General features: G+C 64.6%; 37 protein-coding genes and 5 pseudogenes (1 of these 42 cut by a window edge). 29 read left to right on the top strand and 13 right to left on the bottom strand.

What is annotated here, in order from left to right; translation table 11 throughout:
- Together NWF22_RS04765 and NWF22_RS04760 are read left to right on the top strand one after the other, a co-directional pair.
- Positions 1-153, top strand: partial view of an ArnT family glycosyltransferase gene (locus tag NWF22_RS04765; protein WP_160900398.1) — the end only. Its footprint begins 1,347 nt before the window's first position; the window shows 153 of its 1,500 coding nt (coding positions 1,348-1,500); its start codon lies off the left edge, out of view; its stop codon occupies positions 151-153.
- Positions 154-350: 197 nt separating this feature from the next.
- Positions 351-1,916 (top strand): hypothetical protein, encoded by a 1,566-nt coding sequence (locus NWF22_RS04760; protein ID WP_160900399.1) that lies wholly within the window; start codon positions 351-353, stop codon positions 1,914-1,916.
- Here NWF22_RS04760 and NWF22_RS04755 read toward each other — a convergent pair.
- Positions 1,844-2,668 carry an alpha/beta fold hydrolase gene (locus NWF22_RS04755; protein ID WP_160900400.1) on the bottom strand — a complete coding sequence of 275 codons (825 nt, stop codon included), beginning with the start codon at positions 2,666-2,668 and terminating at the stop codon, positions 1,844-1,846. The two genes, NWF22_RS04760 and NWF22_RS04755, sit on opposite strands and share 73 nt — an antisense overlap.
- Positions 2,669-2,735: 67 nt before the next feature.
- On the bottom strand, positions 2,736-4,247 hold the full coding sequence (locus NWF22_RS04750; RefSeq protein ID WP_160900401.1) for an HD domain-containing phosphohydrolase: 1,512 nt from the start codon (positions 4,245-4,247) through the stop codon (positions 2,736-2,738).
- 113 nt (positions 4,248-4,360) lie between these two features.
- Between NWF22_RS04750 and NWF22_RS04745 the strand changes: the two genes are divergently transcribed.
- Entirely contained in the window at positions 4,361-5,149 is a 789-nt protein-coding gene (locus tag NWF22_RS04745; RefSeq protein WP_160900402.1) for an alpha/beta fold hydrolase, read from the top strand.
- A gap of 132 nt (positions 5,150-5,281) precedes the next feature.
- Here NWF22_RS04745 and NWF22_RS04740 read toward each other — a convergent pair whose 3' ends face one another.
- The 4 genes from NWF22_RS04740 to NWF22_RS04725 all read right to left on the bottom strand — a co-directional run bounded on the left by NWF22_RS04740 (position 5,282) and on the right by NWF22_RS04725 (position 6,750).
- A complete protein-coding gene (locus NWF22_RS04740) occupies positions 5,282-5,584 on the bottom strand; it encodes a toxin (RefSeq protein ID WP_160900403.1) in 303 nt (100 codons plus the stop codon).
- Positions 5,581-5,808: a ribbon-helix-helix protein, CopG family gene (locus NWF22_RS04735; protein ID WP_160900404.1), complete on the bottom strand. Its 228-nt coding sequence runs from the start codon at positions 5,806-5,808 to the stop codon at positions 5,581-5,583. Before NWF22_RS04735 ends, NWF22_RS04740 begins: the two co-directional genes overlap by 4 nt.
- 223 nt (positions 5,809-6,031) lie before the next feature.
- Complete coding sequence (locus tag NWF22_RS04730) at positions 6,032-6,289, bottom strand: PIN domain-containing protein (RefSeq protein ID WP_258321323.1); 258 nt, start codon at positions 6,287-6,289, stop codon at positions 6,032-6,034.
- Positions 6,290-6,294: 5 nt separating this feature from the next.
- Complete coding sequence (locus NWF22_RS04725; protein WP_160900405.1) at positions 6,295-6,750, bottom strand: helix-turn-helix domain-containing protein; 456 nt, start codon at positions 6,748-6,750, stop codon at positions 6,295-6,297.
- 590 nt (positions 6,751-7,340) lie between these two features.
- Between NWF22_RS04725 and NWF22_RS04720 the strand changes: the two genes are divergently transcribed.
- From NWF22_RS04720 to NWF22_RS04705, 4 genes are all read left to right on the top strand, one after another.
- Positions 7,341-9,926 carry a helix-turn-helix transcriptional regulator gene (locus tag NWF22_RS04720; RefSeq protein ID WP_160901363.1) on the top strand — a complete coding sequence of 862 codons (2,586 nt, stop codon included), beginning with the start codon at positions 7,341-7,343 and terminating at the stop codon, positions 9,924-9,926.
- A gap of 85 nt (positions 9,927-10,011) precedes the next feature.
- Positions 10,012-10,404, top strand: a complete 393-nt coding sequence (locus NWF22_RS04715) for a hypothetical protein (protein ID WP_160900406.1) — start codon at positions 10,012-10,014, stop codon at positions 10,402-10,404.
- Positions 10,405-10,564: 160 nt separating this feature from the next.
- On the top strand, positions 10,565-13,744 hold the full coding sequence (locus tag NWF22_RS04710) for an ATP-binding protein (RefSeq protein ID WP_160900407.1): 3,180 nt from the start codon (positions 10,565-10,567) through the stop codon (positions 13,742-13,744).
- 277 nt (positions 13,745-14,021) lie between these two features.
- Positions 14,022-14,486 (top strand): SRPBCC family protein, encoded by a 465-nt coding sequence (locus tag NWF22_RS04705; protein ID WP_160900408.1) that lies wholly within the window; start codon positions 14,022-14,024, stop codon positions 14,484-14,486.
- Positions 14,487-14,547: 61 nt separating this feature from the next.
- Here NWF22_RS04705 and NWF22_RS04700 read toward each other — a convergent pair.
- Positions 14,548-14,679: pseudogene (locus tag NWF22_RS04700) on the bottom strand (NADP oxidoreductase); the annotation flags it as partial.
- On the opposite strand from NWF22_RS04700, the pseudogene NWF22_RS04695 reads away from it, so the two are divergent.
- Positions 14,675-14,952, top strand: a pseudogene (locus NWF22_RS04695) (ATP-binding protein); the annotation flags it as partial. The pseudogenes NWF22_RS04700 and NWF22_RS04695 overlap by 5 nt on opposite strands.
- Before the next feature lie 182 nt (positions 14,953-15,134).
- Here NWF22_RS04695 and NWF22_RS04690 read toward each other — a convergent pair.
- The 4 genes and pseudogenes from NWF22_RS04690 to rfbA form a co-directional block, all read right to left on the bottom strand.
- Entirely contained in the window at positions 15,135-15,485 is a 351-nt protein-coding gene (locus NWF22_RS04690; protein WP_160900409.1) for a hypothetical protein, read from the bottom strand.
- Positions 15,486-15,572: 87 nt separating this feature from the next.
- Entirely contained in the window at positions 15,573-16,571 is a 999-nt protein-coding gene (locus tag NWF22_RS04685; protein ID WP_160900410.1) for a glycoside hydrolase family 26 protein, read from the bottom strand.
- A 120-nt stretch (positions 16,572-16,691) separates the two neighbouring features.
- A pseudogene (locus NWF22_RS04680) lies at positions 16,692-17,308 on the bottom strand (dTDP-4-dehydrorhamnose 3,5-epimerase family protein).
- Positions 17,308-18,183 (bottom strand): glucose-1-phosphate thymidylyltransferase RfbA, encoded by an 876-nt coding sequence (rfbA, locus tag NWF22_RS04675; protein WP_160900411.1) that lies wholly within the window; start codon positions 18,181-18,183, stop codon positions 17,308-17,310. Before rfbA ends, NWF22_RS04680 begins: the two are co-directional and overlap by 1 nt.
- Positions 18,184-18,433: 250 nt before the next feature.
- Here rfbA and NWF22_RS04670 point away from each other — a divergent pair.
- A pseudogene (locus NWF22_RS04670) lies at positions 18,434-19,186 on the top strand (dTDP-glucose 4,6-dehydratase); the annotation flags it as partial.
- Positions 19,187-19,499: 313 nt separating this feature from the next.
- On the opposite strand, the gene NWF22_RS04665 reads toward NWF22_RS04670, so the two are convergent.
- Positions 19,500-19,703 (bottom strand): hypothetical protein, encoded by a 204-nt coding sequence (locus tag NWF22_RS04665; RefSeq protein ID WP_233750858.1) that lies wholly within the window; start codon positions 19,701-19,703, stop codon positions 19,500-19,502.
- Positions 19,704-21,117: 1,414 nt separating this feature from the next.
- On the opposite strand from NWF22_RS04665, the gene NWF22_RS04660 reads away from it, so the two are divergent.
- The 14 genes and pseudogenes from NWF22_RS04660 to NWF22_RS04605 all read left to right on the top strand — a co-directional run bounded on the left by NWF22_RS04660 (position 21,118) and on the right by NWF22_RS04605 (position 51,904).
- On the top strand, positions 21,118-22,494 hold the full coding sequence (locus NWF22_RS04660) for a sugar transferase (protein ID WP_160900414.1): 1,377 nt from the start codon (positions 21,118-21,120) through the stop codon (positions 22,492-22,494).
- The gene (locus NWF22_RS04655) at positions 22,494-23,795 is read left to right on the top strand and encodes a UDP-glucose dehydrogenase family protein (RefSeq protein ID WP_160900415.1); all 1,302 of its coding nucleotides are present in this window, start codon (positions 22,494-22,496) and stop codon (positions 23,793-23,795) included. The genes NWF22_RS04660 and NWF22_RS04655 overlap by 1 nt, the downstream gene beginning before the upstream one ends.
- Before the next feature lie 586 nt (positions 23,796-24,381).
- Entirely contained in the window at positions 24,382-25,959 is a 1,578-nt protein-coding gene (locus tag NWF22_RS04650; RefSeq protein ID WP_160900416.1) for a pectate lyase family protein, read from the top strand.
- Positions 25,960-26,722: 763 nt separating this feature from the next.
- Positions 26,723-27,601, top strand: coding sequence for a hypothetical protein (locus NWF22_RS04645; protein ID WP_160900417.1), 879 nt, complete (start codon positions 26,723-26,725; stop codon positions 27,599-27,601).
- A gap of 524 nt (positions 27,602-28,125) precedes the next feature.
- Positions 28,126-28,845 (top strand): glycosyltransferase family 4 protein, encoded by a 720-nt coding sequence (locus NWF22_RS04640; RefSeq protein WP_160900418.1) that lies wholly within the window; start codon positions 28,126-28,128, stop codon positions 28,843-28,845.
- A complete protein-coding gene (locus NWF22_RS04635) occupies positions 28,842-29,954 on the top strand; it encodes a glycosyltransferase (protein ID WP_160900419.1) in 1,113 nt (370 codons plus the stop codon). The genes NWF22_RS04640 and NWF22_RS04635 overlap by 4 nt, the downstream gene beginning before the upstream one ends.
- Positions 29,947-30,924: a glycosyltransferase family 2 protein gene (locus NWF22_RS24545; protein ID WP_373691980.1), complete on the top strand. Its 978-nt coding sequence runs from the start codon at positions 29,947-29,949 to the stop codon at positions 30,922-30,924. The genes NWF22_RS04635 and NWF22_RS24545 overlap by 8 nt, the downstream gene beginning before the upstream one ends.
- Positions 30,925-31,090: 166 nt before the next feature.
- Entirely contained in the window at positions 31,091-32,422 is a 1,332-nt protein-coding gene (locus tag NWF22_RS04630; protein WP_160900421.1) for a hypothetical protein, read from the top strand.
- Positions 32,422-32,970, top strand: a pseudogene (locus tag NWF22_RS24540) (hypothetical protein); the annotation flags it as partial. The gene NWF22_RS04630 and the pseudogene NWF22_RS24540, both read left to right, overlap by 1 nt.
- A gap of 165 nt (positions 32,971-33,135) precedes the next feature.
- Complete coding sequence (locus NWF22_RS04625) at positions 33,136-33,630, top strand: glycosyltransferase family 4 protein (RefSeq protein WP_160900422.1); 495 nt, start codon at positions 33,136-33,138, stop codon at positions 33,628-33,630.
- Positions 33,631-33,786: 156 nt separating this feature from the next.
- On the top strand, positions 33,787-35,169 hold the full coding sequence (locus NWF22_RS04620) for a tyrosine-protein kinase domain-containing protein (RefSeq protein WP_160900423.1): 1,383 nt from the start codon (positions 33,787-33,789) through the stop codon (positions 35,167-35,169).
- 576 nt (positions 35,170-35,745) lie between these two features.
- Complete coding sequence (locus NWF22_RS04615) at positions 35,746-49,617, top strand: non-ribosomal peptide synthetase (RefSeq protein ID WP_233750860.1); 13,872 nt, start codon at positions 35,746-35,748, stop codon at positions 49,615-49,617.
- Positions 49,618-49,682: 65 nt separating this feature from the next.
- Positions 49,683-50,150 carry an arsenate reductase/protein-tyrosine-phosphatase family protein gene (locus tag NWF22_RS04610; RefSeq protein WP_160901365.1) on the top strand — a complete coding sequence of 156 codons (468 nt, stop codon included), beginning with the start codon at positions 49,683-49,685 and terminating at the stop codon, positions 50,148-50,150.
- Entirely contained in the window at positions 50,147-51,904 is a 1,758-nt protein-coding gene (locus NWF22_RS04605; RefSeq protein ID WP_160900424.1) for a DUF4012 domain-containing protein, read from the top strand. Before NWF22_RS04610 ends, NWF22_RS04605 begins: the two co-directional genes overlap by 4 nt.
- Before the next feature lie 82 nt (positions 51,905-51,986).
- Here the strand turns inward: NWF22_RS04605 and NWF22_RS04600 are convergent, their stop codons facing one another.
- Positions 51,987-52,574 (bottom strand): TetR/AcrR family transcriptional regulator, encoded by a 588-nt coding sequence (locus NWF22_RS04600; protein ID WP_160900425.1) that lies wholly within the window; start codon positions 52,572-52,574, stop codon positions 51,987-51,989.
- Positions 52,575-52,636: 62 nt separating this feature from the next.
- Between NWF22_RS04600 and NWF22_RS04595 the strand changes: the two genes are divergently transcribed.
- The 6 genes from NWF22_RS04595 (at position 52,637) to NWF22_RS04570 (ending at position 57,581) form a co-directional block, all read left to right on the top strand.
- Complete coding sequence (locus tag NWF22_RS04595; protein ID WP_160900426.1) at positions 52,637-53,707, top strand: zinc-binding alcohol dehydrogenase family protein; 1,071 nt, start codon at positions 52,637-52,639, stop codon at positions 53,705-53,707.
- A 215-nt stretch (positions 53,708-53,922) separates the two neighbouring features.
- Positions 53,923-54,246, top strand: a complete 324-nt coding sequence (locus tag NWF22_RS04590; RefSeq protein WP_160900427.1) for a hypothetical protein — start codon at positions 53,923-53,925, stop codon at positions 54,244-54,246.
- Positions 54,246-55,715, top strand: coding sequence for an alpha/beta hydrolase (locus NWF22_RS04585; protein ID WP_160900428.1), 1,470 nt, complete (start codon positions 54,246-54,248; stop codon positions 55,713-55,715). The genes NWF22_RS04590 and NWF22_RS04585 overlap by 1 nt, the downstream gene beginning before the upstream one ends.
- A 109-nt stretch (positions 55,716-55,824) precedes the next feature.
- The gene (locus NWF22_RS04580; protein ID WP_233750861.1) at positions 55,825-56,247 is read left to right on the top strand and encodes a hypothetical protein; all 423 of its coding nucleotides are present in this window, start codon (positions 55,825-55,827) and stop codon (positions 56,245-56,247) included.
- On the top strand, positions 56,240-56,593 hold the full coding sequence (locus tag NWF22_RS04575; RefSeq protein WP_160900429.1) for a helix-turn-helix domain-containing protein: 354 nt from the start codon (positions 56,240-56,242) through the stop codon (positions 56,591-56,593). The genes NWF22_RS04580 and NWF22_RS04575 overlap by 8 nt, the downstream gene beginning before the upstream one ends.
- A 109-nt stretch (positions 56,594-56,702) precedes the next feature.
- Complete coding sequence (locus tag NWF22_RS04570; RefSeq protein ID WP_160900430.1) at positions 56,703-57,581, top strand: type IV toxin-antitoxin system AbiEi family antitoxin domain-containing protein; 879 nt, start codon at positions 56,703-56,705, stop codon at positions 57,579-57,581.
- The last annotated feature ends 90 nt before the right edge of the window (positions 57,582-57,671 follow it).

Below are 57,671 nucleotides of genomic sequence, written 5' to 3'. Positions count from 1 at the left end.
GTCGTGCTGCGCTACGGCCCGACCGCGGACCTCGACCTGCGACTCGCCGAGATGCTCGACGCGTCGGACCGCTACGAACTCGTCGAGGAATGGCCCTACGAGAACAGCTTCGGTGCGTCGCAGTGGCAGATCTGGCAGCGGGTCGACGGCTGACCGACGACCGTACGGTGCAGGGCAGCCCGAACACGCCGAGCGACGTACACCGATCGCCCTACTTCACACCCGCCGGTGTCGGTGCCACCCTGGAACAAGGATCTGATTCGCAACAGCGAACAGCGCAAAGAGGTTTGCACGCAAGAGTTTTGAACGCCTAACGAAGAAGTGACGCACGGCCGATCGAGGAGGATCTCGTGGCTCGCGTAGAAGGGTTCGAACCGGCGAACAGTGGGCAGACGCCCACCGGGCCCTGCGGTGTGTGGGGCGACTCCGACACCGGGGCAGGAGTTTTGGGTACCAGTGGCGTTCTCCCGTCCGGAGTGCAGAACGCGCCGACGGGCACTGCTGCCGTCGAAGGGCACGGCGTCGACACGCTTGGGGTGTTCGGCCGCAGCCAGTTCGGGTCCGGCGTACTCGGCGTCACCTTCCAGCAGGATGTCGGATCGTCGTCGGGGGTCTTCGGTTCCAGCACCGCCGGCGGCAACGGGGTGACCGGCTTCGTCGGCAGCGCCACCGGTGTGCGTGGGTCGAGTGTGCGCGGTGGCGGCGTGCGCGGCAGTGGCGCCACGTTCGGGGTGCAGGGGGAGAGCTTCGGCGGCTCCACCTCGATCGGGGTCGAGGGGCGCGGCAGCAACGGGGTCGGCGTGCGCGGCAAGAGCCAATCGAACAGCGGTGTCGTCGGGGTCACCACCGGGTCGGGCTACGGCACCTTCGGCCTGCACTTCTCGCAGGACCCGGGCTCCGGTGTCTTCGGCGAAAGCGTCCTCGGCGACGGCGTCGAAGGCCACAGCTACACCGGCTTCGGGGTGCGTGGCCAGGGCCGCGGCGGCGGGGTGCGCGGCGTGTCCACCTCGCGTGACCCGGCCGCCGGCGGCATCGTCGGCGAGAACCCATCCGGATTCGCCGGGGTGTTCCTCGGCCACGTCCGCGTCACCGGCTTCCTCGCCAAAGCCGGTGGCGGTTTCGAGATCGACCACCCGACCGACCCGACCAACAAGGTCCTGCGGCACTCGTTCGTCGAGAGTCCCGACATGCTGAATGTGTACAGCGGCACCGTCAGCACCGACGAGAACGGCGAGGCCGGCGTCCGGCTGCCGGACTACTTCGACGCCCTCAACCAGGATGTCCGCTACCAGCTGACCGTCATCGGCGAGTTCGCGCAGGCGATCGTGGCGCGCGAGGTCACCGACAACGAGTTCACCATCAAGACCGAAAGGCCCAAGGTGAAGGTGTGCTGGCAGGTCACCGGAACCCGCAAGGACCCGTGGGCGGCCGCCAACCGGCTCGTCGTCGAAGACGACAAACCCGCCGAGGAGAAGGGACGCTACCTGCACCCCGGGCCGTGGGGACAACCGGAACCGGCACCGGCGGAACGGGAACCCGATCGCACCAACCATCAGCGGCAACTGACTCAGCTGATGCCGGAGAAGCTCAAGGACCGCGTCGAACCGGCACTGCGCGAGGCCGATCACCTCGACCGGACCGCGTTGCGGCGCTTGGTGACCGAGATGTTGGAGCAGGTGCATCCCCAGGGAGCCGACGAGCGGGAACGGGTGGGTCGGCGGCCGGGTCGCCGAGGAACTGCGGCGGTTCCACGAGGACGCCGGGCTGAGTGCGCCACCGGAATCCGGCGCCTGACACCGGTGGTCAGGCGGCCGCGGTGGGTTCTCTCGTCGACGGGGCACGCTCAATCCCGCAGGAACTCCACCACCGCCGTGGCGAACTCTTCGGGCGCCGCCAGATGCGCCATATGTGTCTGACCGTCGAGCACGTGAATCCGGGCGTCGGGCATCGCTGCCGCGACGATCTCGGGGTCGGCCTTGACCTCATCGGTGCTCGCTGAACCCACGAGCAGCATCGTCGGCACGGAAATGGCTGCGGCCGTGCCCGGATCGAAGTCGCAGTGGCCGAATGCGCGGACCTCACGGGGCACGGTCGGCGCGGTGGCCACCCGCGCCGGCCAGGACGGGGCGGCCTCGAGTTGTGCGAGTTCGTCCGCGCTGAGTCCGGCGCAGTCGCGCAGGAACACCCGCAGCATGTCGGCGGGACGTGTGGTCGCGAGTTCTTCCAGCGTCGTGTACAGGTCCGCGGGGAATCGGCGATGCTCGGGATTGGGTGGCGGCCAACCCTCATAGAGCACCAGTCGTCGAATGTTCTTGGTACGCAAAGCGGCCCCGAATGCGACGTTGCCGCCATGCGAGTGGCCCAGCAGGTCGACCGGTCCGCCATAGGCCTGCGCGGCCGCGTCGACCACCGCGACCGCATCGTCGTACTCCGCGTCGATCGTGTACTCGCTGCGATCGCCGCTGAGGCCGCGGCCACGGCGGTCGACGCGCACCACCCGAACATGCGGTTGCAGCCATGCCGCCGCCATACGCCAAGCAGAACTGTCCGACGATGCGCCGTGCAGCAGCACCAGCGGCCGGCCCGAACCGGAGACATGCGCGCCGATCGGAGTGCCATCGGCGGACATCACGGACAGAGTGGTCACTTCGTCGATCTGAGTGGTCATCGGACTCACCTCTCCTCTGGGGGTGATTCCAGAATCCGGCGCCGGGGCGGCGCGCACATCGGTAGACCTACCCATCTGCGCCGCTCGACGTCAGCAGTTGGTTCTCGACGGCGAACAGTGTGGCCGCCGCACGGCTCGACACCCCGATCTTGGTGTAGATGTGCTGGACGTGATGTTCGGCGGTGCGTCGGGAGATCACCAGGCGCGCCCCGATCTCGGCGTTGCTGCAGCCGTGCGCGACGAGACGGAGCACCTCGATCTCGCGGGCGGTCAGACCGGCGGGTACGGGCACCGCGCGCGTCGGGATGGCGACATCGCCGCCGACGACAGCGCGCACGGCGTCGAGATCCAGCGCCCCTGCTGCGGCGCGATCCAGTACGGCCCGCTCGGCGGCGGACGGTGGCAGGGCAGGTCGGTGCGGCCGCGGCTCGCGCAGCGTCTGGTACGCATCGGCCGCGGCCAGAATCCGCATCGGCATGGTGAGGTCGACGGCGGTGCAGCCGTGCGGATAGCCGGTCCCGTCGAGGCGCTCGTGGTGGCGGCCCACCAGCGGTGCGAGGTGGGTGAGTTCGGCGGAGCCGGCGACGATGCGTTCGGAGTAGTACGGATGCAGCCGCACCTGCTCGATCTCATCGGTGATGAGTGGAGTCTGCTTCTCCCACACCGCACTCGAGATCGCCACCCGGCCCACGTCGTGCAGCAACCCGGCGAGGTGCAGGTCGCGACGATCGGCTGCCGACAGTCCCGCCCGGGAGGCTGCGCTCAGCGAGAGCGCCGCGACGGCCCGTGAGTGACCGAGGAAGGACGGCGATTTCAGATCGGCGAGATCGGCGAAAACCTCTGCCACGCAGACGAGATCGTCCGTCCACACCACCGGATCGGGCTCCGCGTCGAGGACTGTGTCACGGAGGTCGGCGTCTGGTTCGACGGCGAGTCCGGCACGCACGAAGGCCTCGACCAGCATCGGGTCGAGCATCCCGCCCGCGCGCCGTCTCAGGGCGCCAGACGCTGGTGACCCGTCGGCGGAGAACACCGCCGCGATGCCCGCCAGACGCGCTACCCGGGCCGAGATCGGGATGTCGTCGCCGCCGTGGCGCCACTCGTCGTAGACGTGCAGCATCCCGGTCTGCACCGTCTCAGGCAGCTGCATCCGCCGGGCGGCGTCACGACCCACCTCGCACGCGGCCGTCGTGTACGCCTCACCCCACGAAGAGCCTCGGGTGAGCAGCCTCAGCGCCACCCGAACGCGGGTGATCGGCGAACGACCGCGCGCGAGCATCGGCACGAAGGTGGCGACGGTGTCGGTGACCGACGCATGGTCGGCGTGGGCCGCCGCCGCGTTCGCGGCGAGTTCGTCGCCGAACAGCCGAGCCGTCTCGCTCGCGTACCCCACGCACCCGACGTGGGTCAGCAGAGCCACGTAGAAGCATGCGCTGGCCTCGGACGACTCGAGATTCAGCTCCCGCGCCAGCCGCGCCGCCAGCACACCCGAGGTTGCCGCCGTACCGCCGTCGAGGCCGAAGCCCAGGTCGGCAAAGCGGGACAGCCCGACCAGCAGGTCGGCGAGGCGTGCCCTCATTGTTCTCACTCTGGCGTGTCGGCCTCGCCGACAACAGCGTCCACCAGCGGCCAATCGCCCGTCACGCATTGAACCGCTCGTGACTGCACGGGCGACGGGACTACAGTCACTGTATGGAGGTGCGACGTGTCGCCCTCGACACCGGTGTTCATCTGGCGGTCGCAGACCGTGACGGCCAGATCCCCGTCGTGCTCCTGCATGCCTGGGGTGAGACGCATGAGATCTTCTCGGATCTGCTGCCGCTGCTCCCGAGCAATCTGCGGTTGGTAGTGCCCGATCAGCGTGGTGTCGGCGACAGCGACAAACCGAGCAGTGGTTACGAGTTCGCGGACGCAGCCGACGACATCCGGGGACTGCTCGATGCACTCGGCATCGACCGGGCCTGGTTGGTGGGCGCCTCGAGTGGCGGCTATCTGGCGCAGCGAGTGGCCGTCGACCACCCCGACCGGATCGCCGGTCTCCTCCTCGTCGGTGCTCCGCGCTCGCTGCGTGGGATCGGTGATCCGTTCGGTGAGGCATTGCGGGGTCTCGGCGATCCGATCACCGTGGAGAAGGTCGACGCCCTGGTCGGAGACATTCCGACGGTGCAGCCCATTCCGTGGGAAACAATGCAGCGCAGCAATGTTGCGGCGACGACGATCCCGGCGCACGTCTGGCGTGTGACGTACCAGGCGCTCCTCGACGCGACGGCGCCGACCGATGATGGCACCATCGACGCCCCGACGCTGATCATGTGGGGTGCCGACGACGCGCTGCTCCCGCGGTCTGATGCGGACCTGCTGCACCGGGCGATCGACGGCAGCGAAATGACGGTGTACCCGGACACCGGGCACCTAGTCCTGCTCGAACGGACACAGTGGGTGGCGCGCGATATCGCTGATTTCCTGCACCGGCATTCGTAGTGCCGGCCAAGATCACTGACGTCGGCGCGAGGCTGGAAACTCGGTTCTCGGTTCGGAACTGAGCCAGCGAGTCCGAGGTCGGCGCGGGTGACGGTGTTCTCACTCTGGCGCGTCGGTCGAGCCGGCAACAGGCTACGTGATCAACGCAGTCATCAGTCCCACGGCCTGGCGCAATGCCTCGGCGCCGATATTTCCGATCGGGTCGTCGAGGGCTGTGACCGGAAGCCATTGCACCAGTTCGGGAAGTGCCACACCCTCGGGTTCTCCGACGGCGACGACCATGGCCATCGTGCCTTCGGGGATCGGTCCGGGAATGTAGGGGCACACGATGATACGTCCGGTATCCGCCGCGATATGGATCGAATTCGACAGCACCACAACGTATATCGTGCTATCGGTGTCGCGGCGAGGCGCGATGTCACCGGGAGCGATCACAAGCCGGCAGCCTTGTTTGCCTGATGGATCATGTCGGCGTAGTCGTCGATGTTCAGTGCCGGAACTGTGTGCGTCGTGTAATTCGTGAGAGCAATCCGAAGATGTTCATGTCGCAACGCGCGTTCGATCAGCTCAGACCGATTCAGACCCGCTGCCTTCGCGTCGGCGTCGGCAGTGGCCAAGACCGCACTGTCGAGAGTGATGGACACCTTATCCTTGGCCATATCGGCATAGTACCAACAGTAGGACGAGTATATGGCCATCTGTCATCTCGGTCGGTGACGTGTTCGGCTCAGGCGAGTTCGGAGGTACGTTCGCCGGTTCAGCCGGCAAGCCCCAGGTCGGCCCGGGTGACGCTGTGCACTGCCCATCCGGAGGCTCAGTGCAGCGCCGGAGGCGACCGCGGCGGCCAGGACGTGTCGGTCCTTGGGGGGATTGGTCATTGCGTCAACGAGGCGGAGGTAGCCGGCGCTGTGGTCGGCGGCATGAGGGAACGAACGCGCGACGCATTTGGGTGATGCGATGATCGGCCTGCTCGGCGGTCACCGCGCGTGTGCCGGTGACGTTGCGGTGGACTTCGTCGAGGAGTTGCGGCGTCCACACCGGTGTGAACATGTCGTGCTCGGCAAGGGCGAGCAGCAGGTTGTTGAGATTCTGCGGCAGCATCACGCAGGCGTCGAGCACGACGCGGAAGGTTGCGGCCACGAGTGTCAGCGCGTGGCGATGAAGCCGTCGGTCTCGGTCGGTCGGGGGTCAGGGGCAGCGAGTTCGGCGAGGGCCTCAGCGCGTTGGGTGCGCGTGCGTTGTTGATAGGCCAGGACGTCGGTGAGCTGCACGCGGCGATGTCGACCGGGAGTGGTGTAGGGGATCTCGTTGTCGGTCAGCAGCCGCACGAGGGTGGGCCGGGTGATTCCGAGAATATCGGCGGCCTCTTGCGTCGTCAGCAGCGTGCGGTGCGGCTCAACAGTCACTGCGGTGCCCTGAATGAGGTTGGACAGCACTGTTGTCAGGATCTGTCGCAACTCCTCGGGCAGCTGCGCAGAACTCTCGCCAGCGCTCACAATCACCGAGTGGTCGGCGGTGAGTACGGCAAGGAGTGCGTCGAGTTGCTGCACGTCGCCGCCGTCGGTGTCGGGAAGAACTGTCTGCTCCAGCAGGGTGGTCATAGTCCACAGTGTAAATCGAAAAAAGCGAAAATTCACTATTGGTTATCTGTATCCGATCGCCGCCGCGAATGTTCTGAAACGCAGCTATCCAGCCCTCGACGCCACCAGACCGTCACAGAAACATCGCGCCGATTACGATAGCCAGGAACGCTGCGAGGCCACCCACAACCAAGACAGCGGCACTGAACATATCGATGACTGAGGACATCTGAGTCACCTCCTTCCCCGTTAGCAGGTCGGCGGGGATGAGTCGCCACCTTCCGTGAAATGAATCATCGCTGATGCGCAGGGTGAACCACTCAGTGTGTGACCACTGCATTGACTCCTGACCTGCATCTTGTCTGCTGCGAAGGAAGGGTGCTGCGCACTGGTCGCGGCGAAAGAACGCATGGCAGGCACTGTCGATCGGACTCGCAGGTGGATGTGCGCCACGTTGACGCGTACCGGGGTGGCCACCGGTCCTATACGTGTTCGAGAACGAACACCACCTCCAGGCCACATCTTTCTCGTAGTACGACCTGGCCTGCATCCCTCACCCCTACCCTTGTCCTGTGCGCTTGTCGTGGCCGCTGGTCGGCCGCACGAAGGAGATGCGAATCGTCGAAGCCGCGCTGTCGGCTTCGGACGATGGCGGCATCCTCATCTGCGGGCCGGAGGGGGTGGGCAAGAGCCGGATCGCCCGGGAGGCCTTGGCGGCGGTGTCCGCGACGGGCCGCGAGACGCGCTGGGTGGCGGGCACCTCGGCGGCCCGCGACATCCCGCTCGGCGCATGCAGCACCTGGGTACCTGCGGGGACCTCCGAGACCGTCGCACTGCTCCGAGGAGTCATCGACGCGCTCACCACCCGGAGCTCGGCGACCGGCCCCGTGGTGGTGGGTGTCGACGACGTCCACCTGCTCGACGACCTGTCGGCATTCGTGGTGCACCAGATCGTCGCCCGTGGCGCGGCGAAAGTGGTCCTCACCGCCCGCGACGACACGCCGATCCCCGCCGCGATCCAGGAGGCATGGAAGGCCGAGCACTGCGACCGGCTCGACGTCGCACCCCTGACCTGCGACGACACCCGCGAGCTGCTGTCGGCCGCGCTGACCGGGCCGCTGGACGCCGACGTCACCCGCCGGTTGTGGCAGCTGACCGGCGGCAATGTGCTGTACCTGCGCAACATCGTCGAACACGAGGTCGCCGCCGGGGCGATGGTGCGGCGTGACGGGTTCTGGCGGTGGACCGGGGAGCCGAGTCTGCCGCCGAGCCTGGTCGGCCTGATCGAATCGCGGATCGGGACGCTGCCCGAATCGGTCGGCGATGTGGTCGATGTGGTCGCGGTCGGCGAACCGATCGAGCTGGCCGCCCTGACCCGCATCACCGACCCTGCCGCCGTCGAGGAGGCCGAGACGCGGGGTCTGATCATGCTCGAGCCGGCGGGCGCCGGAATCGAGGTGCGTGTGGCGCATCCGCTCTACGGGCAGGTGCGCCGCGACCGCGCGGCCCGCACGCGGCTGCGGCGGCTGCGGGGCCTCGTGGCGTCCGAGCTCGCCACCTCCGACGACCGCGACGACCTGCGGGTGGTGGTGCGGCGGGCCACGTTGGGTCTCGATTCGGATCTGCCGGCCGACGCCGATCTGCTGTTGCGGGCCGCCTACGGCGCGGTGTGGCTCGCGGATCTGCCGCTGGCGGATCGGCTCGCGCAGGCCGCCGACCTCGCGGGCGCGGGAGCCCACTCGAATCTGGTGCGGGGACATGCGTTGTCGTGGCTGGGGCGCGGGCAGGACGCCGAGGACGTGTTGGCCGCGATGAGCGCCGCCGACCTCTGCGAGCGGGACCGTGCCCGGTGCGCGTTCCTGCGGTCGAGCAACATGTTGTGGGCGCTGTCGAACCCGGAACGGGCGAAGGAACTCATCGACGACGCGGCGGGCACCATCGCCACGGACGCACACGACTACATCGATGCCTTCCGCACGGTGTACTGGTTCGCGATGGATCAGCCGGAGGAGGCGGTGGCCGCTGCACACGATCTGGTACCGGAGGACCTCCCGGTCGCCGGGACGGAAGTGTCGTGGGCGCTGGCGCAGATCGCCGCGGATGCCGGCCGTACCGCCGACGCGGTGTCGGTGGCCGACGTCGGATGCGCCGCCGCGACCCGGGGTCTCGACGCCCCGCAGATGAGGTTCAACATCGCCGACGCCGAGGTCAGCGCACTGCTGTTGGCCGGGGAGACCCAACGTGCCGTCGACGTCGCCGAACGCGTCCGCGCGCAGGCCGCCGATCTGCCCGGCGCCGCGCAGCTCCTCGGTGCCGCCGTGGCGGGTCGGGCGGCACTAGGGGCGGGCCGCCTCGACGTGGCGTGCTTGTTGCTGCAGACCGCGGCCGACGGTCTGTCGGTGGCGCATGCGCAGGGCTGGGGCTACCGCTACCGGATTGCGCACATCACCGCACTCGCCCTGCGCGGGCAGACGCCGCAGGCGGCCGCCGCACTCGCCGCGCACCGCGAGGTGCGCAGAGCGTTTCGGTCACTGGACCACGAGCAAGCCATCGCGCGCGCATGGGTGGCCGCCGGCGAGGGGGCGGTCAGCGAGGCGATCGGCATCGTGTTGTCGGCGGCCGAACGTGCCTGCGCGGCAGGACGGTTCGCTGACGAAGTGCAGTGCCGGCAGATCGCCACCCAATTCGGGGACACCACCAGCACATCGAGGCTGCGCGCCCTGGAATCGGTGGTGGAGGGTCCGCGCGTGGGGCTGGCGGCTCGGTTCGCCGCGGCCCTGCACGACGCCGAGGGCACGGACCTGCTCGCGGTGTCCACCCAGTTCGAGGAGATGGGTGATCTCGTCGCCGCCCTCGACGCCGCCGCACACGCCGCGCTCGTGTTTCGCCGTGACGGCAAACGGGGATCGGCGTTGGCAGCCTCGACCCGCGCCGACGGCCTGGCCGAGCAGTGTGGCGGGGCGTGCACGCCGGCGGCGCGTCAGGCGTCGGAGGATCTCCCGCTGACCGACCGTGAACGTGAGATCGTGATGCTGATCGGTGCGGGGTTGACCAACCGGGAGGTCGCCGCGCGGCTGTTCCTGTCGGTGCGCACCGTCGAAAGCCATGTGTACCGGGCGATGTCGAAGACCGGAACCACCACGCGCGACGAGCTCGCCGCTCTGCTGCGGCGCCGCCGACGCACCGGATTGCAGTGACACGCTACTGAGCTCGCCCTCCCGGACCGCGACGACGATTCCCTTGTGGGTCGTCCGGCTCGCAGCCACCGAGAGGAGTCCGAAGATGTTGAAGAGACTGTTCGTCGTCGCGGTCGCGGCGGCAGCCGTGTCCGTGCCATTCGCCGGCGCGGCAGCGGCCGACACCGGCAACGGGCTGGGTGCCGGCGGTATCCCGGGGCACACCGGCGAGGTGATCGGTGCGGTCAACCCCGACTACAACCCGGACGGCGGCCCCCTGCCTCCCGGCGAGGTGACCTCCGGTGTCGCACAACAGGACGGCAACACCCCGGGGGCCTTCGGTGAATCGCTCGACGGGTTCTTCGGCGGCGCCGGCATCCCGACCGACTACGGCCCGACACCGCCCGGGCTGGGCCTCAAGGTGTTCACACCGGGATGCGGTCACGGTGCCCATGCCACCGACACCGCCGGAACGATTCCCGACGACGCCTGCTACTGATCGCAGCACCGGGGCCGACCACCGCCAGCTCTCCCATCACGTCCAGCGCATCGATCCGACCGTGACTCCGTAGCCGGTTGCGGCAAGCACAAACCGTGCCATCAGCGGGCGCCGTAGTGTTGCATCCGGGGCGATCGACCGGTGGATCGGTGGTGCTCGGATGGCGGCAGCGGTGGTGTGCGGGGCCTGCGGCACCCGGCTGCGCGCCGGGGCCCGATTCTGCGACCGATGCGGTGCGCCGACCGGTGTTGCTGCCGAACCCGCCGAGTTCAAGCAGGTGACGGTCCTGTTCGCCGATGTGGTGCGGTCGATGGGGTTGGCCGCCGTGCTCGACGCGGAGCGTTTCCGCGAGGTCATGACCGAACTCGCCGAGCAGTCGGCGTCGGCGGCCGAACACTATGGCGGGACCGTCGAGTACACCGGGGACGGCGTGATGGCGGTGTTCGGCGCGCCGCTGGCGTTGGAGGATCACGCCGTGCGGGCCTGCCTGGCCGCCCTGGACATCCAGGAACGGGTCGGGGAGTTGGCCGCCGAGGTGCATCGCCGCGACGATGTCGACCTGGGGCTGCGGGTGGGCGTGAACTCCGGGCAGGTGATCGTCGGTGAGATCGGTTCCGGGTCATTGGGTTACGGCGCTGTCGGCGAAGCGGTCGGGTTCGCCCAACGGATGGAGTCGGTGGCGCCGCCGGGCGGGGTGCTGTTGTCGGAGTCGACCGCACGGCTGGTGGAACACGTGGCCGTGCTGGCCGAATCCGAGCGGGTGCGGGTCAAGGGTGCCGACGCGCCGGTGTGCGCCCGCCGGCTACTGGCGATCGGCCCGGCGGCGATGGCGCCAGCCCGCACCGACACCACCTTCGTCGGCCGACGCTGGGAGATGGCGGCGCTCGAAGCGCTGCTGGACCAGGCGGTGGGTGGCCGCGGAGCGGTGGTGCACGTGGTGGGACCGCCGGGCATCGGCAAGAGCCGGGTGGCGAGGGAAGTCGCAGGTAGGGCGGCCGGCCGCGGCATCGGGGTCGGGTGGGTGTCCTGCGAATCGCATGCCCGTGAGGTCCCGTTGCATACCGCGACCCGACTGCTGCGCGCCGGCCTGGGCGTGACCGACCTGGCTGCGGACGCCGCCCGGGCCCGGGTCCGGGACCGGATCGGGCAGGCCGACCCCGACGACCTGCTGCTGCTCGACGAGATGCTGGGCATCGCCGACCCCGATGTGCCGGTGCCCCACATCAACCCGGACGCACGACGACGCCGGCTGACGGCGCTGATCAACGCCACCACCCGGTCCCGGACCGACCCGCTGCTGTTCATCGTCGACGACGCCCAATGGATCGATGCCGTCAGCGAGTCCCTGCTCGCCGACCTGCTCGCCGCCGTTCCGGGCACCCCGACGATCGTGCTGATCACTTCCCGCCCGGAGTACCGGGGGACGCTGCTGCAGATACCGGGTGCCCAGACGATAACGATTGCCCCACTGGGTGGTTCGGAGACAGAGTCGCTGGTGGCCGAGCTGCTGGGCAGCGATCCGTCGGTCACTGAGCTGTCGGCCGTCATCACCGCGCGTTCGGCGGGGAACCCGTTCTTCGCCCAGGAGATGGTGCGGGAGTTGGTGCAGCGCACCGTGTTGTCCGGTGCGCGGGGGCGTCTGACCTGCCGGGTCGATGTGACCGAGGTGAGTGTGCCGGTCACGGTGCAGGCGGCCATCGAGGCCCGCGTCGATCTGCTGGGCTGGTCGGCCAAACAGACGCTGCATGCGGCCTCGGCGATCGGGGAGCACTTCGACGCGGATCTGCTCGTCGAGTTGGGTATCGACCCGCAGCTCGATGAGCTGGTGAGTGCGGAGTTGGTGGAGCCTGTGCGGTTCGCACCGGGGGCTGAGTACATCTTTCGTCACCCGCTGATCCGTGCGGTGGCCTACGAATCCCAGCTGCGATCCGACCGCGCCGACTGGCACCGCCGCCTGGCCGCCGCGATCGAGAAACGTGCGGCGGCGTCGGGGGACGGGAATGCGGCGCGGATCGCCCAACACCTGCAGGCGGCCGGCGATCTGCACGCGGCCTACGGGTGGCATATGCGGGCGGCCGGGTGGGCGTCCGGCCGTGACCTCGGCGCCGCCCGGATCAGCTGGGAGCGGGCGTGCCAGATCGCCGACCGGCTTCCCGGCGACGACCCCGAACTGCTGTCGATGCGCATCGTGCCCCGCTCCATGTTGTGCGCCACCGACTGGCAGGCCCGGCCGGTGCAGGAGACGTGTGGTCGGTTCACCGAACTGCGTGAGTTGTGCACCGCAGGCGGGGACAAGGTGTCGTTGGCCATCGGGATGAGCGGACTCGCCGCCGAACTCTTGTACGCCGGGCGGCCCGAGGAGGGGTCAAGGCTGGCGGCCGAACAGATGGAGTTGCTGGAGTCGATCGGCGATCCCGACCTGACCGTGGGTTTGGCGTTCGTGGCGTTCGTCAATTGGTTCAACGTCGGGAAGTTCGGTGAGATCCTGCGATTGGCGCAGACCGTCGTCGATCTGGCCGGCGGAGATCTCACCAAGGGATCGGCGTTCGGTCTGGGGTCGCCGCTGGCGGTGGCGGTGGCCTTCCGCGGCGCGGCCCGATGGTGGCTCGGCCGTCCCGGGTGGCGGGAGGACTTCCACGACAGCGCCGAGATGGCGCGCACCAGCGACCCGGCCACGCTCACTCTCGTCGTGTGCTGGACGTCGGGTCTGGCGTTGATCTACGGGGCGATGCGGGCCGACGACCCGATGCTGCAGACCATGCAGGCCGCCGACCGATACGCCCGCGAGACCAGCAACGACTACGGGCTGGCCGGAGCCCAACTCGTGTTGGGCGTGACGCTGCTCTGCCGGGAATCGGCGGCCGACCGGGACCGCGGGTTGGAGCTGCTGACGGCCGCGCTCGGTCCGCTGCACGACTATGCGCCGTCGCTGCTCCCGGTCGCCGAGGTGTTCGCCGGACGCGAGCGGGCCAGGCGCGGCGACCGTGCTGCCGCGATACCCGCGATGCGCGACGCCGTGCACACCCTGCACCGGCAGGGACGACCGGGGTGGGGTGTCGCGAGCACCGGCCTACTGGTCGAGGCACTGGTGGAGCGCGGCGGCGCCGATGACCTCGCCGAGGCGCAGGCGGCGATCAACTGGCTGGCAGATCTACCGCGGGAGGACGGCTCGGCGGTCCCCGACATCACGCTGCTGCACGCACAGGCGTTGGTGGCGCGTGCCCGGTGCGACGATGACGCCTTCCGCGACGTGGCGGCCCGTTATTTCGCGATGGCGGAATCGCTGGGCTTCGAGGGGCATATCGCGTGGGCGCAGGCGATGGTGGATGGGATGTCCTGATCTTGGGTGTCGAGAACGAGCCGATCGAGGAGAAAGTCGTCCGGGCGTACTGCGGCGATTCCGTGCGGGTCGCAGGCGTCACCGGGGAAGTCGTTGCGGTTGGCGGTGGCGATCAGTGCGGCGCCGAGGGCGACCGCGGCGGCCAGGACGTCGGTGAGCTGCACACGGCGGGTCGACGTTCCGCGGAACGCTCAGCGACGGGCTGTGGGCGGCGCCCAGCGCAGACCTCGGGTCACGTGTCGTTGCTGGACTGTCATTCTTTCGGCACGGTGGAGGTATGAGTGATCAAACGAGTGTCACAGTCGAACGAGTCATCGATCTGCCCGTTGACGCCGTGTTCGATGTGCTGAGCAATCCCGAACGTCATCCCGACCTCGACGGATCTGGGTTCGTGCGCAGCGTCGACCACGCCGATCGCATCCAGCAGGTGGGCGACGTCTTCACCATGAACATGAATGGCCCCCACATGGGCGGCGACTACCAGACCGACAACCACGTCACCGGGTACGCCAAGGACAAGCTGCTCGCCTGGCAGACCGCACCGGCCGGCACCGAGCCGCCCGGGTGGGAATGGCTCTGGGAGCTGGAATCACAGGGGCCGAGTACCACTCTCGTGCGGCACACCTACGACTGGTCGAAGGTCACCGACAAGGACCTTCTCGAGAAGGTGAAGTTCCCGCTGGTCTCCGAGGATCAGCTTGAGGACACGCTCGGCAATTTGGCTGCAGCCGCGACCGGCTAGGTATCGACGATCGCGAACGGGCCCGACTCACGGAGTCGGGCCCGTTGCGGTGTCAGGCCCGCTACTCCGCAGAACGCTCCGGCGATGCCTCGGCCAGCGCCTTCAGCTTCTTTTCGACGTCGAAGTTCTTGCCGTACATCGGTGTTCCCGGCTGCTGGCGCCACGATTCGGCAAGGAGACCGGCGTCAATCGGCTACCTACCCTTGCCGGCCGAAGCCGCGTCAGCACTGTTTCAAGTTGTGGCACAACGCTATTTGAAAACCGGCATCGTCATCACCACCAACCGGTCCGTCGCCGAATGGGGTGAGGTCCTCGGCGACACCACTGTCGCTGCGGCCATGCTCGACCGCCTGCTGCACCGCTCGGTCGTGCTCGAACTCGACGGTGACTCCTACCGGCTACGCGACCACCACGCACCCAAAACCAACGCACCGCCACCGCATCAACCCGGCGGACGCTACAGTAGGTGCCGCCCACGGGTGGGGAATTTCAAATGAGCACACCTGGGGAATTTTCTTGAGCCTAGTCACGGCCACCAATGGGGGCGTTTGTCATAGCCATTCGCATCCGATAGTCAGGGTTCGGGACGGAGTCAGCGAAGCAGCTACCCAGCAAGAACCCCACCAGATTCGGGCGTTATGGGCGGGATTAGGCATACATGCTGGCGATGCTTGCAGCTCCCCCGAGAACCACTCCAACTCCCACGACTAGAGCTCCGATCCAGCGACTTCGGAACCCAGTCTGTACTCGATCGACAGTGAAGTCTTCAAGGATCTGCGCCCTAGCCATACGCCTAGCATCCTGCGCGCCAACGATTCCACTGACGAGAAAACCGGGCGCCGGGCTGTACCCCTGAAGCTGTTCAGTCTCATCGAGCGCCCGGAGCGAGTCCCTCAGTGCTTGCTGATCGGTCCAGATATCGCGCGCTACCAGCACCGCACCAATGAGCTGGAGTATTAGAGCGAGTGCATACCCTCCCACAACGAGGTCATCAGTCACGACGCCAAGGATAGATCAGGCGAGGAGTGCGGCGTGGTTGACTCGCAGGTCATGCGCGACTCCTTCGTCGGAGAGTGCGCGGTCCGGTCAGGTGCGGCTGATCAGTTGGGCGAGCATGCTGCGGAAGGCGCGGATGCTGTCGTCGGTGGTGTTGAACCGCCAGTCGCGGTCGCGGTCTTCGGCCTGATACCAGAGCAATCCCTCGACGCGGGGCTGTTGGGCGACGACGGTGCGCAGATCCCGTATCCAGGTGGCTTTGCGGCCGGGCCAGGCTGCGGCGCAGGCGACTTCGGTGAGCAGGATGGGATGGTTACCGTCGAGGGAGGTGAGTATCTCGAGGCTGCGATCGAACAGGTCCGACGGCAGTGTCCACCGGTGGCCTGTGACATCACCCCAGTTGTAGCCGTCGAGGCCGAGGTAGTCGACCTCGGCGGGGTCGGGGTAGGCCTCCACGAAGCTGCCGGCCTGGTCGGTCAGTGCGTACGGCGCCCATACGAATTTGATGGTGGCGGTGCCGGCCATGTCGAACAGGGCGCGCATGCGTGACCAGGCGGCCCGGTAGAGCTCGGGATTGTTGCCGTTGACGCCGATCGACCACGGATACCAGGGGGTGTTCATCTTGGGGGCGAACCGCACCAGTAGCGGTTTGCTCCAGGAGGTGAGTTCAAACGCCCAGCGCTGCAACGTGTCGTCAAACGCGCCGTTCGTGAGGCGCTGCAGTGAGTATTGCGGCTGATTCGGGCCGCCGTCGGCGACGCCAGGTTCCAGCGTGAGCAGGGGAGTGGCACCCGTAGCGGCGATGATGTCGAAGTCGGTGGTGGGTGCGGGCTCGTCGATGAAGGCGTAGCGGTGAATGTAGTTGGGCTGGGTCTCGGCGAGTGTGGCGAGCCGGGAGATCGGCGACTCCTGCGACGGAGCCGGCACCACGCTGGGGATGTAGGCACCCCACGAGCGCGTTTGTGCCGACGCCCCGGTCGACTCGGAGCTGCAGGCGCCGACGGTGAGCGCGGCAGTGCCGGCCAGGGTCGCGCGCAGCATGGAGCGGCGGGACAGGTGAGTGGGTGGCGTCTTCGGGTCTGGACGCATGGTCTGATTGTTGCGTCTATTTCTCGGAAATGCGAACTGGGAGTGGGATATACAACGTCCGTTGGAAGTTCTCGACCGGTACCTGTCGCCAAGCCGACGAAGAGGGCCGAGCCGACTATGTCACGACGCCAGCGTTCGCAGATACTCAGCAACCTCGTCGTACGACGGCAACAGTCCAGTTTCCCGAGCAGCTGAGAGCCCCGGAGCGCTGGTGTCCTTCGCCGATAGCTCGTACACGAGTGGGCTTCCATCGCGCGCCGTTGTCGGCCACTTGATGCCGAATTCCGGATCGAGGGGATTGATGCCGTGTTCGGCCGATGGGTTGTACCCGGTGCTGCACAGGTAGGTGACAGTGGAGCCGTCGGCGAGCGAACAGAACGCGTGACCCAAACCTTCGGACAGATAGACCGCTCTGCGGTCGACGTCGTCGAGCACGACGGTGTCGTAGGTTCCGAAGGTAGGGGAGCCGACGCGAATGTCCACGATCACGTCGAGAATCGCACCTGACGGACACGTGACGTACCGGCTTGTCCGGGTGGAACATCCGCGAAGTGGACGCCCCGCAGCACTCCTGCGGCAGACACCGAGAGGTTGACCTTGGCCAGATCGAACCGGTGGCCGATCACCTCGGCAAGAAGTTCGCCCTTGAACACCTCGGCGAACAGCCCGCGATCGTCGCCGTGCTGAACCGGCGTCAATTCCCAGGCGCCGTCGATCGCGAGGGGACGGATCTTCATCAGAACTCTTTGCCGCGGGAGAGGATCTCGAGAAGATAGTTGCCGTACCCGGACTTGCGGAGCTTCTCGGCACGAGCCCGGAGTTCCTCATCACTGATGAACCCGTTGCGCCAGGCGATCTCCTCGGGGACCGCGATCTTGAGTCCCTGACGCTGTTCCACGGTGCGGACGAAGTTGCCGGCATCGAGCAGCGAATCGAAGGTGCCGGTATCGAGCCATGCGGTACCGCGGGGCAGGACCTTGACCGCGAGATTGCTCTCGCGCAGGTAGTGCGCGTTGATGTCGGTGATCTCGTATTCGCCTCGAGCACTGGGCTTCAGATTTCTGGCAATCTCAACAACGTCGTTGTCGTAGAAGTACAGGCCGGGAACGGCGTAGTTGGATTTGGGCGTTGTTGGTTTTTCCTCCAGCGAGATCGCGGTCCCGTTGTCATCGAACTCGACAACGCCGTAGGCCTCGGGGTTGGCAACCCAGTAGGCAAAGACGGCGCCACCGGTCAGGTGGTCGAAACCTTGTAGTTGGCTGCCAAGTCCTGGCCCGTAGAAGATGTTGTCACCGAGCACCAAAGCGACAGACTCGTCTCCGATGTGATCGGCGCCGAGCGTGAACGCTTGCGCAAGACCATCGGGCGACGGCTGCGTCTTGTACGTGATGTTGACGCCGAACTGGTCACCAGTTCCGAGGAGCCCCTGGAATGCGCGGCTATCGTGCGGCGTTGTGATCACCAGAATGTCACTGATACCCGCGAGCATGAGCGTCGACAATGGGTAATAAATCATCGGTTTGTCGTAAACCGGGACCAATTGTTTACTGACGCCCTGCGTGATGGGGTGTAGTCGGGACCCGGTTCCCCCGGCAAGGATGATTCCGCGCATGCGTCGAGGGTAAATGCTGGTCAACGCCATGTCGAGCCGTGAGTTCCCCTGGCTCCCTGTGACTTAGGTCGCAGGAGTTGCTGGTCGGCGAGTAGGTCTGATGTGATTCGGGGCGATAACGGATCATCGGCGCCATTTTCTCAACGTAGGTTGAAATAGATGGGGCTATTGTTAGCGCAATTGTTGCGAAGGTAAGAATTGCGCTCAGTTGGCTCGTCGAGTGACGGGCGTCCAACGGAAGGGTCGAGTCATGCGGGTTCTGGTCACCGGGGGCGCCGGGTTCATCGGCGCCAATTTTGTGTTGCGCACGCTGGCGCAGCGTCCCGACGTCGAGATCACCGTGCTCGACAAGCTCACCTATGCCGCCAACCCGGCCACCCTGGAACCGGTCGCCGACCGCATCGATCTTGTCGTCGGCGACGTCGCCGATGCCGCGCTGGTCGACCGGCTGGTCGCGGCCGCCGATGTGGTGGTGCATTTCGCGGCGGAATCCCACAACGACAATTCGCTGGCCGATCCGTCGGCGTTCGTGCAGACCAACCTGGTCGGCACGTTCTCGCTGGTGGAGGCGGTGCGCCGCCACGACGTGCGCTATCACCACATCAGCACCGACGAGGTCTACGGCGACCTCGACCTCGACGACCCGGCAAGGTTCACCGAGGCCACCGCCTACAACCCGTCGAGTCCGTATTCGTCGACCAAGGCCGGCTCGGATCTGCTGGTGCGGGCGTGGGTGCGGTCGTTCGGGCTGCGCGCGACCATCTCGAACTGCTCGAACAATTACGGCCCGTATCAGCACATCGAGAAGTTCATCCCCCGCCAGATCACCAACGTGCTGGCCGGGGTGCGGCCCAAGCTCTACGGCGACGGTCTCAACGTGCGCGACTGGATTCACGTCGACGATCACAACGACGCGGTGTGGACGATCATCGAGCGCGGTGAGATCGGCGAGACCTATCTGATCGGCGCCGACGGTGAGGTGAACAATCGGACCGTCGTGGAGCCATCAACTTCCCGAGGTCCGGTGGCCACTGTGATTGCGAGCGGCACCCTGGGGGATGATCTCTAACAACGGATGATGACCTGTGGGTCGGTGGTCGTGTCGAGCCATTTGCCGTACGCGTCGTCGCTTTCACGCCGCACGGCAGCGCACACCTCGGACTGCGAGTAGCCGGCCGGCTTGTAGACCGCGTGGTTCGGATTGCCCTCGTCGCTCTGCTGGCGCAGTGACGGACACGACTCGTCTGTGCGCAGGTACTTCGCGCCCGGATGTGCTGCAACGTGTCATCGAACGCGCCGTTCTCGAGGCGCTGTAGTCAGTACTGCGGTTGATTCGGGCCGCCGTCGGCCACGCCCGGTTCCAACGTCAGCAGTGGAGTGGCGCCTCCGATGGCGATGGCATCGAAGTCGGTGATGGGTGCAGGCTCGTCGATGAAGGCGTAGCGGTGAATGTAGGTGGGATGAATCGCGGCGAGTGTGGCGAGCCGGGAGATCGGCGGCTCCTGCGACGGCGCGGGCACAACGCTGGGGAGATAGGCACCCCAGGAAAAGTGTCTGTGCCGATGCCCCGGGTCGACACGGAGCTGCAGGCGCCGACGGTGAGCGCAGCAGTGCCGGCCAGGGTCGCGCGCAGCATGGAGCGGCGGGACAGGTGGGTGGGTGGCGCCGTCCGGTGGGACGCATGGAATGATTGTTGCGTCAATTTCCGGGAAATGCGAACTGGGAGTGGGAAATACAACGCGAGTTGTGATTGAAGGCGATATTGTTCAACGGACCTCCGGCGGTCTCCACAAATCATTCACAACTGACAATCCGGACGAGGAAATGATTCCTCAGATGTGCCGAGCGTGAGAACAAAGTCGGATCGCCCCGGGTGTGCGATCCGTATGCGTTCGACACCGCTGCGTACTTGCGTAGGTAAAGGACATCCTGCGAGGTTGCGGGGGAGAACGAGACTTGCGCGACGGACTCAATTCGCGTGTCCGGTGATCCGGTTGCGGCGAGCGCGCGCCATGGCGGCGCGGCGCGGCAGCCGGACACGTCTGCCGCCTGCGCTGAGCAACCAATTGGCCCCAGCGGAGCGTGCTCGGCCCCGGCCCACGAACAGCGGGCTCACGGAGTAGCGAGTTCATGAAGTTCAGCCGCGCAGCGACCGCGAGAACACGAATATCTCGAAATGTGACGCAAATCTCACTTAGTAATTGAGGCTGCTCGCAGTGCAACGGTAGTGCAACCAACTCGCGCGGGGCTTCATCCAAACGTTCTAACGCTCGGCGGATCTTGCGCGGTTGGTGTAACGCCAGAACTGCGGCAAACGAAGATGGTTGGACGCCTTCTAATGGACGTCTCAGGCGCCAAAACTCATCAACATTCGCGATAGTGAACAGTCGCAGGACTCGCGGTTGCGTTGTCGGTGCGCGTAGTTATGCTCTACCGGTGTCGCCGATGGAGTCGGGCGACTCAACGTGGCGCTGCTCACAGAAGGGCTGTCTGACATGGCATTACGGGTGGATGAGCGCGACGTGTCGGCTATGTGTCATCGCCTGTTGGCACGGTGTCGAAACCTGCCGTCCACATAACGCCCAACGATAGTTGTGACTCAACGGTAAGCGAGAAAACGGATTTAGCTGCATGCTCTTCAAGTTGTCAAAGTGCTTAGGCTGCCTTACGCTCTCAGCATCCGCTTAGGTCAAGAAATGGCCGATAATTGCTGGGAAATAGCATTTTCTGTCCACGAACCTGTTGTTCATCTTCAGGTGCCAGTCTCTTCTAGTTCGAAGTCGGGGAGGTAATGCGGTGGTCAACAGTCGAGCCTTCGGGGGGGCTCGCGAGGATGACAGTCGTATTCAGCGGTTGCCCTTCGTGAGTCGTGCTCCTGCACGGTCGCGGTCGTGGGTGCACGGTTACCTTGTGCGCCTCGCGTGGTCAGATGCGATGGTGGTCGCAATCGCGATCACCATCGCGCAAGTTGGGCGCTTCGGCACCGACAGCGCCACCATCCCGAACGGTGCAATACAGGCGCCGGCCGCGCTGGTGTCGCTCGCGCTTGGTATCGCCTGGGTGCTGACCCTCCGTGCGTTCCATACCCTTGACCGTCGCGTAGTCGGTTCCGGGTCTCAGGAGTACAGCCGAATCGTCACTGCGTGCCTCTCAGTCTTTGGCGTCCTCGCGATGCTCGATCTGCTCTTCAGATTGAACATTGCCAGAGGTTTTCTGGCGCTTGCATTGCCGATCGGTACGTTCGGCCTGCTGGTGTCCCGATGGGCCTGGCGCAAGCGGCTTTCGCAGCAGCGCGCGCAAGCGACGAACCTCGAGCACGTCCTCGTCGTCGGGGAACCGAAGTCGGCGATCCCGCTAATGGAACGCCTGATCGACAATCCCAGTCTTGGCTATCGGGTTGTCGGCATGTGTCTCCCCACTCAGAGTGGTCGCCGTGCGGCGATCACCGTTCGCGACGAGGATGTGCGGGTCTTCGGCGACTTTGACGACGTCTGCCGGTCAGTCGTAGACGCCGGCGCCACGACCGTGGCGGTTACTTCCGCTGAGGCGCTGGGACACCACGCAATGCAGAGCCTTTCGTGGGATCTCGAAGGCCTGGATGTGGACATGGTGGTTTCGCCCGGCGTCGTCGACATCGCTGGCCCGCGGATGATGCTACGACCGGTCGCTGGGTTGCCCATGCTTCATATCGACAAGCCCCGGTACGAGGGCGCGAACCGCTTCCGAAAAGCATTCGTCGACCGTGTCGGGTCCGCAGTGCTCCTCCTGATGATTTCTCCGCTCTTGGCGATCCTTGCTGCGGCCATCAAGATTGATTCGCCAGGTCCTGTCTTCTACCGGGCCACGCGAGTCGGACTCAACAACGAACCCTTTGAGATGTGGAAGTTCCGCTCGATGGTTCAGAACGCGGACTCGCTCAAAGAAAACCTTCGTTCTCTCAACGAGGGGTCGGGAGTGCTGTTCAAGATGCGCGATGACCCGCGCGTGACCAGGGTTGGCGCTTTCATCAGACGTTACAGCCTCGATGAGCTGCCCCAGCTGTTCAACGTTCTCGGTGGGACGATGAGTTTGGTAGGTCCCAGGCCGCCGCTGCCGGACGAAGTCGATCGTTACGACGGCCGCGTCGCGCGCCGAATGCTCGTGAAGCCTGGGATGACCGGCCTATGGCAGGTGTCGGGGCGATCGGACCTCTCGTGGGAAGAATCTGTGCGCCTAGACCTTTCGTACGTGGAGAATTGGTCGATTATGCAGGACGCGCTAATTCTGTGGAGAACAGTTAGAGCGGTATTTGCAAAGGACGGAGCGTACTGATGAGGATGGTCGTACTTGGCCTCGGCTATTTGGGCGCCACACACGCAGCATGCATGGCAGAACTCGGGCACGATGTACTCGGCATTGAGGTCGTGCCGGAGAAGCGGGCACAGCTCGCAGTTGGTGAGGTCCCATTCTATGAGCCTGGGTTGCCCGAGCTTCTGAATCGGCACATCGATTCCGGTCGACTGAAGGTTTCCGGCTCTTACCAAGAGGCCGCAGACTTTGCGGACGTATTCTTCATCGCGGTCGGAACCCCACAGAAGAAGGGCGAGTACAGCGCCGACTTGCAGTACGTCGACGCCGCAATCGATGAGCTTGTTCCGCTTCTTACGCGTGATGCAGTGATTCTCGGCAAGTCCACGGTGCCGGTCGGTACGGCGCAGCGGCTGAGCGAGCGTGCAGACGAACTTGCCAAGGACATCGATGTCGAGATCGCGTGGAACCCGGAGTTCCTCCGCGAGGGCTTCGCGATCGAGGATACTTTGCATCCTGATCGAGTCGTAGTGGGCGCCTTCCCTACAGGCAAGGCAGAATCGATTGCCCGAGAAGCTTACGCGACGATCATCGACTCTGGAACACCGTTCATCGTGACGGACCCGCCGACGGCCGAGATGGTCAAGACATCCGCGAATGCGTTCTTGGCAACCAAGATCTCCTTCATCAATGCGATCGCCGAAGTGTGCGATGCAGCAGGAGCCGACGTGACTGCGATCGCCGACGCGATCGGCTACGACGCACGGATTGGTCGGAAGTTCCTAAATGCTGGCCTCGGCTTTGGTGGAGGCTGTCTGCCCAAGGACATCCGGGCGTTTATGGCTCGCGCCGGCGAGCTTGGTGCTGCGGAGGCGCTGAGCTTCCTTCGGGAGGTCGACAACGTCAACATGCGCCGGCGGACACGCATGGTCGAACTTGCGCGCGAGGTCTGTGGGGGTTCGTTCCTCGCCAAACGCATCGCAATTCTTGGAGCAGCATTCAAGCCGGAATCCGATGATGTGCGCGATTCGCCGGCGCTCAACGTGGCTGGGCAGATTCAGCTCCAGGGAGCTTCGGTGACTGTCTACGACCCTAAGGCGATGGAAAACGCGCGTGCCCTATTTCCGACTCTCGACTATGCGGGTTCTGCGACTGGTGCCTGTGAGCAGGCGGACGTTGTGCTCGTGCTTACCGAGTGGCAAGAATTCCGTGTGCTGTCGCCGAACGAACTTGGTACGCACGTGCGCAACAGAAACGTCGTGGACGGACGGTTGTGTCTCGACTCGGCGCGATGGATCGACGCTGGGTGGAGCTATTGGAGCTAGCGTCAATTTGTCTAGACGTCAGGGCGGACCGCTGACTTGGCGGCGGGAGGGACAGACGCTCTGATAGCGCCGACGAGCGTTTCAAGTGCAACAGGTGGGGAAATGGTGTTCCACAACAGCTTCCGGAGATCGGTCGAGGAGGGGTATACCACTCCTGACCCGCGTCAGTCCTTTGACAGGCAGCTGCCGCCGACTCGAGGCCAAACCGCATGCTTCGCAAGATCATCGTCCAGCCCGTGGCGTTTGCGGTTCTCGGGTCCGCAACGAGGAGACTTCCTCCAAACATTCAATCGCGTTTCGGAGCTCCGCGAAGCTGGGGCCATCGCGCCATCGCGAAAACAGTCGACAGAACTCCTACACGTAACCGATGCGTCGGACCGTTTTAGCACCTCCCTTACAAGCTTTGGAGAATCTCTTGATAACGCCGAATGATCGGGGTCCACGGCCTGGGCCTACGCGACGGTCTGCTATCCGCAGTGCGATCATTGGTAGCGCCACGCTGGCAATCTCAGGCTGCTCGTCTTCGTCGAGTAGTGGCGTTAGGGCTTGGAAACCATTGACGTCGTACTCGGTAGGTGAGGTGGTTGTGAGCCCTACAGGACAACTCGCGCGAGCCAAGGTCACCCACACGGCTGGAACGCACTTCGATGCTAGCGCCTGGCTATACGTCACCCTTACCCTCGAAGACTTTGGAGCGGTTGGCGATGGTTTAGCTGATGATACTGAAGCAATCAATCGTGCCCTAGTATCTGCCTACCCGGTCCTGGGTAACCAATCAGCCACCTACCGCGTGACATCTGAGATCAAGATGAAAAATGGATCAGATGTCGATTTTCAAGGTGCAATTATTCGACCGGACTTCGCTGCCCAGCCCCAAGCCCTGTCAGTTATCCTGATCGCTGGTGCATCGTCCGCCGAGAGTAGCGCATCAAACTGCCGGATAGAAAACTGCAAAATTATCGCAACAAACCAAAAGAACGTCAAGTTCGGAATTGAAGTGTACGGTGCGACCACTGCGGCGAAGCCTGCGAACATTCTAATCCGTGGTGTCGTTACGAAAAATTGCGATAAAGGTGGGATATTCCTAAATACCTGCACCGCTATAAGAATTGTCGACTGCATCAATGATGGTGGCAACCGAGCAATTGGAGTGGGCGCAACCAAGAGTCATAGCGACACCACCGATGTCCTTGTGCAGGGATGTTCAAGCAAGAATAGCCTTTCCTTTTGCTTCCAGACATATTATGGCTCAGCGATTCAACTAGTCGGTAACGTAGGCGACGGAAGCAAGCAGAGAAGCGCCGATTTTAGCATAATTACCGTCGATCGATCGCGTGACGTTTCGGTCATGGCCAACAGCTGTACGAACTCGCCTGAGGCTCAGATCTATGTCACTGGTGCCTCTGGGGTTAATGTCACAGGGAACATAGTAAGTGGCGGGGCGCACGGAATTCATGTCTGCTGCAACTTCGAGGCAGAGGAGGATGCGGCAATTCGGGAAGCGCGAAATATATCGGTTACAGGAAACATAACCAGTAGCCATGCCGTGTCCGATGTTCTGATAAACGGAGTTCAGCAGGCAGTCGTATCCGCGAACGCAATGCGCGGAACTGCCTGTTCCTTAAGAGTTCAAGACACGATACGGCGACAAGATTCGATGCAGATGAATACTCGTGACTTCTCGGCCGTAGGAAACGTCGGATCAGCCGAGTTCCAAGCCTCGATCGAGAGTCCGTCCGCGGCGCCTAGCACGATCGCGCTAGCCGCCAACCGTTTCACTGGATGGACTGGATGGGATCGTCGGTTTAGCGGACTTGACGTAATAAATACCGAGTATCGGCTCGGCGGGAACCAACTTACTCAGATCGGTGCAATCAAGTACGACGACGTAGCGGGGCCTTCGGCTATCCGAGAGTTTCGATTCGCCGATGAAACGGCGAACCACGGATTCGTCGAGCAGGTCGATTCTGGCCGGATTAACTACATCAACGCAGAAACTTCTAAGAGTCTGCTCACGATGCACATATCGAACTCAGACGGTGCTCGCGGAATTGAAGTCCTTCCAAACGGTGGGGGAATCTATCTTCATAGTCCGGACGGGACTAGATTCAAGGTCTCTGTCGCGAACGATGGCGAGATCAAGGTTGCGAGGTCCACATCTTGACGACTACAAGAGCAAAGACTGGCGGCAGCGCCTTTCGAATCAAGCAATTTCCTGGCACGACGCCGACTCGCCACGAGGTGCTGCTAGCGCCCCAGGAAGCATTGCTATTTGATACCGAACGAAGCACTGTTTCAACGGTGGCCGATCAATCTGGCTGGCCAACCATCCAACTTCGGTGCCGATCAAAAGCCGGAGCGGCGAAAGGCGGCGACTCGTCTCCAATGTGTCGAAGAGTAAGTGACCCGGGCTTGGTCCGAACAGCAAATATAATCACATTTCGACACATACGGCTTGTCCACCACGATGTAAGCGTTCTCGCTGTGAGAGCGAACACCATTTCCAGGTTGGCTACGGCAAGGCAAGGCCATTGCGGATGACGAGTAGCTCACTTCTAAAGATCGGGAACCCACACCGCACGGCAGCGATGAAAATCGGAATTCCAATAGTGGTCGCAGGCATGTCGCAGGGCGCTGGACTATTGCAGTGGGCCGTCCTTCTTTATCCTCAGGGCGCGGGGAATTCATCGGATCTATATATCTTACAGTTGGCCTGGGGAACCCTGCCCACCTCGATAGTCGTTCAAGGGCTGCTCTACCCGATATGGTTGCGCGGAAGGCTGATGTCTAGCGTAATTACCTACACAATTGTGGGGTCGACCTCCGTCCTGGCGGGAATCGCAGTCGTGCTATCAACAGTATGGTTCACGACGATGCGAGGAGCGCCCACGTCATGGGTTCAGGTTGGAACAGTTACAACCGGAGCAGTGATCCTCGCAATGACAACGTCAATAGCGCTCGCGTGGGCCGCCGTGGGCAAGGTCGTCGCCTTGTCTGGCCTCACACTCGCTCCGAGTCTTCTTTCCTGCCTACTACTGCTGTTCATCGGAAACACGATCGATGAGAAAGTGCTCGTGCTGTCTCTGGGATGGACTACCGGCAACGTCGTGACGCTGATGGTGTTCCTCTGGAACACGAAGCCAGAGTCGACAACGAGGCAACATGCTGCACGATCAAGCTCCGAGGAATGGTCGAGCGGGCTGGGGTGGTACTTCGCCAGATCCGCTACTGGCTACGGTGCTGGAGCAGCGTTGCAGAGCGCAGCTGCTGGACTGCCCCCATCGCAGCTGACGGCAATCGGCGTTGTGCAACGCGTCAACTCGGGCTTCGCAACAATGGTAACGAACACGATCTTACCTAGGTATGTGAACAGAAACGACAACAATATGTCGCGAAAGGCGGTCTACCGATACTGCACGGCTGTTGGGCTGGTGTCGATGATGGCAGGCCTAACATTTGCTGGGGTCGCCGTAGCAGCCGGTTGGAGTGATTGGGCGCGCATTGTATGCTTGGGGTGCGCTTGGTGCGCGGCAGCGACCGTAAACGCAGCTGTTCAACGGGTCACACTTAGAGACCTGCCACCGGCGGCATTTCGGTGGAGCGTGATCGGCAGCATTTGCGTCGCAACCCTCGTGGTGTTTCTGGCGACGAGCGGGAGTCTCAACCTAACGTACCTCTTGGTTTGCTACGTCGCACTTGAGATCTTCATCGCTTCGGCATTGAGCGTAGAAATGCGAAAGTTCTCGCTCGCGTTCACCAATGCGGTTCCAGTGATTGTACTGAGCGCCACGGGAGTACTGATATGAGAAGACGTCTTCGTATCCTTCGCCAGTCCCCGGAACTGGAGCGGCCGGGAAACCCGGTAGTTGTGCGAGTCTACATGCACGCTCGAACAGCTCATCTGGAACGGCAAACCCAGAGCGCTAATGGCGTCTTGCTGTATGTGAGAACGCGCTATGACTTCGATGACACTCTCGCCCAAGCGGCGAATGCATACCAATGTGGGGTTGTCTCAGCGTTGTGTCGTGTCTATAGAACCAGGCCGCGAATAATTGAAATTAACGAACCATTTTTGGTGAACGCCTGGCCCCTATCCGTGCCGCTGATATTACTGGTCCGCGCGATGAGCGCTGTAACGCGCGGGCCATCTCCGACTATTGTTACCTACGCCATCGACAATTCCGACCCGGCTGAAGTGTTACACAGGAAGTTTAGGTTGCCTCTGGCCGTCGCGCGGGCGATTGCATACACGGTCGCACGGTTCTGCGTACGACGGATTGATCGGATTGCATTCGGAACCCAGGGTGCACTTGAAGCATATCGTTCAATCGTGAGTAACCGCCTCGGTCACCAAACGAATGTAATTGAAGCACTACCAACCTTCAGGCGGGACATAGCATTGGCTGCTGACTCGTCCAAGCCGGGGAATACTGTGCTATTTCTTGGTGCGTTCGAGGACCGTAAGGGAGTGCTCGAGCTTGTGGATGCTTGGCCGGCTGTGAGAGCGGCAGCGCCGTCGGCCGAATTGATAGTTGTGGGAAAAGGGCCGTTGGAGCCCGAAGTGCGCCGACGTGTTGCGGAGATGAAGCCGGCTGCTCGAGTGGTCGTGGACCCACCTCGAAGTGAGATCTTTTCGCTGTTAGCGGATGCGAAGGTTGTCGTTCTGTTATCGAAACGCGAACTTGGCTGGCGGGAGCAGGTCGGTCTGCCGATTTGTGAAGGACTCGCATCTGGATGTGAAATTGTTACGACAGGAGAAACGGGGCTTGCAGAATGGCTCGCCAGCAATGGTCACCGCGTTATTCCCGAGCCAAGTACAGATTCTATTGTTGATGCTCTCGCGGCGGCAATTTTTGATGAGCGTCTACCGCAAGAGATTATAGAGAGTCTTCCGCTGGAGGACGGTCGGCTTATTGCCGACCGATGGATGACATGCGACGATCTCGAAGATTGTCCGCAATCAAACTTGTCCCGTTCTGGCGGGCGTCGGGATTCAATACCAAAGCGTGGGTTCGAGAAGTTGGAGTCTGATGGGGTGATGGAGCGATGAGCGATAACAGTGGATCAACTCGCCAAGTTGATGGGCCGAGGGTCGCGTTTGTGCACGATTACATGACTCAGATGGGCGGAGCGGAACGTGTTGCGCTCGCAATTTCGAGAATTCTTGACCTAGACGAGATATCAACCAGCATGTACGACCCGATGAAGACATATTCCGAATTCTCGGAGCACAGAGTTCGGGTGTCTGGACAGAGACGTCCAGTGCTATCTCGGTACGATGCGCGCGCCGCCGTTCTATCGATGACAAGGATGGTCGAAAGCATTGAACTCCCCGAACACGATGTCGTTGTCTGCAGCAGCAGCGGATGGGCACACGGCGTCCGTACGAAGAAGCCAAAGATCGTCTACTTTCATACCCCGGCGCGGTGGCTTTACGAACCCGATCAATATTTCAGCGGTATACTTAGGCCCGTGCGTCCCTGGTTTTCACTTTACGCGCGGAAACTGGAGCGTTGGGACAGGTCTTGTGTTCAACAAAGTCAAACTCTTCTGGCCAATTCAACGGAAGTCAAGCACCGGATAGGTAGAGTGTATGGGCGTACGTCCGATGTAGTTCATCCGCCTTGTGCATTTGGTGTGCGTAGCCCAATGTCGGCGGTTACGGGACTGCCCGAGCGATTCCTCCTCACGATTGCGCGTGGCCGGGGATATAAGAACACCACTGCTGCAGTTCAAACGAGCAAAGCACTGAATGTGCCGCTAGTAGTCATTGGTGGAGAAGTTGCGGATGAACCACCATATGTCATCGGATTGGGTCGAGTGAAGGATGAAGAGCTCGCGTGGCTCTATGCCAATGCGCTGGCATTGGTCGCATTTGCGCATGAGGACTTTGGGTTAACCCCCATTGAAGCAAACATGTTCGGTACTCCGGTGGTGGCGCTAGGACAGGGAGGCTACCTCGACACTGTAGTGCCTGGAGTCACCGGAGTTCTGGCGAAAAGCCTCGAACTACGAGACCTTGTGTCTGCGACGGAGAGCGTTCTGCGCACTTCGTGGGACAAGAACGCGATAGTGAGTCATGCGCAGAAGTTCAGCCTCGACGCGTTCGGGAAGCGCTTGAGCGAGGAAATCGAGAGGGCAGTGGCTTCTTGTGGGTAGGGTTTCAGAGTTTGGCGACGACGGCTTTCGACCGTCGCCTGATCTTGTGGTTTGTCCTGCCAGCGTTGCGTGCGTGATTGTCAATTACAATTCTCTTGACGATGTACTGAGATGTGTGAAATCGCTCAGAACGGTTGCCGAGGTTCGCGAGATCTTTGTATTAGACAATGCGTCCCCGGGAGGCGACGCGAAGCACCTTAGTTGCATCTCCGAGATCGATCGACGCGTTCGTGTTGGGACTACGGATCGCAACATCGGGTTCGGTGCTGGCGTGAATCAAGCGGTGACTAGCTTGACGAGCAATTGGACCCACCTCTGGATTCTGAATCCTGATTCGATATTCGTTGAAGGTTCACTCTCGCGCACTTTAGAATGGATGGCCGGTTGTTCGGTCTCGATATGCTCACCTTTGGTTCTGGGGCCCGGTCCCGATTACCGTGTCTGGTTCGTCGGGGGTGAAATTGACCTCAAGCGCGGCGTCTGTACTCATGAAGGATTTGGAGACTATCCACCACCCGCGGCTCACACCGATGGCTGGACTACTAACTTCGTTTCAGGAGCTGCGTGTATTGTTACACGGAGTGCGTGGATGGCGCTGAATGGTTTTCGAGACGATCTTTTTCTGTACTGGGAGGATGCTGATCTTAGCTACCGCGCTCGTGAGCTTGGGATGAATCTGGGCGTGAGTTCGGCTTTGTCAGTATCGCACGAGGAAAACGGTTCTTCGCGTGTAGGCTCCGGAAAGAGCCCCGTCTTTTACTACTACGTGTCGCGGAACAGGGTTCTTCTGATCCGCGAGCATAATCGGAGACTTGGGCTCATTCTGTGGAGATCGTACGCCTCTTCCTACTTTGTGCGATTGGTTGCTTCCGCGCTACTGAAACAATCAGCATTCACGCCTAATTGCTTGCAGGCGGTCGCAAAAGGAGCAGTTGATGGTTTGAGGGGCAGATATGGACCGAGATCGTGATGTCTGATATAACGCTCTATAAAGATATCGCCGTATTCGAACTCGATGTTGCGAAGCGCGAGAGAGTCGGAATACGACATAGGCATGTCGAGAGCGTGCTTCGAATGTCGCACTGCGCTGGTCCATGGTTGACCGTCGAGCGCGGAGGTAAAGGACGATCGACAGGATGAGCGGCGTGCCGAGAGTTGAAGCCGCCGACCGGGCCTTACTGGGAACGGCGGACCGGAACGCGGCGTGGCTAGGTGGGGCGTTTGTGATCGTCTTGCTTACACAACAGCTGCGTGTCCCGGGTACGTCGGTGCCAGTGGCATCTGTCGCGACTGGAGTTGTTCTTGTTGTTCTGGTGTTAAGAGGTGCGCGATTCAAAAGTCTTACCGCTGTCCTTTTGTGCGTGATATTGGCGACATACGCGACGGCAGTCACCCTCCTAGGTGCGATTCGTGCCACCAACTCGGGCGCGGTAGAGGTGCTGATCTCGATTCCGTTTGTCTGGTCGGTTGTCGCGTTTGCTCCGATTCTAGACATGACGGGTGTTAGTCAAGAGCGTTTGCGAGCAATTGTAAAGTATACTTTGCTTTTCGTTTGCGGTCTTGGTTATGTTCAGTTTTTTGTCCAGATTTACGGAGGTGGCTACGTCGGATTGAGGGAGGTCGTTCCGACCGATTGGCTTTTGCCTGGGTATGTTAACACCTCGGGTTTTGGGTCGAGTGGAATGCTGCCGGGACTGTTGCGCGGGAATGGAATGGTATTCCTCGAGCCTAGCTACGCTGGGCAGTTTTATGCCCTCGGTGCCTTACTCTTTCTGAGCGCTGGATCTATCTGGTCGATTCCTATGGTTGCCATGGTGCTTTTAACCGGTTCAGGTACTGGATTCCTCGTCTTGGCTGCAGGCGTCCTGGTTGGACTCTTCGCATACAATAGGAGATCGTGGCTGATTCTGATAGCTATCGCCGCCAGCTCATATTTTGCGCTTGCAGGACTGCGACTTGGGGACGCCATGTTCGACAGAACTTCTGAATTGTCAAATTCGGAATCGTCGGGTTCGATTCGTTTTGTGGCACCGTATCAACACTTGTCTCAGTTCTGGGGAGACTTTGATGTCCACGCGATTTTTGGGTTGGGTTCTGGGGGTTCCGGATTCTATGCGGGGTTGGCTGATACAAAAGCAAATTATAGCTTCCTTCCATCTGCGATCATAGATTTTGGTGTGGTGGGCGTCATTCTGGCTGCGGTGATTTTGTACCGAATTTGTCGCCTTGAGATTGACCTCGGGTCACGTGTCGGACTCGTCTTGATTGTTCTTGTGATGTCTGGCGGTTTTAGTACGCCGATGATTTCAGCCACCGTGCTGGTCCTCGTGGCTGGCCTTTCGCCTGACTGCGTATTCGACCGGCTCGGTGGCCCAGGAATGGAACGGGGACACCGTCCCTTCTACGGTGCTGCCGGCAGGACTGATGTGCGGCGGGAACCAGCCGCACGCTTGGCGTGGAGGCACTAATGACGGTTTCAGTTAACGCACGAGGCTCGGCATTTCGGGTGCTGATGGTTTGTGGTGAGTCCCTGCATCCGGCGGATAGCGGCGGTCGGGTAGAGAAACTTAGGGCAGTTGAGGCCATGGTTGCGGCCGGAGTAGAGGTTTTCGTATACACTAGTGACCATTCGTCAGCGTTGAGCGGCGCCGTCCCGCACGAGTGGTCTGTGCCTGCGGTTGCCCAGAGCCGACGACCGTTTCTCAATGCATCGATAGCGTCACCGTTGATACCTTATCAGGTTTCAAGCCACCGCACTGCCTCAGATTCGGTACTGGCACTGATTTCAGAATGGCGCCCGACACACGTAATGGCACAGCATGAGTGGACGTTGCCGTTGGGGCGGAAGTTCGCGCACTACTTTGACATACCGATGCTGCTTCGCAGCCACAACGTTGAGCACGAGCTCATGAAGAGCATGTTTCAGAACTCGACGTTTGGTGCCCGAAAGGGATATTTGGCGGCGGAGTACTTTAGGTCTCGCTTACTCTTCTCTAGGAGAGGCTTCTATCGCGGCGTTTCTTGTGTCTTGCCAATTTCCCCGGAGGTGAGCGATTGGTATTCGGCACTTGGACTGCAAACATACTGTATCCCACCAGTTCTACTTTGTCGTGAGTCATCAAACGTTGCCGCGCCAACCCTCGGTCGCGCTCATCGGATCGGCTTTGTTGGAAATCTAGCTATGCCCGGCGCCGTCGACGGCTTGGTGTGGTTCATTTCAGAGGTTTTCCCTCGAGTCCGAGAACGGTTACCCACCGCAGAGTTTCATATTGGCGGTAAAGGCGCCACTACTGGGATTTCCAACTATTTCCGGCGATGGCGCGGGGATGGTGTTATCTTCCACGGTCAAGTTGCCGACTTAGACCAGTTCTATCGACGTATTGTGTGTGTGGTTAATCCTGTGTTCTCTGGCAGTGGGGTTAATATGAAAGTCGGCGACGCGCTGACGCACAATCTGCCGCTAGTGACGACGATATTTGGCGCGCGCGGGCTAGGGACGTTGGCGGATGCTGTCGCCGTTTCCAGTAATGCGAAGGACATGGCGATTCTCTGTACTAGGCTGCTTGATGATCCCGTTTTCCACGCGCAGCAGGTTCTCGGGCAATCGCGCGCATCGTCGGCATTCACAAGGTCTGCCGTGGGCACTCTTTACCGTCGCGCGTTGGAGGGATTCTGAGTGTGGTCGCATCTATGGTGCCTGGGCGAGGTTCGGATTTGAACGGTCATTATGGGAGGCTTTTGGTAGTGACGGTGGATTGCCGCCGTAGTGCTGCCCTTTCTACGGCCTCCATTAATTGATTTGGGAAACTTTCAGGAAAATGAGGTGGTTGTGGTGGACAAGAGTACCGATGCGGTGACATTTTACCGCCTATGGCATGGCGTCTTGAAAAAAGGTTGGTGGGTTGTCGGTATTTCAGTGCTTGGTTCCGGCATTGCAGCGATGATGATTTCTTTGCTCCAAACCCCAATTTACCAGTCGACCGCGACACTCTACGTGACGTCGGGCGGAGCCAACGACTCGGCGAACTCCGCGTATCAGGGTTCGCTGGCTTCCGAGCAACGTGTCGCGTCGTACGCACAACTTGTGTTATCGGAGGCTGTAGTTTCTGGTGCAGTCTCAAGATTGGGTCCCAGCGCTTCCGCCGGCCAGCTGGTTGAAGTTGTTGAATCTCGGGTGGTTCCGGAAACCGTAATGTTGGAAGTGTCCGCTAACGACGAGGACCCAGAACGCGCAGCGCTTCTTGCAAACGCGGTTGCGGCGTCAATAGTCGACTACGTGGGTAGTCTCGAGGCTCCAGTATCGGGTGGTGACCCATTCGCGAAGCTGACAGTGGTCTCGCCTGCGACGTCACGTCCGGTACCGGTATCTCCCCGAGTCAAGCGGAACGTAGCGATTGGCTTCGTTCTCGGTGGTTGCGCGGGACTGCTTGTGTTGCTATTTCGTGCGCGCTTTGATAACAGAGTCCGAGCAGATGATGATGTTGAGTCACAGTCAGGTTTGGTCGCACTAGGCACCGTGCTGGATGACCCGGCTATTGGTGAGGGAGGTCCTGTCGACTTCATTTCGAGTCCCTCAGTCGCGACTGAGGGGTACCGTAGATTGCGCACAAATCTGGCTTTTGCGATGGTGGATGATCCAGCGCATGTTGTTCTCGTCACGAGTGCGAACGCTGGCGAGGGAAAGAGCACAACTGCACTGAATCTTGCTGCCTCGCTCGTAGAGGGCGGAAATCGAGTGGTGTTGGTAGATGCCGATCTCCGCAAGCCCTCTCAAGCTTCTCGGTTGGGGCTTTCTTCTGCAATCGGGTTAACGACCTACCTGAGCAACCCTTCCGCTCTGAGTGATCTGCTGCAACCTACTGAGATTGCAGGCCTTGAGATCCTGGCAGCTGGCCCATCGGCTCCGAACCCGTCCGAGCTTCTTGGCTCAGCTCGTACAGGGCAGTTGCTTAGGAATCTGGCGGACTCGCACGATTATGTAATTGTGGATTCAAGTCCTGTGATTCCCGTGACTGATGCAGCGGTGGTTTCCCAGTTCGTGGACGGTGTCATTTTGGTTGCAAATTGTGATTCTACGGAGTGGTCGGAGGTGTCCCAGGTTGTGAAGGTCTTGGGTCATGCGAGAGCTAGCATTCTTGGTATTGTTCTGAATCGAGCGAGGAAGGGCCTCTTCGAGGCTAACTACGGCTATTATGGAGAGCGAGTAGATATGTAACCTTGTCGGTCAGGCGTTTCTCTTTTTCTGCTTGTGGCCTTATTATGTGCTACCAAACTGAGTAGCGACTCCTCAGTCGCGTGCTTAGGGACACTCGAGGAACCGTGAAACATTTGGCCGGACGTTTTTGAGGTCATTCGTGGGTGTATCGTGGATTCTTTCAGATGCGCAATCATTTTTCTAATTTGTACTTAGTGTGGTCTAAGTTCGAGAATAATTGCGAAGCCGATGTTGCGGAAGCGACTAAGTTCACTGTCTCGATTTGGGGTGGTGTAGCCTTTGATCCAAGCAAGGACCTTTCAACGCGATGAGTGTGCCGGATATGAAGTGGTTTTGTCTAGGTCGTCCTCCAAATTTTTTTGAGCATGCTGGTATGCCATCCCGACTATTCAGGTCAATGTCGCCCGGTACGGCGATGATGCTGCTCATTTTGATTTGGCTGGCTTTCTACTCCACGCGAGTGTGTCGTTTTTGTGTGGCAGGTATGTTCATGTGTGGTCGCCTCGGACCCGACCAGAAGCACGGCTTGGCAAAACTCTGGGCAGCCGGGAGTCTCTGCTCACTGGCGCGTGACGTATGACTCCCCGGGCGCCTGCCTTCCAGCCGAACTCGACGCAGTTGGCCTTGTGGGATGCCCAGCGGGCTCAGCCCGCCGTGCCGCTGAACATCGCGGAGTTCACCGAGCTTGACGGTCCGGTCGACGTCGATCTGTTTATGAGGGTGGTGGGGAACTACGTGCGTGAGCTGCAGGCCTTCCAGGTCACTTTTCGGGCCGATGGGGACACGCTCTCTGGCGTCTATGACCCGTGCCTGTCCAGTGATCCGGAATATGTTGACCTTCGTGAGGACGACGAGCCTGAGGCGACCGCGCATCGCATGATGAGGGACGACTACGCTCGACCGGTAGACCTTCTCACCGACCGACTCACCCTCGGGTATCTATTGTGCGTTGCAGAGGAACGGTTCCTGTTCTACATCCGCACGCACCATCTGACCGCCGATGGTGTGTCCGCCAAGGGCAGCATCATCTCCGCGCTCGCCGCCTACGATGCGGCGGTATCCGGCGGTGAGATCCCCACCGCGCCAGCCACAGACTTCGATGCCGCGTATCGGGCCGACGCCGACTACCGCAGTTCCTCGCGCTACGTCGCCGACGGCGACTACTGGCGTGACACCCTCACCGGACTACCGCTTCCCGTAACGCTCGCACGCCTCAACGGGCCGCCCTCGGCGATCGCACGGCACGTCGCCGATGCGATACCCGCAGCGACGATGCAAGCACTGCGCGATGCCGCCGAGGCCCATTCGACCGCGCTGCCGGTGGTGATCGCCACGGCGGTGGCCTCCTACCTGGGGCGGGCCACCGCCACTGACGACGTCGTCTTCAATTTTCCGGTCGCCGCACGCACCACCGCCGCCCTGCGCAAAACCCCGTCGCCCGTATCCAACATCGTGCCGCTGCGATGCCGGGTCGGACCGGACATCGCCATCCGTGATGTGCTGCGCGACATGCAGACCGCACTGATGGGGGCGCTACGCCACCAGCGTTACCGGTACGACGACATCCTGGCCGACCTCACTCGTGCTGGCGAGGTCACCCCCGCCGGCAACCGCGGGATGTCAGCGATCATGCTCAACCTGATGCTGTTCGATCGCGAATTCCGCTGCGGTGAAGCACAAGCCACATTCCACGTCCTGACCACCAGCCCCGTCGATGACCTGTCGATCAACCTGTATCCCACCGCCGGAACCGACGGCCTCGTCCTCGACCTCGAAGCCAACCCCAACCGTTACGACGTCGCCGAAGTCGCCGCACACCATCATCACTTGACCGGGATGCTCGACGCTGTCGCCCATGCATTGCTCGAACAGCCCGACTCGACCGTTGACGACCTTCCGCTCCTCATCCCCAACACCTCGACTGTCCGCAGGCAGCACCAGACCGAACTCCTCGACCACCGTCACCGGGCCGTGCCGCCCGGCGTGATCGGGGAGATCCACCGGGACGGCGAGGCCACCCGCCAACTCGCCTACATCGACCCCGCAACCGGCGAACTGCGCCCGCACGCCCACCGGGACAACGAGGTCACCCTCCATGGCGTCCGGGTCCAGCCCGAGGTGATCGAACGTGCCGCCACCGATACCGACGGCGTGCACACCGCCGTCGCCGTCCCGGGCACCACCGAACTCGGCGAACGCCTCGACCTCGCGGTGACCACCGCACCCGCGCAGACCGACGACACGACGGTGACCGCAGCGGTCCGCGCCCACCTCACCACCTACCTCCCCGCGGTGCTCTGGCCGCGACGCATCGTCGTTCTCAGCACCCTGCCCCTCGACGTCGGCGGCCAGGTGGACCGTGCGGCGGTCGCCGCTGCGATCTCGCACGCGGCTCCGGCCCCGGCGCCACAAACAGAGCCGGGCACCGAGATCGAACGCACTATCGCGTCGGCGGTCTCGGTTCTCACCGGCGTCGACAACCCCTCCCTGGACACCGCCCTCATCGACTTCGGCGTCACATCATTGATCCTGATGCAGGCTGCCGCCCGCGCTGGCGCCGCCCTCAACATCTCGGTCCCGCTCACCGGGGTCACCCCCACCGCAACCATCCGCGAGCTCGCCGAACTTGTCGCGCAGAGCAAGTCGGTTCCGCCTGTCGAGCGCGGGGAATCGGCGGCCTACCGGCCCACCCCGGCGCAGCACGAGATCTGGCTGCTCAACCGCGCCGACCGCGACGCCATCGTCGACCACCTGCCTGTCCACTTGCGCCTCGCCGCCGGAGTCACCGCGGACGCGGTGCGGGCCGCGTTGATCGACGTCGTCGCACGGCATGAGGCGCTGCGCACTGTCTACCCCGACGAAGGCGGTGCACCGACGGCCATCGTCGTGTTGGTCGCCGACGCTGCAGCCACAGCGCCGATCACCGCCGCCGCTCTGGATGCGGCCGGCATCAACCGCGCGGTCTCCACCCCGTTCGAACTCACCGTCGACCTGCCCTGGCGTGCGGTTATCGACGACAGCGGCGAGACCGTCGACGTGGTGCTGGTTGCCCATCACATCGCGATCGACGAGTGGTCGTTGCCGCTTGTGCTTGCCGACTTCGCTGTCGCCGTGCAGGCACGGCAGGCAGGGGCCGAGCCCGAATGGTCGTCGCCAGCAACCGGTTTCAGCGCGGCCCTCGAGGCGCGCGACACGCCTTCTGGTTCGGGAATCTACTGGACACGCGCGCTGCGGCGCGCGCCGGAACACCTGGTGCTGCCGGCGCCGGCGCGAAGTCAGTCGGGCGGTCTGGCCCGAGGCCCCGCCACGTATCTGCGGCGCGCCATCGGCAGCGACCTTCGTGGGCGCGCGGTGGAGGTGGCGCGCTCGGCCGACACCACACTCAACACGCTGCTGAGCCTGGCGGTGGCCGCCGCCCTCGGCGACTACACCGACACCGACGACATCGTGATCTCCATGCCCGTCGCCGGCCGCGACACCAGCGACGAACTGCACACCGTCGGAATGTTCGTGCAGACGGTGCCGCTACGCATCACCGGGGCGCGCGAACTCGCGGTCTCGCCTGCGCTTGTCCGCATCAGCAAGGCGATCGCCGATGCCCGCCGGCACGCCGCGTCCGCACCCACCGGCCTGGCCGACGTCACCTTCGCCTACCACGCCGCGCAACCGGACCTGGCCGCATCAGGCGTCATCGTCGAAGCCGAGTCGCTGCCCATGTATCAGGCGCGAACGGCGTTGGAGTTCAGCGTGGTCGATGACGGGGCCGGGCTCGCGATCACCCTTGCCGTGGCCGAGCGGAGTGTCGACGTGGCTGCTGCGGGCCACATTCTCAATCGCTTCGTCGAGTACATCGCCGGCTTGGCGAGTGCGGACCGCGACCAGCGTGTCTCCGACAGCGCGCCGGTGCCATCTGCGCCGCCGCGGACCGATCGCCAGACCCCTTTGGTGGATCCGATCGAGGCGTTGTTGCGGCACGCCGATACCCGTCCGCACGCACCGGCACTTGTCGCCGGTGGCGATCGACTGACGTATCGGCAACTGGTGGCGCAGGCGTCCGAGTTCGCTGACCGGCTGCGCGGTGCTGGTGTGCGCCCGGGCGATCGGGTGGCGTTGCAGCTGTCCGGCGGATCTGATGTGGTCGTCGCGATCCTCGCGACGTTGATGGCTGATGCCGTGTACGTGCCGGTCGACCCGGATTACCCGCAATCGCGGATCGACCTGATGCTGGAGGCGACCGAGCCGGCAGCGATGGTGCGACCCGGATTGCAGCTTTCCGCGGGCCCCGGGCTCGGGGTGGCCGAGCCGATACCGGGTGGGGCGTACATCATTCATACGTCCGGGTCGACGGGGGCACCCAAAGGGGTGGTCGTCACCCGATCGAATCTGGCGGCTCTGCTGGGCGCAGGACTCGAAGTGGTGGACGCCGGTCCCGACGACGTGTGGAGCTGGCTGCACTCCTCGACCTTCGACTTCTCTGTGTGGGAGATCCTCGGCGCCGTGGCCTCTGGAGGCTGCGTGGTGGCCGGCGATCGCGGCATCGTGCACGATCCCCGACGGCTCGCCGCGACTCTGGACGCACACGGTGTGACCATCCTGTCGCAGACGCCGACCGCCTTCGCCGCACTGCGCGATCCAAATCTGGTGGGGCCGGGAACCCTGGCCGCCGTCCGATCGGTGGTGTTCGGCGGTGAAGCCCTCGATTCGATGTCGCTGCGGCAGTTCGCGGATGCTCGTCCGGATGTGCGGCTGATCAACCTCTACGGGATCACCGAGACAACGGTCATCCTCACCGCCTGCGACGTCGATATACACGATGAACGCAGCATCATCGGCGCCCCACTCGACGGGGTTGGGTGGGCCATCCTGGACTCGCGACTGCGGCCGGTGCCTGCGGGAGCTGTCGGTGATCTGTATGTGGCGGGTGGGCAGGTGTCACTTGGCTACCTGAACGCTCCCGCACTGACCGCGGCCAGGTTCGTCGCTGACCCTGCCGGTTCAGGTGAACGGATGTATCGCACCGGTGATCGGGTGCGGGAAGTCGCCCCTGGTCGGCTGGCGTACCTGGGCCGCGAAGACGACCAGGTGCAGATCCGCGGGCACCGTGTGGAACTCGGCGAGATCACCGCCACCCTGCGAGCAATCCCCGGGGTCGGGAACGTGCGTGTCGTTGTGGCGCCTGGCCGGTCTGTCGGCGACGAGCGGTTGATCGCCTTCGTCACCGAAGACGGCTTCGCTGACCGCGTCGACGTCGCGGCGTTGAGCGAGGCGATGTTGGTGGCCGCCTGTAGCGCGCGGCTGCCGGGGCACGCGGTTCCGGCCCGGGTAATGGTGGTCGACGGTTTCCCCATGACCACCAGCGGCAAGCTGGATCGGGCAAAACTGCTGGCGCGTTTGGCAGAGTCGGCCGAACCGGCGCGACCCCTGACCGCGTCCGAAGAGATCGTGGCAACGGCCATGCGCGCCTTCGTCGCCGAAACCGTGGACGTCACACCTAGCACCAACTTCTTCGCTGCGGGCGGTACGTCGCTGTCGGCGGCTCGGTTCGCAGCGGCTCTCGCGGCCGACGGTCATCCGGTGGGTGTTCCCGCTATTTTCGATCATCCGACGGTCGAAGGACTCGCCCGATTGTTGGAAGGGGAGGCCCCGGGTGAGCGTCTGCCGTCGCTGGATGAGCGCCGTGCCGAGCCGGACCGTTTGCCGCTGACGCCCGAGCAGATGGACGTGTGGTTGCGGTGGCGCACCGAACCCGACTTCACCGGCTACCTCATGCACGCCGCGCTACCGGTGCCGGCGTCGGTGGATGCGGTGCGGCGGGCCGTCGCAGCGATCGCTGCGCGGCATGATGCGTTGCGCACCAGCTTCCCGGTGGTGGACGGCGACCCGTATCAGCGGCGGTGGACCGACGATGAGGTCGCCGGGTTTGTGGCGGTGCAGCTTGATGCGGATCGCGATGTGTCGGCGGGGGTGGATGCGGCGCTGACAGGTTTGGTGACGCCGATCGATCTGGCGGAGTCGTTGCCGTGGCGGCTGCGGGTCGTCGAACATGACGGGCAGACATGGCTTCTCGTCGTCGGGCATCACATTGCGGTGGATGGGGAGTCGTTCCCGATCCTCGCCGCCGAGTTGGCGGCGGAGGTGACCGATCAGGCTGTCGAGGGGTCTGATCGGGTCGACTACCGGCAGTACTCGCTGTGGCGCGCGCAGATGGTGGCGGCGCGGCACGACGAGTTGGTGGCGCACTGGACGCAGGCGTTTGCGGAGCCGGTGAGTGCGCTGCGGTTGCCCGAGGTGAATCTGCGGGCGGCGTCGGAGCGGTCGGCGCAGGTGGTGCGGGCCGAGGGCGTGCTGGGGGAGTCGGTGACGGCGGCGTTGGATGCGTTGGCCGTGTCGCGGCGGACGACCGCTTTTGTGGTTGCGCATACCGCGTTGGCGGCAGTGCTTGCACGGCAGGCAGATACGTCGACGGTGACGATCGGGACCGCGGTGTCGGGGCGGTTGGATGCGCGGCTGGCGCAGGTGCCCGGGTTGTTTGCGCGGGCGGTGCCGTTGCATACGGCGGTTGATCTGGAGGTGCCGTTCGGGGAGTTGCTGGCGTCGGTGACCGAGGTGGATCTCGGGGCGTTTGCGCATGCGGATCTGCCGCTGACGGAGATCGCGGAGATCGCTGATCCGGGGCGGGCTGGGGCGGGGACGGCGTTGTTTGAGGTGTCGTTTGGGGTGGTGCCGGAGGAGGTGGCCCACCGCTGGTCGAGTAGCGGCGACGAAGGAGACGCGTATCGAGACCAGGTGGGTGGGGCTGGTTTCGATACGTCCTCGGCTAGCGCCTCGGACTACTCAACCAGCGGTTTGGGCGCCTCGGCCGACGCTGGGGCGACCCTTCGTGGCACTCCCTCGCAGGCTCGGTCGTTCCTCAGGGATCAAGGGGTGCCGCTGTTTGGGATTGATGTGTCGATGTATCGGATTGACGGGCGGGCGCATCTCAGCATGACCTGCACCGACCGGGTGGCGTCGGCTCAGCGGTTGGAAGCGCTGTGCGGAGCCGTCGTCGACGTGCTGTCGCGGGCTGTTGCCGATGTTGATCAACCCACTGCGGCGTTGCTCGCGGGGGAGACGGCAGTGGCGTCGCCGGCGCCGCCGGTGGAGACCTTGGCGGAGCTGCTCACTGGTGGGCTCGCGGAGCGGCCGGATGCGGTGGCAGTGGTCGATGGTGCCGTCACGATGAGCAACGCGGAACTCGATCGTCGGGCGACGACGGTCGCGCGGGAGCTGATCGCGGCCGGTGTGGGGCCGGGAGATGTGGTGGTGCAGCTGCTTCCGCGGTCGGTGTGGGGTGTGGTCGCCACCCTGGGCACGGCACGGGCGGGGGCGGCGTTCGTCAACATCGACCCGGCCGATCCGGCGGAACGACGGCGCACGATTCTGGAACGCGCGAGGCCGGCCGCCGTGCTGACGTTGGGTGACTCCGGGGTGGCGGGGATCGCGGTCGATCAGATCGCACCTGACGACCGGCCCTTCGACCCGGCCGAGCGGGTGCGGCCGCTGCACGCCGACGACGCCGCCTACATCACCTTCACCTCCGGCACCACCGGCGTACCCAAGGGCGTCATCGTCACCCATCGTGGCCTGGCCGGGTGGGTCCGCGACACCGTCAATCGCCTGCTACTGACCGCCGATGACCGTGTGTTGCACACCTACGCAGTCGGATTCGACGCCCACCTGATGGGGCTGGTGCCGCCACGCATCGTCGGCGCACCCATCGTGATCTGCCCACCCGACGTGATCGCCGCTGACGACCTCCGCGACACCGTCGTGGACCACGACGTCACCGTGCTGCTCACCACCCCGTCGGTGCTGCCGACCCTGCACCCGGCCGAACTGCCCGGGGTGCGGCACGTCGCGGTCGGCGGTGAAGCGCTCGGCGCCGGCCTGATCCGCGACTGGACCGCCACCACCACCCTCAGCAACGAATACGGGCCCACCGAAACCACCGTCGCCGTCACCAGCTCCCGCTACACCGACACCCCCGACACGGTCAGCATCGGCAGCCCTCTCGCCGGCGTCACCGCGCACGTCCTCGACACCCGGCTGCGGCCGGTGCCCGACTACACCGTCGGCGAACTCTACGTCGCCGGGCCTGCGCTGGCTCGCGGCTACCTGCACGAATTCGGGCGTACCGCAGCAGCGTTCGTCGCCGACCCGGCCGGCAGCGGCGACCGCATGTACCGCACCGGTGACCTCGTGCACCGCCGCGCCGACGGCACGCTGGTGATTCACGGCCGCACCGACGACCAGGTGAAGATCCGCGGCATCCGCCTCGAACCGTCCGAGATCGACGCGGCGCTGTCGCGGCTGCCGGAGGTGGCCACCGCCGTCACCGCCGTACGCGCCAGCAGCAGCGGCGAGAAGGTGCTGGTGTCGTGGGTGGTCGGCGAACCCGAACATGAACTCGACGCCGACGCGTTGCGCGGCGAGCTGACACACGTGCTGCCGCGCGCCATCATTCCCGCCGCCATCATCCCGGTCGAGACGCTGCCGATCGGACGCACCGGGAAGGCCGACGTCGCCGCGTTGCCGTCCCCAGAATTGGGGGCATCGGCGACGGCCCGGGTGGCGTTGGCCGAGGGGACCCAGCATCTCGTCGCGGCGGTGTGGGCCGAAGTCCTGGAGGTACCGCTCACCGAGTTCGGTGCTGAAACCGACTTCTTCGAGGCGGGTGGCACGTCGCTGTCGGCGACACGGGTCACCGCCCGCCTGTCCGCGGCCACCGGCGTCGACGTGCCGGTGCGGGTGCTGTTCGAGGCGCGCACCGTGCGCGAGGTCGCCGCACTCGTCGACGACCTGCGCGGCACCGGCGCCGACCCGCGGCCCGAACTGCTGCCCCTGCCCGACCACCTGCCGCTCGCCTACCCGCAGCGGCGCATGTGGATTCACCACCACTACGACCCCACGTCGACCGCCTACCACGTGCCCGTGGTGATCCGCATCGACGGCGACATCGACCTCACCCGACTCCGGGCCGCGGTGGACGCCGTGGTGGACGTGCACGCGGTGCTGCGCACCGCCTACCCGGACGGACCGGCCGGACCGGTGCAGCGGATCGTCGAACGTCGCGAGTCGGTGCTGGGACACAAGACGGTGGACGCCACCGCACTCTGGCCGGCCATCGAGACGTTCCTGTCCACCCCGTTCGACCTCGATCACGAACCCGGCTTCCGGGCCGGCGTCTTCGACACCGACGACGCCCGCTACTTCGTGGCGGCGTTGCACCACATCGCGATCGACGGCTGGTCGATGCGCATCGTGCTGGCCGACCTGCTGCGCGCCTACCAGGGTGAGACGCTGACGGCGGGACTGAGCTACGCCGATTTCACCCAGTGGCAGATGCGGCGACTCGGCGGCCCCGACGACCCGGCCAGCCGATACACCCGCGAACTCGACCATTGGCTGTCGGTGCTGGACGGTGCCGGTGAACCGGTGCAACTACCGGGGCGCCGTGACGTGGCGGGAGCGGCTGGGCGGATTTCTGGACGGCTTCCGTCGGCGGTCGCTGCGGGGTTGCGGGCGGCGGCGGACGGGTTGTCGGCGACGGTGTTCCACCTGGCACACGCGGCGCTGGCCGATCTGCTCGGGCAGTGGACCGGACAGTGGGACACCGTGATCGGCGTCCCCGTGCACGGCCGCAGCGCCGCCGACTGGGAATCGGTGGTCGGCATGTTCGTCAACACCGTCGCACTGCGTACCCGGCTGTCGGCTCGTCAGCCGATCGCTGCCGTAGTCGAACAGGCGCGGGACGTCGCGTTGGACGCGGCCGACAACGCCGACGTGCCCTACGACGTCGTCGCCCGCGCGGTACGACCCCACGCGCACACCGGCTTCGACCCACTGATCTCGGTGCTGCTGGTCAACGAGGATGTGTTGCCGACGGTGTCGGGGGAAGTGCTCGGTGCCGGTGAGTGGCAGGCTGCGGTGCTCGACGAGGCGAATGCCACCGTGGATGCGAAGTTCGACATCGAAGTGGTGCTCGCCGAGGACGCCGCCGGGCTGGCGGTGACGGTGGTGCACTCCGGGTTTGTGCCCGGTGCGGTGGCGCAGGCGTTTCTCGATGACTTCCTGACGGTGTTCGGGGCTGCGGCGGGGGATGTGTCTGGGGCGTTCCCGGTGGTGTCCGGGGGTGTCGGTGGGACTGTGCCGGCTTCGGCTGTTGTCGAGGGTGCGGTGGTGGCGGCGGATGCCGAGTTGGTGCGGCAGGTTGCGGCGGTGATGGCCGAGGTGCTCGACGTGCCAGTCGACGAGATCGGTGCCGGGGATGACTTCTTCGCTCTCGGTGGGACGTCGCTGTCGGCGACGCGGGTGACATCGACGCTCGGGCGGGAACTCGGGGTGCGGGTGCCGACGCGGCTGCTGTTCGAGAATCCGTCGGCGGGGGAGTTGGCGGGGGTGGTTGCGTTGTTGGAGGGCTCTGGGGCCCTTCGTGACGCTCGGCTAGCGCCTCGCTCCTCAGGGAGCGGGGGAGACTCTCGTTCGTTCCTTGCGGGCACCTCAGGGAGCGGGGGTTACGAGAGTGCCTCGGTTCGCGGGGGTGGCGGGGGTGGCGGGGCCCTTCGTGACACTCGGCTAGCGCCTCGTTCCTCAGGGAGCGGTGAGGACGCTGGTGAGATGAGGGTTGAGCTGGCGCCGACGCAGCGGCGGATGTGGGTGAACGCGCAGCTCCTTGGCGACCTGCCGATCTACGGCGTGCCGGTGATCGTGCCCGTGCCCGACGGGGCCACGGGTGATGCGGCCGCGGCGGCGATCGAGACCGTGGTGGCACGTCATCCTGCGTTGCGGATGCGGTTCCACACCACGCCTGATGGGCCGCGGCAGCAGGCCGTAGAGGGGTGGCGGCCCGAGATCCGGCACATCGACTCTGCTGAACTCGCCGCTCGCGTCGACGAGTTCACCGCGCCGTTCGATCTCGAGGCTGCGCCACCGGTGCGGGCGTGGGTGATCGAGTCCGAGTCGGTTCCGGTGGCGGTGGTGCTGGTCGCGCACCACATCGTCCTCGACGGGGAATCGGCCGACATCGTCGCCGCCGAACTCACCGAGCTGCTGACCGGCGTTCCGCTGAATGCTGCTGCGACCGGATTTGATGTTGTTGCCGGGCGGCTGGCAGTTGAGGACCGCGAGACGCGCGACGAGCAGCTCGACTTTTGGGCGCAGACCCTGGAGGGCTACAGCGGGCAGCTCGACCTGGTCGCCGAGCGACCCGAAGTGCGGGATCTGCGCACCGGGTCGGTGGACGTCGAACTGGGCGACGAGGTGTCGGCGGCGGTCGCCGCGGCCGCCGAGCGCGGACAGGCCAGCGAATTCCATGTGCTGCACGCCGGGTTGGCGCTCGCGTTGGGTGTGCAGGGCGGCGTCGACGACGTCGCGTTGGCCACCCCGGTGTCGATGCGCCGCGACGCCGACACCGCCGGCACCGTCGGCATGCTGATCTCGACGGTCGTGCTGCGCACGCAGATGTCGGCCGGGCTGACCATCGGGGAGTTGATCGGGCAGGTACGTGATGCCGACCTCGCCGCCATCGACCACGGACTCGTCGCCTTCGACGACGTGGTCGCGTTGGTGGACCCGCCGCGCGAGGCCGGTCGGCATCCGTTGGTGCAGGTGGCGTTCTCGGCCGGGGGAGTTGGCGGTGCGCTGGGTGACATCGGCGAGATGCTGGAGGAACGCAGCGAATTCGATCTGCATGTGGTTGCCGTGGAGGACGGCGGCCGGTGGCGGTTGCGGGTGGAGTATGCGCGGGATCTGTTTGACGATGCGGCGATTGCGGTGGTTGCGGAGCGGGTTGGGGCGGGGGTTGCGGCCGTTGTGGGGGATGCTGCTACGCCGGTGGCAGGGGTTGATCTCCTGAGTGATGCGGAGTGGGAGGTGTGGGCTCGGTGCGCGTTATTGGGGGGTGGGGCCCTTCGTGACACTCGGCTAGCGCCTCGTTCCTCAGGGGGCGGGGGTGAGCTGGTGCGGCAGGCGGCCCTTCGTGACGCGCCTCCGCAAGCTCCGGCGCTCCTCAGGGATCGGGGGGACGCTTCCTCGCGGGGTTGGTTGGGTGGCGGGGCCCTTCGTGACACTCGGCTAGCGCCTCGTTCCTCAGGGAGCGGGGGTGAGCTTGTGCGGGGGGAGGTACTGCTTGGGGAACTGCTTGCTCGGGCGGTCGCGCGGTACCCGGACAACACCGCCGTGGAGGACGGGCGCCGCCAACTCACCTATCGCGAGTTCGATGACTGGGTGTCGTTCACCGCGCGGGCACTGCGGGAGCGTGGGCTCGGACGCGGGGACGTGATCGCGGTCGAGATTCCCCGCTCCATCGAATCGGTGGTGGCGCTGTGGGCGGTCACCCGGATCGGCGCGACGTGCGTGCCCGTCGACGTCACGTATCCGGCGGCGCGGCTCGAGCGGGTCGTGCAGGTGATCGGGGCGCGGGTCATCGGACCGGACGCGGTGCCGGCGCAGCCGACGGGAACCGTTGCACCCGAACCACTCACACCGATGCGGCCGGACGAACTCGCCTACATCATCACCACATCGGGCACCACGGGCACACCGAACGTCGTCGGGGTGCCGCACCGCGGGGTGCATCGGGTCGCCTCGCTCGGCGACGTCGTCACCACCGACCGGGTCGGCATGGCCATCAGCCCCGGCTTCGACGCCACCTTCCACGACATGCTGCTGCCCCTCGCGACCGGCGCGGCGCTGGTCGTGGTGCCCGCCGAGGTGTCCGGCGGCCGTGACCTCACCGACTTTCTTCGCGCACAACGGGTCAGCGTGTTCACCGCCACCCCGTCGGTGATGCGCACGCTCACCCCCGCCGCGCTGACCGACCTGCGCGCGGTCTACATCGGCGGCGAAGCGCTCACCGCCGACCTCGCCGACACCTGGTCGCACACCGCGCAGGTCATCAACATCTACGGGCCCACCGAGACCACCGTCACCGTCTCCACCTCGCACCACACAACCGGGCAGCACATCCGACTCGGCCGGCCCCGCCCCGGTATCGGTGCGTTCCTGCTCGACCGGATGCTGCGACCCACCCCGCCCGGAGTCGTCGGCGAACTGTATATCGCCGGAACCGGTGTCGCCCGAGGCTATCTCGGCGACGCGGCGCTCACCGCCGCCCGGTTCGTCGCCGGTCCTGGCGGGCAACGGCTCTACCGCACCGGCGACCTGATGCGCCTCGATCCGGCCGCCGACCAACTCGTCTACGTCGGCCGCGCCGACCGGCAGATCAAGATCCGCGGCCAGCGTGTCGAACCCGCCGAGATCGACGCCGTCCTGACCACCGCCGGCGCCGAGCGTGCGGCCACTGTCCTGCGCGACGGACCCGTCGGACCCGCACTGGTCTCCTACGTCGTCAGCCCCGACACGTCGTCGGATCGGCTGTGGGCAGCCTGCCGGCGCACCCTGCCGCGACACATGGTGCCCGCCCGCATCGTCGTCGTCGACCAGCTGCCGCTGTCCGGGGCGGGCAAACTCGACGAACGCCGGCTGCCCGAGCCGCAATGGTCGCGGTCGCGGCGCGCACCCGGCACGCCGGTCGACCAGGCGGTGATCGCCGCGTTCGACGAGGTGCTCGGCGTCGAGGCCGGCATGGACGACGACTTCTTCGCCCTCGGCGGCAACTCCCTGGCCCTACTGTCGCTGCGGGACGCGCTGGCGGGCAACGGCATCGACGTTTCGGCGGCGCAGCTGTTCACCCATCCCACGCCCGCCGACATCGTCGAGCTGCTCGACTCGGGATCGGCCGACGACCGGGTGGTGCGGCTGTCGCAGAGCACCGACGGCACCCCGGTGTGGTGTGTGCACACCGCCGCCGGGGTCGTCGAACAGTTCCGGCCGCTGGCCGAGGCGTTGGCGTCGCCGGTGTTCGGGTTGCAGCTGCCCGAACTCATCGACGCCACCCGCGACATGCCGGACACGGTGGCGGCGTTGGCGGCGCGGCACGTCGCCACCTTGCGTGAGGTGCAGGAGCACGGGCCGTACCGGTTGGTCGGGTGGTCGTTGGGTGGGGTGATCGCCCACGAGATCGCCCGGCAACTCGTCGAGGCCGGCGAGGAGGTGACGCAGCTGGTGCTGCTCGACCCGCGCACCCCCGCCGAACTCGGTAGGGTGCCCGACGATGAACTGCACGCCACCCACCCGCTGCGGGCCGCGGCACAACAGCGTGACCCCGAGGCGGTGCGGCGGTTCGACGAACGGTCGGCGACGATGGCGCAGGCCGCCCGCGACTACCAGCTGACGCCGGTGGCCGTCGGACGCACCTGCTACGTTGCGGCGACCGACAACCCCGACCCCGACGCGTGGGGGCGGGCCGTGGGACCGGTCGAGGTGGTGGCTGCGGGCGCCACCCACGCCGCACTCGGCGAACCGGAGACCCTGCGACGAATCGCGCGACTACTCGAGGAGGAGCTGTGAGCGCAGCCGACCACAAGCCGGCATCGGTGCTGTTCATCTGCACCGGCAACATCTGCCGGTCGCCGATGGGCGAACGCATCCTGGACGGCCTGGCGGGTAAGGCCGGCCTGTCGGTGACGTCGGCGAGTGCCGGTGTCGGGGCGATGAACGGCCACGAGATGCATCCGCACGCCGTCGAGGTGCTGGGCGAACACGGCTACGACGGAACCGGATTCGCCTCCCGCTACCTGCGCCCGCCGATGCTGCAGGACGCCGACCTGGTGCTGTGCCTGACCCGCGACCACCGCGCCAAAGCGCAACAGCTGCTGCCGGTGCGGTGGAAGCGGATGTTCACCCTCACCGAGTTCGCCGAACTCGCCGACGGGGCGTCGGGGTCGCTCGACGACACCATCGGGTCGCGCGCCCGCATCGACACGAACTCCGCGCACCTCGACATCGCCGACCCGATGGGCAAACCCAAGGACGATTTCGAGCGGGTGTTCGGTGAGATCGAACCCAAGGTCGCCGGCATCGTCGACTGGCTGGCCCGATGATCCGACGTGTTCTCGGCAACCGCATCGTGCAGATCTGCCTGGTGCTGGCGGTGCTGATGATCGCCGTGCTGCTGTGGCTGGGGTTTTCGGCGCTGAAGGTGCGCGGCGACCTCGACGACGCACGTTCCGAGGCGTCGAAGGCCCGGTCGCTGGCGCTCGACGGCGACCAGGAGGCCGCCGGGCAGGCCGCCGACGCCGCCGCCGACAAGGCGCGCAGCGCATCGGACTGGTCGCACGGCATCGTATGGTCGGCGGCCGCGTCGATCCCGTGGCTGGGTGATCCGCTGCAATCGGTGCAGCAGATGAGCGACGCGGTGGAGTCGTTGGCCACCGACGTGCTGGTGCCGTCGGCGGAGTTGGCGTCGGTGCTCAACCCGGCCGAACTCCGGGACGGCAACACCCTCGACACCGCGCCGCTCGCCGAAGCGGAACCGCAACTGGCGCAGGTGGCGGCTACATCGTCGGAGATCGCCGCGCAGGTGGAGGCCATCGACCCGAGCTGGCTGGGTGTGGTGTCCGATGCGCACACGCAGTTGCAGGAGCAGGTCGACGAGGCGGCGGCCACCATGACCGGCACGCATGTGGCCGCGCAGCTGGTGCCGACGATGCTCGGCGGCGACGGCCCCCGCAACTACTTCCTGGCGTTCCAGACGCCGTCGGAGGCACGCGGAACCGGCGGTCTCGTCGGCGGTTTCGCTATTTTGAATGCCCGCAATGGTCGGGTGACGGTGCCGACGTTGGGTGCCAACTCCACCTTCCGGGATCCGGTGCGACCGCAGATCGACCTCGGGCCCGACTACGACGCCATCTATTCGTCGTACCGCCCGTACACCGATTTCCGGAACAACAACCTCAGCGCCCACTTCCCCGACGCGGCGAAGATCTGGATCGCCAACTGGAAGCGGCAGTCCGGGCAGCAGCTCGACGGGGCGATGGCGCTCGACCCGATCGCGCTCAGCTATGTACTGAAGGTGACCGGCCCGGTGACGCTGCCGGACGGGGAGAAGATCACCGCCGACAACGTCGTGCCGATCACCCTGTCCACGTCGTACGAACGGTTCCGCGGCGACAGCGCCGAACGCAAGCTGTACCTGCAGTCGATCGCGAAAGCGGTGGTGGATCAGGCGGTGTCGTCGGGCGGGGACACCGGCGCGTTGCTGGAGGCGTTGGGGCATGGGGTGCAGGAACGTCGGATCATGATCTACAGCACCCACCCCGACGAGCAACGCATCCTGGAGTCCACCGAACTGGGGCATCAGATCTCCGACACCACCGCCCCGTATCTGCAGGTGGCGATCGGCAACGCGGGTGGCAACAAGTTGGACTACTACCTGCGGCGCGACATCAGCTACACGGCGGGCGAGTGCAGCGGGGATACGCGTGAATCGAAGGTGGTGGTGAAGCTGACGAACACCCTCGACGATCTGACGCTGTCGGACTACGTGATCGCGCCCAACGGGACGGTGCGGAGTATGCCCAAGGGCACCAACCTCTCGAACGTGGAGATGCTGACGACCAAGGGGTCGGTGGTCAAGGAGATCACCGTGGACGGGTCGTCGCCGATGCGGGTGGAGCAGCCGCTCAACGGGCGGCCGTATGTGGCGACGGCGGTGCAGATTCCGCCGGGCGAGACGGTCACCATCGAGCTGACGTTGGAGGAGCCGACGCTGGCCCGCGGTGAGGCCGTGGTGCCGATTCAGCCGCTGGTGGATGATCCGACGGTGCAGGTTGATGTTCCGGTGTGTGGTGAGTGATGAGCACCCCGTGGCCGGCGGCCGAGTGAGGCCAACGTTCCGTTTTCCGGCACGTTCGCCGCACTCCGGCCGTAACGTCGGTTCATGACGGGAGCTGTCCACTCTCGAACAGGTCGACTGCGTCAGATACGAGCACTTCGCCTAATTCCGCCGGTATACGGCCGGATCCGATGAGCGAAGCGATGCCCTGTGTCATCGACGACATCAGAAGCGTCGTACGCAGCGGGTCGACCGGCTCGCCACGCAGCGACTCCAGGCTTGTGGAGACGATCGTGCTTGACGCCGCGTACAGACGATGCACCCCTGGCTCGACGATGGGCGACGGCCCGGCCGCTTTCGCCGCATACATCAGGTCTGCCAGCGCCGCGTCGCGCAGTGCGAAGTCGAGATGAGCACGCCCCAGTGCAAGCAGGCGCTCACGCGGGGTGAGGTCGGCGTGGGCGAGACCTTCGGCTCGGTCAGCCAACCGCTCGTAGCCGCGGGCCGCCAGCGCATCGAGTAGGGCCGCCTTGTCGGGGAAATGGCTTCGTGGCGCGCCATGGCTGACGCCGGCCTCGCGTGCGAGTTCGCGGAGCGACAGTGCTTCGATACCACGCTTTCGGAGCATAGCCTCGGCGCGATCGAGCAGTTCCTGACGGAGGTTCCCGTGGTGAAAGGCACGCGTGGACATGTATCGATCCTACCCATAAAGTAGACGTTGACTAGAATATAGTCAGTGTCTAGTCTGTGGGAATGTCAACGAACGAGCACGATCGCCCGCACAATTCCGCCCTGTGGATGCCGAAGCGGCGAGCGCGGTTCGAGGTCGGCCCGGCGTCCTATACGGCGCCGGGGCCGCACGAGATCGTCGTGCGGGCACGAGCCGTTGCCGTGAATCTCGTCGATGCGATGGCCGGCCCGGCGTATCGAGTCGTCGTGCCCTGGTTGCGGTATCCGGCCATCATCGGTTCGGACGTGGCCGGAAACGTCGTCGAGGTGGGGTCGTCGGTGACCGGGTTTGCCCCGGGCGACCGGGTGCTCGGCCACGCGATGGCACTCGAGAAGTCGCAGAATCGCGCGGCCGAGGGTGCGTACCAGCAGTACGTCGTCCTCATGGAGCACATGGTCTCGGCGATTCCGGAGTCCTTGCCGTTCGAGCAGGCGTCGGTTGTCCCGCTCACCCTGTCGACTGCAGCGACCGGCATGTTCCAGCAGGATCATCTCGGACTGCACCTGCCGACTGCCGCGCCGGACCGTCAGGATGCCGTCGTGCTGGTGTGGGGAGCGGCGACGGGCGTCGGGATGAACGCGACCCAGCTGGCAAAGAACGCCGGTTACGACGTGGTCGCGACAGCCTCACCCCGCACCGCGGAGGAAGTTCGGTCACTTGGTGCAGATGCCGTAATCGATCGCACCGCAACGGATGCCGTCGAGCAACTCGTGCGACTGATCGGCGACCGTACCCTCGCGGGAACCATGGCCATCGGCCGCGGCTCCCTGCCTCCGTGCATCGCGGTGGCCGAGCGGACAACGGGCACGCGCCGCGTGGCATCCTCGCAACCCGACCCCGCGAGCAGAATCCGTGGGCGGCTGGCGGCGCGGCGTGGCGTCCACGTGAGCTACATCTGGGGCGGGACCCTCAAGGACAACGAGGTCGGTCCGGCCGTGTACCGCGACTTCCTGCCCGGCGCACTCGCATCCGGCGTCTTTCGGGCAGAACCGAAGGCACGCATCGTCGGCGACGGCCTGGCCGCCCTTCCCGACGCTCTCGCACAGGTACGCTCGGGCGGTCTCTCCGCAGAAAAGATCGTCGTCGCCCTGTGATTCTGTGACTACGGCAGAGTCCTGAGTGAGGCCAACGTTCTGATTTCCGGCACGGCCGACTCACCCGGGATTCTTCGCCGCACGCGCATACTCTGTCGTGCGCCGGGGACTACGTTGGTGTACCCGACATCAGTTAGGCGCCGGGCGAATGCGGCGGGGATAGGCGAGAATGGACGGTGACGGTGAGACTTACCAATACTCTTGATGAGCTGTCTTTGTTGGACTCTGTGATCGCCTCGGACGCGACGGTGCGCAACCTGCCGAAGGGCACCAACCTGTCCAACGTGGAGATGCTGATGACCAAGGGGTCGGTGGTCAAGGAGATCACCGTGGACGGGTCGTCGCCGATGCGGGTGGAGCAGCCGCTGAACGGGCGGCCGTATGTGGCGACGGCGGTGCAGATTCCGCCGGGTGAGACGGTGACCATCGAGTTGACGCTGGAGAAGCCGACGATGGCGCGCGGTGAGGCTGTGGTGCCGATTCAGCCGTTGGTGGATGATCCGACGGTGCAGGTTGACGTCCCGGTGTGTGGTGAGTGATGAGGTCACGCGGATGGGTTGCCGGGGTCGGCGTTGCTGGGGTGCTGCTGATGGTCGGGGCCGGCGTGGCGGTCGCGGTGGACCCGACGTCGTTGCGGGACGGCTGTAGCTACGCCAATTCTGCTGAGCAGAGCCGCAACATCCAGACGTGCCGGGTGTGGTCGGAGGCAATGCAGTCCGACGTGGTGATCAAGGTGCGGCCATCGAGTCAACAAGCCGGACAACAGGAACAGGCGGTCTACTTTCTCGGTGGGGTCGGCGGTGGCACCGAGGCCGACGGGATCGCCGCGCAGTATGACGAGCGGTACACGCTGGTGCAGGTGGTCGACGGGTCGAATGCGTGGTCGGCGAACTGGGAATCGCTGCCCGTCGACGCCGACGGCAACACGCTGACCAACCGCAGCGGCGGCACCTACGACCCGCAGTGGGAGACGTTCATCGGCGAGGAACTGCCGGCGTACCTGGAGGACGACTTCTCCGTGGAGCCGACCGACAACGCCATCGTCGGGCTGTCGCTGGGCGGCGGGCAGGCGGTGAACCTGGCGCTGAAATACCCCGAGGTGTTCAAGGTCGCGCATTCCATTTCCGGCTACTACCAGACCGACAGCGTCTTCGGATACCTGCTGATCCCGTACATCCTGAACAACCGCAACGGCATCGCCAACGGCTTCGACGGCATGTGGGGCAACCCGTTTGCCGTCGGCAACGCGTGGGCCGAGAACGACGTGACCCGCCACATCATCGAAGCCCGCGACAACGGGCAGATCATCATCGTGTCCGCGGGCACCGGTGTGCTGACCGGGCAAGACGAATACGACGAGCTGATCGGCCTCGGCGGCATCGGCGAAGTGATCTTCGGCGCCGGGTTGGAAACGTTGTCGTTCGCGTCGGCGCTGGTGCTCAACGGTGTGGCCGTGGTGCTCGACCTGCCGGTGCGATTCAACTACACCAACGGGGCTCACACGTGGACGCACTGGAACGCCAACGCCGAGAAAGAAGCGGACATGGTGCAGGACGCGCTCGAGGAGTTCCAGCGGGATGAGGTGGCGACAGTGGTTGCCGACGGTACCGGAGCGGCACTGGCGGAACAGGTGTCGCAGGACGAGAAGGATGAGGCGGTGACGACGGAGGCGTCGGCGATTTCGGTGCCCACGTCGAGTGTCGCGACCGTCGCGCCGAGCTCGAGTGCCACGTCCGCGCCAAGCGATACTCCCGCGCCGACGTCGACCGTTGTGGCCGCGTCGAGTGTCGTGCCGGGCGACACTCTCGCGCCGACATCGACGGTCGCGCCCACGTCGGGGGCAGCGCCTGATTCCGGCGCGTCTACATCTAGTGCCGTGCCTACGCCGAGTGCCGTGCCTACGCCGAGTGCCGCGCCGACGTCGACTGGGCGCCCAATCCCGTCGAGCGGGCAGTCCGATACGGCGTCCGCGTCCGACTCGCCGGCGGATGCCGCGGGGCCTCAGTAGCGAGTGAGGTGAACGTTCTGGTTTCCGGCACGTTCGCCTCACGCGGGTCGGGGGCGTGTCGGTGGCGCCCGGTCGACGCAGGCGGTATTGCTTGCAAACGATATTGCTCATGGGTAATATTCGGGTGTTGATCGACTGGTCGCGGGAGTTCGACGACTACCTGACTCGGCTGGAGGAGTCGGCTGCGGCGGGCAACGTCGTGGATCGGCAGCGGTTGGATCTGTTGCTGGCCGAGTTGCAGGTGCTCGCTGATCTCGGGCGGGCGCCGCAGGCGGACTCGGCGACGCTCAAGCGGGTGCGGCAGTCGAGGCGATATGTGGTCTGGCGGGTGTCGCACCCGTATCGCGAGGGCGTGGCGGTGCGGCTGATCGTGTGGTTCCCCGACGACGAGCATGTGGGGTTGGCCTGTTTTCCGGGGACAAGGCGCGCATGGGGGATGTGTTCTACGACAGCGTCGGGCCGCGCGCCGATGCTGCGATCGAGGCGTGGAAACAGCAGACCGAGACTGAGAGAGGTGAGAGCTGATGAGTGAGGAGAAGCAGGTCACGTTCCGTCGTGGCAATGAGCGGATCGCGCAGCTGTTGGCGGACCCGGATACCGCGGGGCGGGTCGAGACGATCCGCGCGGAGATGGCCCAGGCGGACCGCGCGCACGCGATGGGGTTGGCGGCGATCCGCCGCGCTGCGCAGCTGACCCAGACCGAGCTGGCCCAGCGGATGGGTATCAAACAGGCTGCGGTGTCGGGGTTGGAGGCACGTGAGGACCTGTTGCTGTCGACGCTGGCCAACTACCTGGCCGCCGCCGGCGCCACCGACGTCACCATCACTGCACGTCTGGGGGAGCGCATTGTCGAGGTCGCGTTGCCTCCCGGATCTTGAGCCCAGTGCCGCGTGAGGTGAACGTCTCGGAAAACGGCACGTTCACCTCACTCGGGTCGAGGGCGAAAATCGGGTGGAACCGAGTGGCCGTCCGGCGCGTCTGAATCGCATGGGAATACCACCGGAGCTTCGGAAGCTGGCACTCGAGCGTGACGGCATCATCACCGCTGCGCAGGCGCGTAAGTACAAGGTGAGTCGCGGGATGGTCGCGCGGCGGATCGCGGCGGGCGACTGGGTGGCCGAGGGGCACCGGATCTACCGGCTTGTCGACCATCCGGCCACCGCGCGCACCCGAACGCGAATTGCCACCTTGTCGGTGTCGCCGAGTGCAGTACTCGGTGGCGTGATGGGCGCCTGGTGGCACGGCGTCATCAGCAAGCGTCCGACGCGGGCGACGGTGACGGCGCCGTTGGGGTGGCACGGGTCGACGGTCGCCGGGGTGACGGTGGTGCGGCGTCCGTTGCTCGACGCCGACGTCGTGGAGCGAGACGGGCTGCGCGTCACCGCACTTCCGCTGACGGTGCTTGAGGCCGCGGTCGAGGGCGGCATGGATGTGGTGGATCGGGCGCTGCAAAAGCACCTCGTGTCCGTCGAGGACATGATGTCCACCTACCGACGGCATGCGACCGGCAAGAACGCCGCCCAGATGGCCCGGATTCTCGAGCTGCTCGGCTCCGATGCTCACTCGGAGGCGGAACGGTTGGCCGTCGACGTGTTCACCGAGCACGAGATCGTCGGCTGGGTGGCGAACCACCCGGCCGCAGGCTACGAACTCGACTTCGCGTTCCCGGAGCAGAAGGTGGCGATCGAGATCGACGGAATGGCGTACCACAGCGATGCGGCGACCTTTCAGCGCGACCGTCGGCGTCGCAACGCCCTCATCAACGCCGGCTGGACGGTGCTGAACTTCACCTGGTCGGACCTACTGGAGCGGCCGGGTTACGTTGCCGCGCAGATCCGGTACGCACTCGCTCACGCCGCGGCGTGAGCGGTTGTGCCGAGTGAGGTGAACGTGCCGGAAACCGGAACGTTCACCTCACTGGGCGGGTGCTTGCGGTGATCGAAACAGGTGTACGAG

This window comes from Gordonia mangrovi, from assembly GCF_024734075.1.
Lineage (GTDB): Bacteria > Actinomycetota > Actinomycetes > Mycobacteriales > Mycobacteriaceae > Gordonia > Gordonia mangrovi.
Note: the sequence above shows the minus strand (reverse complement) of the source record. Positions and strands in the feature narration are given on the sequence as shown.

What these genes read in the sequence shown, in the direction of transcription:
- NWF22_RS04610 (WP_160901365.1), top strand. Translation starts at nt 49,683, where the DNA reads ATGGGCGAACGCATCCTGGACGGCCTGGCGGGTAAGGCCGGCCTGTCG.
- NWF22_RS04575 (WP_160900429.1), top strand. Translation starts at nt 56,240, where the DNA reads ATGAGTGAGGAGAAGCAGGTCACGTTCCGTCGTGGCAATGAGCGGATC.
- NWF22_RS04660 (WP_160900414.1), top strand. Translation starts at nt 21,118, where the DNA reads ATGGTGGTCGCAATCGCGATCACCATCGCGCAAGTTGGGCGCTTCGGC.
- NWF22_RS04715 (WP_160900406.1), top strand. Translation starts at nt 10,012, where the DNA reads ATGTTGAAGAGACTGTTCGTCGTCGCGGTCGCGGCGGCAGCCGTGTCC.
- NWF22_RS04705 (WP_160900408.1), top strand. Translation starts at nt 14,022, where the DNA reads ATGAGTGATCAAACGAGTGTCACAGTCGAACGAGTCATCGATCTGCCC.
- NWF22_RS04630 (WP_160900421.1), top strand. Translation starts at nt 31,091, where the DNA reads ATGAGCGGCGTGCCGAGAGTTGAAGCCGCCGACCGGGCCTTACTGGGA.
- NWF22_RS04685 (WP_160900410.1), bottom strand. Translation starts at nt 16,571, where the DNA reads ATGCGTCCAGACCCGAAGACGCCACCCACTCACCTGTCCCGCCGCTCC.
- NWF22_RS04580 (WP_233750861.1), top strand. Translation starts at nt 55,825, where the DNA reads ATGGGTAATATTCGGGTGTTGATCGACTGGTCGCGGGAGTTCGACGAC.
- NWF22_RS04625 (WP_160900422.1), top strand. Translation starts at nt 33,136, where the DNA reads ATGCCCGGCGCCGTCGACGGCTTGGTGTGGTTCATTTCAGAGGTTTTC.
- NWF22_RS04605 (WP_160900424.1), top strand. Translation starts at nt 50,147, where the DNA reads ATGATCCGACGTGTTCTCGGCAACCGCATCGTGCAGATCTGCCTGGTG.
- NWF22_RS04720 (WP_160901363.1), top strand. Translation starts at nt 7,341, where the DNA reads ATGCGAATCGTCGAAGCCGCGCTGTCGGCTTCGGACGATGGCGGCATC.
- NWF22_RS04600 (WP_160900425.1), bottom strand. Translation starts at nt 52,574, where the DNA reads ATGTCCACGCGTGCCTTTCACCACGGGAACCTCCGTCAGGAACTGCTC.
- NWF22_RS04725 (WP_160900405.1), bottom strand. Translation starts at nt 6,750, where the DNA reads ATGACCACCCTGCTGGAGCAGACAGTTCTTCCCGACACCGACGGCGGC.
- NWF22_RS04615 (WP_233750860.1), top strand. Translation starts at nt 35,746, where the DNA reads ATGACTCCCCGGGCGCCTGCCTTCCAGCCGAACTCGACGCAGTTGGCC.
- NWF22_RS04755 (WP_160900400.1), bottom strand. Translation starts at nt 2,668, where the DNA reads ATGACCACTCAGATCGACGAAGTGACCACTCTGTCCGTGATGTCCGCC.
- NWF22_RS04710 (WP_160900407.1), top strand. Translation starts at nt 10,565, where the DNA reads ATGGCGGCAGCGGTGGTGTGCGGGGCCTGCGGCACCCGGCTGCGCGCC.
- NWF22_RS04735 (WP_160900404.1), bottom strand. Translation starts at nt 5,808, where the DNA reads ATGGCCAAGGATAAGGTGTCCATCACTCTCGACAGTGCGGTCTTGGCC.
- NWF22_RS04745 (WP_160900402.1), top strand. Translation starts at nt 4,361, where the DNA reads ATGGAGGTGCGACGTGTCGCCCTCGACACCGGTGTTCATCTGGCGGTC.
- NWF22_RS04595 (WP_160900426.1), top strand. Translation starts at nt 52,637, where the DNA reads ATGTCAACGAACGAGCACGATCGCCCGCACAATTCCGCCCTGTGGATG.
- rfbA (WP_160900411.1), bottom strand. Translation starts at nt 18,183, where the DNA reads ATGCGCGGAATCATCCTTGCCGGGGGAACCGGGTCCCGACTACACCCC.
- NWF22_RS04750 (WP_160900401.1), bottom strand. Translation starts at nt 4,247, where the DNA reads ATGAGGGCACGCCTCGCCGACCTGCTGGTCGGGCTGTCCCGCTTTGCC.
- NWF22_RS04635 (WP_160900419.1), top strand. Translation starts at nt 28,842, where the DNA reads ATGAGCGATAACAGTGGATCAACTCGCCAAGTTGATGGGCCGAGGGTC.
- NWF22_RS04655 (WP_160900415.1), top strand. Translation starts at nt 22,494, where the DNA reads ATGAGGATGGTCGTACTTGGCCTCGGCTATTTGGGCGCCACACACGCA.
- NWF22_RS04585 (WP_160900428.1), top strand. Translation starts at nt 54,246, where the DNA reads ATGAGGTCACGCGGATGGGTTGCCGGGGTCGGCGTTGCTGGGGTGCTG.
- NWF22_RS04570 (WP_160900430.1), top strand. Translation starts at nt 56,703, where the DNA reads ATGGGAATACCACCGGAGCTTCGGAAGCTGGCACTCGAGCGTGACGGC.